Annotated in this window: 41 protein-coding genes (1 of these 41 only partly in view); 27 read left to right on the top strand and 14 right to left on the bottom strand. The window is 61.6% G+C overall.

What is annotated here, in order from left to right; genetic code table 11:
* Positions 1-90: 90 nt before the first annotated feature.
* Complete coding sequence (locus BLS51_RS07080) at positions 91-4128, bottom strand: DUF4365 domain-containing protein (protein WP_090175961.1); 4038 nt, start codon at positions 4126-4128, stop codon at positions 91-93.
* A gap of 183 nt (positions 4129-4311) precedes the next feature.
* On the opposite strand from BLS51_RS07080, the gene BLS51_RS07075 reads away from it, so the two are divergent.
* The 4 genes from BLS51_RS07075 to BLS51_RS07060 all read left to right on the top strand — a co-directional run bounded on the left by BLS51_RS07075 (position 4312) and on the right by BLS51_RS07060 (position 8424).
* The gene (locus tag BLS51_RS07075; RefSeq protein ID WP_090175964.1) at positions 4312-5217 is read left to right on the top strand and encodes a hypothetical protein; all 906 of its coding nucleotides are present in this window, start codon (positions 4312-4314) and stop codon (positions 5215-5217) included.
* 27 nt (positions 5218-5244) lie between these two features.
* Positions 5245-6459: an HNH endonuclease gene (locus tag BLS51_RS07070; RefSeq protein WP_090175967.1), complete on the top strand. Its 1215-nt coding sequence runs from the start codon at positions 5245-5247 to the stop codon at positions 6457-6459.
* Between the two features lie 405 nt (positions 6460-6864).
* Positions 6865-7344: a hypothetical protein gene (locus tag BLS51_RS07065; RefSeq protein ID WP_090175971.1), complete on the top strand. Its 480-nt coding sequence runs from the start codon at positions 6865-6867 to the stop codon at positions 7342-7344.
* Between the two features lie 228 nt (positions 7345-7572).
* Positions 7573-8424: an N-acyl homoserine lactonase family protein gene (locus BLS51_RS07060; protein ID WP_090175974.1), complete on the top strand. Its 852-nt coding sequence runs from the start codon at positions 7573-7575 to the stop codon at positions 8422-8424.
* Between the two features lie 4 nt (positions 8425-8428).
* Here BLS51_RS07060 and BLS51_RS07055 read toward each other — a convergent pair whose 3' ends face one another.
* Positions 8429-9328: a LysR family transcriptional regulator gene (locus BLS51_RS07055; protein WP_090175978.1), complete on the bottom strand. Its 900-nt coding sequence runs from the start codon at positions 9326-9328 to the stop codon at positions 8429-8431.
* Between the two features lie 164 nt (positions 9329-9492).
* On the opposite strand from BLS51_RS07055, the gene BLS51_RS07050 reads away from it, so the two are divergent.
* A complete protein-coding gene (locus tag BLS51_RS07050; protein ID WP_090175983.1) occupies positions 9493-10290 on the top strand; it encodes an SDR family NAD(P)-dependent oxidoreductase in 798 nt (265 codons plus the stop codon).
* Positions 10291-10324: 34 nt separating this feature from the next.
* Positions 10325-11083 (top strand): SDR family oxidoreductase, encoded by a 759-nt coding sequence (locus BLS51_RS07045; RefSeq protein WP_090175987.1) that lies wholly within the window; start codon positions 10325-10327, stop codon positions 11081-11083.
* A 136-nt stretch (positions 11084-11219) separates the two neighbouring features.
* Here the strand turns inward: BLS51_RS07045 and BLS51_RS07040 are convergent, their stop codons facing one another.
* From BLS51_RS07040 to BLS51_RS07030, 3 genes are all read right to left on the bottom strand, one after another.
* The gene (locus BLS51_RS07040; protein WP_090175991.1) at positions 11220-12161 is read right to left on the bottom strand and encodes a GlxA family transcriptional regulator; all 942 of its coding nucleotides are present in this window, start codon (positions 12159-12161) and stop codon (positions 11220-11222) included.
* Positions 12162-12266: 105 nt separating this feature from the next.
* Positions 12267-13397, bottom strand: a complete 1131-nt coding sequence (locus BLS51_RS07035) for a branched-chain amino acid ABC transporter substrate-binding protein (RefSeq protein ID WP_090175994.1) — start codon at positions 13395-13397, stop codon at positions 12267-12269.
* Positions 13398-13470: 73 nt separating this feature from the next.
* Positions 13471-14328: an ion transporter gene (locus BLS51_RS07030; protein WP_090175998.1), complete on the bottom strand. Its 858-nt coding sequence runs from the start codon at positions 14326-14328 to the stop codon at positions 13471-13473.
* A gap of 111 nt (positions 14329-14439) precedes the next feature.
* Here BLS51_RS07030 and BLS51_RS07025 point away from each other — a divergent pair, with 111 nt between their 5' ends.
* From BLS51_RS07025 to BLS51_RS07015, 3 genes are all read left to right on the top strand, one after another.
* A complete protein-coding gene (locus tag BLS51_RS07025; RefSeq protein ID WP_090176002.1) occupies positions 14440-15453 on the top strand; it encodes a glycoside hydrolase family 53 protein in 1014 nt (337 codons plus the stop codon).
* 85 nt (positions 15454-15538) lie between these two features.
* On the top strand, positions 15539-17791 hold the full coding sequence (locus tag BLS51_RS07020) for a TonB-dependent receptor (RefSeq protein WP_090176007.1): 2253 nt from the start codon (positions 15539-15541) through the stop codon (positions 17789-17791).
* Positions 17792-17952: 161 nt separating this feature from the next.
* A complete protein-coding gene (locus tag BLS51_RS07015; protein WP_090176011.1) occupies positions 17953-19689 on the top strand; it encodes a methyl-accepting chemotaxis protein in 1737 nt (578 codons plus the stop codon).
* 48 nt (positions 19690-19737) lie between these two features.
* On the opposite strand, the gene BLS51_RS07010 is transcribed toward BLS51_RS07015, so the two are convergent.
* The 4 genes from BLS51_RS07010 to BLS51_RS06995 all read right to left on the bottom strand — a co-directional run bounded on the left by BLS51_RS07010 (position 19738) and on the right by BLS51_RS06995 (position 26097).
* The gene (locus BLS51_RS07010; RefSeq protein ID WP_090180472.1) at positions 19738-20223 is read right to left on the bottom strand and encodes a Dps family protein; all 486 of its coding nucleotides are present in this window, start codon (positions 20221-20223) and stop codon (positions 19738-19740) included.
* A gap of 108 nt (positions 20224-20331) precedes the next feature.
* Entirely contained in the window at positions 20332-21738 is a 1407-nt protein-coding gene (locus BLS51_RS07005) for an efflux transporter outer membrane subunit (protein ID WP_090176015.1), read from the bottom strand.
* On the bottom strand, positions 21735-22883 hold the full coding sequence (locus tag BLS51_RS07000; RefSeq protein ID WP_090176020.1) for an efflux RND transporter periplasmic adaptor subunit: 1149 nt from the start codon (positions 22881-22883) through the stop codon (positions 21735-21737). Before BLS51_RS07000 ends, BLS51_RS07005 begins: the two co-directional genes overlap by 4 nt.
* A complete protein-coding gene (locus BLS51_RS06995; protein ID WP_255369052.1) occupies positions 22876-26097 on the bottom strand; it encodes an efflux RND transporter permease subunit in 3222 nt (1073 codons plus the stop codon). Before BLS51_RS06995 ends, BLS51_RS07000 begins: the two co-directional genes overlap by 8 nt.
* A gap of 310 nt (positions 26098-26407) precedes the next feature.
* Between BLS51_RS06995 and BLS51_RS06990 the strand changes: the two genes are divergently transcribed.
* A complete protein-coding gene (locus BLS51_RS06990) occupies positions 26408-27142 on the top strand; it encodes an alpha/beta fold hydrolase (protein ID WP_090176028.1) in 735 nt (244 codons plus the stop codon).
* Here the strand turns inward: BLS51_RS06990 and BLS51_RS06985 are convergent.
* Genes BLS51_RS06985 through BLS51_RS06975 form a run of 3 tightly spaced genes read right to left on the bottom strand, consistent with a single transcriptional unit; the run spans position 27120 to position 29186 of the window.
* Positions 27120-28445: a YncE family protein gene (locus BLS51_RS06985; RefSeq protein ID WP_090176031.1), complete on the bottom strand. Its 1326-nt coding sequence runs from the start codon at positions 28443-28445 to the stop codon at positions 27120-27122. The genes BLS51_RS06990 and BLS51_RS06985 overlap by 23 nt on opposite strands.
* 17 nt (positions 28446-28462) lie before the next feature.
* Positions 28463-28813, bottom strand: coding sequence for a DUF305 domain-containing protein (locus BLS51_RS06980; protein ID WP_090180475.1), 351 nt, complete (start codon positions 28811-28813; stop codon positions 28463-28465).
* Between the two features lie 46 nt (positions 28814-28859).
* Positions 28860-29186, bottom strand: a complete 327-nt coding sequence (locus tag BLS51_RS06975) for a CzcE family metal-binding protein (protein ID WP_090176034.1) — start codon at positions 29184-29186, stop codon at positions 28860-28862.
* A 128-nt stretch (positions 29187-29314) separates the two neighbouring features.
* Between BLS51_RS06975 and BLS51_RS06970 the strand changes: the two genes are divergently transcribed.
* The 6 genes from BLS51_RS06970 to BLS51_RS06945 all read left to right on the top strand — a co-directional run bounded on the left by BLS51_RS06970 (position 29315) and on the right by BLS51_RS06945 (position 34478).
* Positions 29315-29986: a heavy metal response regulator transcription factor gene (locus BLS51_RS06970; RefSeq protein WP_090176038.1), complete on the top strand. Its 672-nt coding sequence runs from the start codon at positions 29315-29317 to the stop codon at positions 29984-29986.
* Positions 29983-31380: a heavy metal sensor histidine kinase gene (locus BLS51_RS06965; RefSeq protein WP_090176041.1), complete on the top strand. Its 1398-nt coding sequence runs from the start codon at positions 29983-29985 to the stop codon at positions 31378-31380. The genes BLS51_RS06970 and BLS51_RS06965 overlap by 4 nt, the downstream gene beginning before the upstream one ends.
* A gap of 80 nt (positions 31381-31460) precedes the next feature.
* Positions 31461-31904, top strand: coding sequence for a VOC family protein (locus BLS51_RS06960; RefSeq protein WP_090176044.1), 444 nt, complete (start codon positions 31461-31463; stop codon positions 31902-31904).
* A 10-nt stretch (positions 31905-31914) separates the two neighbouring features.
* Positions 31915-32328: a YciI family protein gene (locus BLS51_RS06955; protein WP_090176047.1), complete on the top strand. Its 414-nt coding sequence runs from the start codon at positions 31915-31917 to the stop codon at positions 32326-32328.
* A 37-nt stretch (positions 32329-32365) separates the two neighbouring features.
* A complete protein-coding gene (locus BLS51_RS06950) occupies positions 32366-33178 on the top strand; it encodes a YciI family protein (protein WP_090176050.1) in 813 nt (270 codons plus the stop codon).
* A 31-nt stretch (positions 33179-33209) separates the two neighbouring features.
* A complete protein-coding gene (locus BLS51_RS06945; RefSeq protein ID WP_090176052.1) occupies positions 33210-34478 on the top strand; it encodes an RNA polymerase sigma factor in 1269 nt (422 codons plus the stop codon).
* Here BLS51_RS06945 and BLS51_RS06940 read toward each other — a convergent pair.
* Positions 34475-34981, bottom strand: coding sequence for a GAF domain-containing protein (locus BLS51_RS06940; RefSeq protein ID WP_090176055.1), 507 nt, complete (start codon positions 34979-34981; stop codon positions 34475-34477). The two genes, BLS51_RS06945 and BLS51_RS06940, sit on opposite strands and share 4 nt — an antisense overlap.
* 168 nt (positions 34982-35149) lie before the next feature.
* Between BLS51_RS06940 and BLS51_RS29225 the strand changes: the two genes are divergently transcribed.
* From BLS51_RS29225 to pdeM, 5 genes are all read left to right on the top strand, one after another.
* Positions 35150-35335 carry a hypothetical protein gene (locus BLS51_RS29225; RefSeq protein WP_139168658.1) on the top strand — a complete coding sequence of 62 codons (186 nt, stop codon included), beginning with the start codon at positions 35150-35152 and terminating at the stop codon, positions 35333-35335.
* Positions 35336-35408: 73 nt separating this feature from the next.
* Positions 35409-36416 carry a ligase-associated DNA damage response exonuclease gene (locus BLS51_RS06935; protein ID WP_090176060.1) on the top strand — a complete coding sequence of 336 codons (1008 nt, stop codon included), beginning with the start codon at positions 35409-35411 and terminating at the stop codon, positions 36414-36416.
* Positions 36409-38040 carry an ATP-dependent DNA ligase gene (locus BLS51_RS06930; RefSeq protein WP_090176064.1) on the top strand — a complete coding sequence of 544 codons (1632 nt, stop codon included), beginning with the start codon at positions 36409-36411 and terminating at the stop codon, positions 38038-38040. The genes BLS51_RS06935 and BLS51_RS06930 overlap by 8 nt, the downstream gene beginning before the upstream one ends.
* Positions 38037-40469: a ligase-associated DNA damage response DEXH box helicase gene (locus tag BLS51_RS06925; RefSeq protein WP_090176067.1), complete on the top strand. Its 2433-nt coding sequence runs from the start codon at positions 38037-38039 to the stop codon at positions 40467-40469. Before BLS51_RS06930 ends, BLS51_RS06925 begins: the two co-directional genes overlap by 4 nt.
* On the top strand, positions 40466-41116 hold the full coding sequence (gene pdeM / locus BLS51_RS06920) for a ligase-associated DNA damage response endonuclease PdeM (RefSeq protein ID WP_090176071.1): 651 nt from the start codon (positions 40466-40468) through the stop codon (positions 41114-41116). The genes BLS51_RS06925 and pdeM overlap by 4 nt, the downstream gene beginning before the upstream one ends.
* On the opposite strand, the gene BLS51_RS06915 is transcribed toward pdeM, so the two are convergent.
* A complete protein-coding gene (locus BLS51_RS06915; protein ID WP_090176074.1) occupies positions 41113-41610 on the bottom strand; it encodes a pyridoxamine 5'-phosphate oxidase family protein in 498 nt (165 codons plus the stop codon). The genes pdeM and BLS51_RS06915 overlap by 4 nt on opposite strands.
* Before the next feature lie 149 nt (positions 41611-41759).
* Between BLS51_RS06915 and BLS51_RS06910 the strand changes: the two genes are divergently transcribed.
* From BLS51_RS06910 to BLS51_RS06885, 6 genes are all read left to right on the top strand, one after another.
* On the top strand, positions 41760-42407 hold the full coding sequence (locus BLS51_RS06910) for a PepSY-associated TM helix domain-containing protein (RefSeq protein WP_090176077.1): 648 nt from the start codon (positions 41760-41762) through the stop codon (positions 42405-42407).
* Between the two features lie 18 nt (positions 42408-42425).
* Positions 42426-42935: a DUF2271 domain-containing protein gene (locus BLS51_RS06905; protein WP_090176080.1), complete on the top strand. Its 510-nt coding sequence runs from the start codon at positions 42426-42428 to the stop codon at positions 42933-42935.
* A gap of 14 nt (positions 42936-42949) precedes the next feature.
* Entirely contained in the window at positions 42950-43792 is an 843-nt protein-coding gene (locus BLS51_RS06900; RefSeq protein ID WP_090176083.1) for a DUF4198 domain-containing protein, read from the top strand.
* Positions 43793-43799: 7 nt separating this feature from the next.
* On the top strand, positions 43800-44825 hold the full coding sequence (locus BLS51_RS06895; RefSeq protein ID WP_090176086.1) for an FAD:protein FMN transferase: 1026 nt from the start codon (positions 43800-43802) through the stop codon (positions 44823-44825).
* Entirely contained in the window at positions 44822-46183 is a 1362-nt protein-coding gene (locus tag BLS51_RS06890) for a sulfite reductase subunit alpha (protein WP_090176089.1), read from the top strand. Before BLS51_RS06895 ends, BLS51_RS06890 begins: the two co-directional genes overlap by 4 nt.
* A 342-nt stretch (positions 46184-46525) precedes the next feature.
* Positions 46526-47241 carry the 5' portion of a TonB-dependent receptor gene (locus tag BLS51_RS06885; protein WP_090176092.1) on the top strand. It continues 2059 nt past the right edge of the window, so the window shows 716 of its 2775 coding nt (coding positions 1-716); the start codon lies at positions 46526-46528; the stop codon falls past the right edge of the window.

Here is a 47241-nt window from a genome sequence, read left to right as displayed (position 1 = left end):
AACTGGATACGGCCGCATCAGTTCAACCAGGGACTGGCACCGGCCGTCGTCGAAGAAAAACTTAACATAGTGTCCGGGATGGGTTGACCACTACAAGGCTGGTTTATTATTTGTCAGTGTGAAGTGCTCGAAAGTAGGCGTGGAGACTCCCAGGTCTTTCAGCAAAGATTTTCTCCACAAAGGATAGATTTTCAGGAAGACGGAACGGGCCGTCTCACCGTCTTTGAGCCCCAATGCAAAGAACGACATCAAGCTCGGCTCACTCAGTTTTCTCCTCAGTAGGTCGTGGCTAGCCGTAGCTGCCGTCATCATATGAAGGGTGTCTGCCAAACTCTCATTGTCAAGATCTCGACCTGTTACATGACGCACCAACAGGAAGAGGATCTGCCATAACTCTCCACTATTGCGGGGCTTGGTGTTCTTTTCAAACGAAAAAAGAGCAGCATTGCGTATTAGTTGTGCTAGTGATGCAATAGCATTGCGAGGTGCATCTTCTTTTTTCATTGCCTTCGCGTGCCAGATGGCCATGAGGGATGCCACTGCCATTGCATTCATTTTGTGCTCGCCGAGCATCAGGCTCATGAGGTGACTCGCATGGGTTAGCAAATCACCATAAGTTGAAGGTTTGCGATCCCATATGCCATTGAAGATGGCGATGCAATGAGGAGTTTTCTCGATCAAATCCGCACCGTCAGCGAGATCCTGCATACCTCCCAGCTCATCTGGCAGGCTGGCAATTTGCCATCGTTGATCAATCCCGATCTCAACTCCCCATATACAAAGCATCCCAATTTTTTCAGCAACCTCCTTGGAGCTAAGTATCCCCTGAGATTCGATCGCAGATAGAGCATCAAGCGTGCATATGCTTCTAAAGTCTGGGTCACCATCTTGGCAGAACAGGCGAATGTATGCATCGTCCGAATACAGTAGGTATGATGACTGATGAGAGAGGGCCTTAATTTCGTCTGTGAGCCTCACCGATTCAGGCATTGATTCTGGAAGCGACGATTTTTGCTCGGATGGTTGTCGTAATTGAGAAAAATGAGCCTGCAAAATTTGTTGAATGCCTTGTCTTTTTTCGCGATGAAGCGAGCCGTCAATGGGGTCTCCGATCTTTCCAAGTTCTTGCATCGTTCGCTGAGAGACCGCGATAAATGGAAAAATCTTGAATAACAAACCAAGAATGCCTAGGTCATAGGTCAGCATTAGAGATAACAAATCCATTAGCGGCGTATGGCTTTGCATCTGGTTCGTTGGCACTGCTGTCCACGGAAATAGGATCATCGCTAGAACCGCTCTCTTATCTGAGCCTTTAGCATTCTTGGATATTTCCCAAAGATGAGGAAGATTTCTTGCTTCTGGATAGGTGAGGTCTGGTCTCCAAGAAAAAGGAGCGTGTTTATCTTCTTCTTGTTGCGTTCGTTTCTGCCGCCTCGCCTCGAACTGCTCAGGAGACTCTCCAATTAAATCGGTGAGTATCGCGATTAGTTCTTCTGCACTCGCATCAGCAGGTATGGAGGCTGACCGCATAATTCTAGATTTAGGGAACTTCAAACTATAGGCTTGCAGTCTTCGCTGATATTCTTCGATTTGTGCTGGGTCTGGCTTTCCTTGTAACGGAGATATGGCAATGGACATCAGAAACAGGCCTTCCTGTTCCTCGCTATCCGTATCTGTCAGCTCACCCATTCGCCATGCGATATCACGAGCACGAGCGTCTGAAGGATTTTTTGCTCGAACCAAATTGTGCAATAGTCGCAGGTGCTTCAATCCGTTTTTTGGGTCGGATGCGGTCAAGATTTCAGCTGCTGCAATGGCTTCCTCTATAAAGCCGCATCGAGTTGTGATATCGATGAGGGTTCCCAACGTGAAGGGATCTTTTGAACCCCTCTCGATGAGCGAAGATAGGAGATCTCTGGCTTCAGCAGTGTGGCCCAGGCGATCTAAAGCCGAAGCTTTGATTGCTACCAGCATTTCCTGCGTGGGGAACCTAATCTGAGCTTCCACGATCCAATCTAACAGTCGATCCCATTGTTCAAGCGTTGCATAGGCTTGGGCGAGTTGGAGAACAGCGTCATATGGGAAAATTCTATCCGCCTGTAGAGTCTCGGCCACAATTACAATTTTTTCTGCGTCTTGATAGAATCGAGGATTCAGTGCAAAGAACAGTTGCGTCGCCATTGACTTAGGTTTACCTAGCTCACAGAAGCTATCATACAAACCCGAGATCGCGTCTGCTTGTCTAACCTTATTTTTTGAAATCGCTATAGCATAGTTCACTACTGCTTTCTGTGCAGCAGAGTTTGGATTCTCGTCAAAAATACTCATCCACTTTCTAACGAGGTCAGTTCGCACTAGTCTGTTGGAGGAAAGGATCGCAGCTGTGAGAGCCTCCTCAAACATTGGGTCAGTTTGATCTAAACTAGCCAGGGCTGATTCAAAATAAGCGATACACTCAGCATCATGCTTAGCCATGTGGAGTAAAGACGTTCGGCGTATTTTTTTCGTTGAATTTTCTGCCTGGCGTGCGTTAGCGGTTAGTGCAAGATCAAAATTGCCCACCTGCGTAGCGAGCGACTCGACAGCGGTTTGCAGTGTTGAGAGGCTTGGACGTTTTTCAGCAGCTTCACGAAGAACTGCTAACGCCTGCTCCTCTGTGTGAAGCATTGAGGCTGCTGCACTAATGATATCCGCTATAAATTCGATATTGCTGGTCCAGCCAGCCAGGCGTAGTCCATCGAGTGCCGCAAGCATGCCAGTCCAGGCTTCTTGCAGAAGCATCAAATTGGCATCCGAATATCCAGATAAAGGCATTCGGATGTGCTCTGATCCGTGATCCGGTTCGACATCCACGGCGAGATGGAATTGAGCTTTCGATTTCAGAATTAAGAACAGATTACGTGTCGCATCTCTAATATTCTCTAGGGGAAGTCCGGCATCACAGACCTCGATGGCTTCCTGCCATCTTGATCGCATAGTTCGAATGATAGCCTTTGCTGCAAGCTGCTCCGGACCATCAAAAGAATTTAGAACCTCCTCTGCCTCCTCGTCTCGCTTTTCCGCAGACAAGAGTCTAGCTTTTACTCCAAGGATTAACGGTGCAGAAGATTGGAGAGCCTCATAAATTTCCGTGAAGTCATTTGGTCCATCCTCTGCGAAGGTAATCGCCATTTTTGCCTCTGCCCACGCTGCGATAAACCGAGGATGGTTCGGACAAGCATTCATAGCTGCTGCATAGTCTGCACATGCTTGCTCTTGAGCTAGGTTCGCCATGTGTAGACGGCCGCAAAGATGCCAATAGTCACCCACTTCTAATGGTGTAGCGCTGGCCAGTAAGTCGTCAGCCGACCTTAACATTTCCTCCGCACGTGCGAATGAACCCACGGATAAGTAGCGTTCGGCTTCATCGAGATACCACACCATAGTGCCGAGTGGTTTAGCTGGCCATGACGTTACCGGATCTTCGGCCATTGATTCAATTAGGGCCGGGCTTCGTTCAGAAAATCCTCGCGGAATTTTTTCGAGTAAGGCGATACTCGCAGAGGTGTCTAATCCAGGATTCTGTCGTTCGAGGGTGATATGCAGCGTCATCCCGATGCTAGCTAGGGCTCTGAACTGTGCGAGCTCCTTTGTGAAGTTGGTGTTCTCGTCTAGCAAGTCTTTTTTTGCAATGCGAAGAGTTACCGAGACCTGCTCATCAGGAAGATCACGTGCATTGATCCGTTTTAGTTCGTCGTGAATCCATACGTAATAGAGAGGGCAGTCGATAGCTCGCGGATGGGCACTTAGATCACAAAGCACAAGCAGAATGGGCTCTGTAAATCTCGCGTAGTAGCGAATTGTTGACGCTTTCAGTTGAATCGAAAATTCGCTTCCATTGGCCACTAGGTCTGGAACTGTAGTGCCTTTGAGTTGAACGCGAAATGTGTCAGTGGCCTGGCTGTTTTCGAAGGTTAGGACTTCGTAATCGATTCCGAAGTCGCCTGTGTTTGTGCCGGGTTGTGGCGACCAGTTTTCTGGGCAGCGGGCACCAAAACACTTCTCAGCTCTGCCCCCGATAGCCTGTGCTTCGCTGACAGTAGGTAGTGGTCCATTCTGAGACATTTCGACCTTTCGTTGATGTTTCATGCTTTCCTGTCATGTTGTTAATTTTTGAGCAGGACAAAGTTGCGTCTAAGTTTGAAGAATTTCCAATTGGTATGGTAATTTATAGTTAATTGCCAATGCAATAATTTTTGGCGAGCGAGCAAAAACAAAGCAGTGTTGACAATCATTGTTTAACTTCTTGTTAGAAAGTTTGCGGACAAACCCATGGGAAAAACCGAATTCGAGTGGCACGACGACCTGCAGACGTTGGCTCTTGCGAAAGCCATTTTGCAAAACGATGCGGCAGCGGCAGAAGAAGCTCTAAAAAATGGTGGCAATCCCAAGGCCTACTGGATCGATGGGAGCACCACTCTTCATGACCGTGCAGTGAAGAGTTCGTCTTCGTCGGAATCGCTTAAGAGCTTGTTCACCTCGAAGAACTTTGGGAAAATCCTGCGGCTAGCTGAAGAGCCGGACTTATGGACTCAATCCTTTGTTCTATTCGCTGCGAGGCGTGGTTATGACTTTGAATGTCGCCCTGATGGTTCCCACTCTAGGCTGATCAAGATTGGAACCACCAAAGGAATTCTTTCGCGGATCTGGCGTAAGTGGGACTTGATCAAAGACGCCCGCTGTAGTGATGTCGAATCGGAGAGCAGGAGCCGGTGGACACTGTATTTTGGTGAGCGTTGGAGCGATAGCGTAGACAGATTTGAGATCCACTTTTCTATCGATGCATCGACCTGGGAAGTGCTAAGACAATTTAACACTGCTCGCGATGAAGGGCATATCGCACAGCCATTAGACGAGAATGACACTTTGATCTGGCCTCAAAAGAACTGGGAAGCTGAGAGCAAGACTTACAGTCTACTCGGAGAGAAGGCCCAATACACGGTTGCAGACATGGTGAGCTGCATGAAGAAGGGTGGCAGTCCTTTCACTCGCTTCGATGGCTTCTATGCTGACGAAATTGATCCTCATCCTTCTGTGTCGGCATTTATGGAAACAGTGCGTGAGGAGCTCGGTGATGAGCCTGGCTGGCACCTTCGGATGCCAGCACTACTCACTAAAGAGGGGCTCAAGGATTTATACGCTAAGGCCGAGCTTCGGCTCAGAGCCACATCTTCTTAATTTGGCTGTCTATTTTTTAAAAAATCTATGAAGTGTATCTACTGCGACGAAGAGAAGGCTGCGGGGCTCTTCTCATTGGAGCATATTTTTCCCGAAAGCCTCGGCGGCAAACTCTGTGACGATTTTTTCAAGACCAGAGCAGTTTGCCGAGACTGCAATTCCAAAGCAGGCCTTGTCATTGATGGTCCCTTCTTGAAGGGGGCATTGACGAAGAACGTGCAAGCCATGTCGCAGATGGATTTTGTCGATCCACATTCAAGTTCGTCGTGGGCACCTTTTTTCTACAAGGGACAAGTTCGAAATTTGGAATTGAAAGAGGGTGAGGTTTGCGAGAAGTGGGAGGGGGCTCACGGTGAGCATGTCTACCATGTCCATCTGGAGGATGCCCCGATATATGATACCTATACTGGTGGGAATCCTATCCAGCGGAAAAGACATCCTGGCCGAGCTTATCTATTCTTGACCGATGCTCAAAGTGGCAAGGTCTGTTTCACTATTCGATCTTTTGAATTGCAGTTCAAGGGAGCTCAGCGTTACGCCGGAAACTTTGATGTTGAGATAGAAGATCAGACTACGGTAGGTCGGATTCCAGAAGAGCATCGAGCTGAATTTCGCAAGATCCATACTTTAGCTTTTTCGCGATCCCCCTTGAGCATGAGTATGGCCGTGGATACAGGGGCGGAAGAAAAATTCATGGCTAAGATCGCGAGAGCTTTCGGCTTTCAACTGTTCGGCGAATCTTACCGTGACTCGGACTACAGCAAACGATTGAAACTTGCCATGCTTGAGCGGGACGGTGATCGACGTCGTGAATTAGTCCATTACTTGACGAGAGCTCCTAACATGCAGCAGGTCGCCAAGTTCATCCACGTGCGTGGCACTTACACTATTTACTTTCATGCTATCGAAACGGGATTCATCCTTGGCCTCGTGATGCCAAATGGTGACGGCTACTTCATTATCCTGTCTGACGAGCAAGCCCTATGGGCTGATAGCCGATTCGATCCATACCGTGACGGCGTGGCCCACGTGGTGGCTCATGGAGCGAATATGTTCATTGGCCCGCTAAGTTTTGCTGAGCTTCATGCACACAATTCCGGTGTGGGAGAGCATTCAGGTTTGGCTGAACTAGAGCGTCGGCGGTTTGGCGTTGTGAAGCCTGTGAGCTTTCAATTTACGTCAATTTTGGGGACTAACGGGGGACTGGTGCAGGGTGGGACTAAAGATCTGAGCAAATCCTAGAGGGGGAATTTCTAAAATTTAATTTCCCAGAGGTATTGCTGCATCATCGGGGTCAGTTTCTCGGTGGGGCTGTTCTTGACTGCGGCGGCGTTGATTTCGTTCGGGACTGTGGTCATTGGTTCGTCTGGCGATGCGATAAGTCTGGTGTTGCGGGAGCGCAAACCACCCCCGCGCGTAACCCGTCATTCTACCGCTTTCGGCTGCTGGCTGACGAATTCAGGCAAATGAGGAGAAGATCGCCATGAACAGATGTGGACGTGAGTGGGGAATGGCGCGTCCACGATGCGCGGCCTGGTTCGCGTCTCCAGATCGCCAAAAGGGGGCTGCATGGGGCTAGAATGGATCAATGCATGCGGGGGCAGGTCAGCGAAGATGTGGCGGAAATCGGATCGCAAGGAGAGAAAAATGAACTATGCGATTGATATTGATCGGGCGGTTGATGGCGAGGATCAGGCAACGGCCTTGAGTCTGGCCAAGCAGTGGGTAGCCGCTGCGCCGGAGGACGCCGCTGCGTGGTGCAAACTCGCTCACGTTCATGGCATCGGAGAGGATTTCCAGAAGGCGGATATAGCAGCGTCCGAGGCGCTTAGAATTTCTCCTGACTCTCAGCCTTATTTATTCGAAAAAGGCTATATCGCTTACCGTATGGGGAACCAGGCGGAGGCCGCGCGCGCTTTTGCCGCCTGTGCCGAGCAGGCAGGGTTGGCTGACGACAGTTTTTATCTGGATGCTGCCCGGATAGCCCAAGCCAGATGCCTGGTGCTGGACGGTCGCTCTCAGTTGGCGGCTGCTGTCATCGCCGCTGCTGCCCCGGACGCCGCGACGTGGCTGGACGGGCGATTTTCCAAAGAGGACGTGCTAAAGCTTATAGCGATTAGCAAGTAGCGATTTAGCAAGGCGTTGCATCCGGCGCAGATCAGATAGGCGTCAGGATAGGCGCGACCACCAAATCGATGCGTCAACATTGTATCTCCTGGGGCGACAAAGAGTCTCCTTTCGGCTGGTTTATCGCACACGGTTGCGGCGGCATACTGCCGTATCGGTTGCCGGCGTGTGTGAACTGAATCACGCTGGCGGCCTCACCTACGTAACGCATCTTCCAGGAGAATACTCATGAAACGCTTTTTATCCGGGCTCGCCTTCGCCGCCTTCTCTTTTGCCGCCGCCGCTACCGCGTACGCGGCCACGCCGGACGTCAGGATGTACCGGCTGGATTGCGGTTACATGACGCTGGGCGACAAGTCAGTGATGTCGGACGAAGGGTTGTACCAGGGCCAGTCCTACGACATCGTCATGTCCTGCTATCTGATTAAACATGGCGACGATTGGCTGCTGTGGGACGCTGGCCTGCCGGAAAAATATCTTGCCGGCCCTATCACCGAAGGCAGTTTTGCAACCGGACTTGACCGTACCATCGTCGAGCAGCTCGCCGACCTGGGCCTACGTGCCGACGACATCAAGTATGTCGCCGTATCGCATTCGCATTTCGACCACTCCGGTCAGGTCAACAGTTTCCCCAACGCGACCCTGATCATCCAGCGTGGCGAGCTGGAAGCCATGGCGGATACCAAGAAAGCTGCCGCGCACTATATTGATGCCGGCCTGTTCAGCTCCCACATCTCAGGTGACAAACTGCAGCGGGTACGAATCATCGACGGCGATGTCGATCTGTTCGGCGACGGTACACTGCAAGCGATCCAGACGCCTGGCCACACGCCCGGCAGCATGGCGCTGCTGCTCAAACTGAATCACGCCGGTTATTACGTATTGTCCGGCGACCAGTGGCACTTTACCGAAAACCATCAGCGCCAGCAGGTGCCAACCTGGAACTATAACCACCAGCAAACCGTGGCGTCCGGAAACAAGCTCGATCAGCTTATCGCTGGTAAGCACGCCACGCTGGTGATCCAGCATGAGCCGGTCGACAACCAGAAGCTGTCGAAGATGCCTGGCTTCCTTGACTGAGTAATTACTGCTGAAGCGTGGCGACAATGTGATCGAGCACCACGCGCGTTTTGGCGGTCATTTTTCGGCCCACCGGTATCAGTGCATGGACCGGTGGCGCCGGCACGTCGGCCTGCGGCAACACATGCACCAGGCGTCCGTCCAGCACAAAGGGCCGGGCGAAGCGGTCGATCATTTGCGAAATACCCAGGCCGAGGACTGCCGCTTCGACAAACGCATGCCCGTCCAGTATTAGCGCCGGCGTTGGCGCAAACTCGCGGCGCTGGCCATGATCGTTCAAGGACCAGCCGCGCAATTGTCCTGTGAAGCTGCGAAACAGCACGGCGTCGTGATCCATCAGGTCCGAGATCGACGCGATGGCATCGCGTTGCTGCAAATAGGCAGGCGACGCGTACAGACCGAGTTGCAGGTCGCAGATTTTGCGCACGGTCATTTCACTGTCGGCGGGGAGATGGCCGATCCGGACCACGATGTCCCAGCCGTCGCCCACCGGATCGGACATCCGGTCGTTGAGCGACAGTTCCACCACCACCTTGGGATAGCGTTCGCGCAGCGCGCCGAGGGTCGGCAATATCAGCCGTCCGAAGCCGGCAGGCAGGTCGACCCGCACCCGTCCTACGGGTTCGGCCCGGTTGGCAGCCAGCGCCTGCTCGGCCTCGCGCAGACGGTCGATGGCGACGCGCGCTGCCGCCAGATAGGTCTGGCCATCCTCGGTGATGTGGACGGCGCGCGTGGTGCGCTGAAACAGCTGCGTCGCCAGATGTTTTTCCAGCCTTTGCACCGCTTTGCCGACGCTCGACTTGTTGGTGCCCAGCCGCTCGGCGGCGCTGGTGAAGCTGCCTGTCTGCGCGACCGCGACGAACGCCATGATGTCTTGCAGCGTGGCGCCAGTCATTTCCTGCATTGTCTCTCCTGTCGCGCCAAAGGAAATCAGTTTAGCAGGTCCTGGAGAGCGTCGTGGAGTGCACGCATGTCCTAAATCATGTCCATCTACGTCGTTTGCCGGATTGCGGCCTCAGCCTACTATGTCTTCACGCAATCTCGCTAACCCTCACAAGGAGTCGCATCATGACGCAAACCTATCAAGGCACCGCACTTATCACTGGCGCTTCCTCCGGCATCGGCGCCATCTACGCAGAACAGCTGGCGCATAAAGGCTACGACCTCATCCTGGTGGCGCGCGACCGCTCGCGCCTGAATGCGCTGGCCACCCGCATTACCACCGCCACCCAGCGTATGGTCGAGGTACTGGATGCCGACCTGGCGATTCCCGCACAGCGCGCCGTGGTCGAAGCCAAACTGCGCGACGATGCCAGCATCACGCTGCTGGTCAACAACGCCGGTGTCGGTACGCATACGCCGCTGCTGCAAAGCGACGTCGAGCGCATGGAACAGATGATCGACCTGAACGTGACGGCACTGACCCGCCTCAGCTACGCGGCCATACCGGGCTTTGTGGCGCGCGGCAAGGGCGGCATTATCAATATCTCGTCGATCGTCGCGATTGCGCCGGAAGTGCTGAATGGTGTGTATGGCGGCAGCAAGGCGTTCGTGCTGGCCTTCAGCCAATCGCTGCACCACGAACTGGCCGACAAAGGCATCCGCGTCCAGGCCGTGCTGCCAGGCGCCACCGCGACCGATTTCTGGGCCACCGGCGGTCTGCCACTTGAGCACCTGCCGGCCAACATCGTCATGCGTGCCGAGGACCTGGTGCGTTCCGCGCTGGTCGGCTTTGATCGCGGCGAGCTGGTCTCCATTCCATCGCTGCAGGACGTGGCGCACTGGGATGCTTACGAGGCCGCACGCAAAGCCTTGGCGCCGCACTTGTCGACCAACACGCCAGCGCCACGCTACGCCACCGCTTAATCACGCAATCAATATCACTTACCTGGGAAAAATTATGAAACTGACCGACAACACTATCTTCATCACCGGCGGCGCTTCCGGCATCGGCCGTGGCTTGGCAGAGGCCTTCCATCAACGCGGCAACAAGGTCATCATCGGCGGCCGCCGCAAGGCGCTGCTGGATCAGGTGGTGGCAGCCAATCCCGGCATGGAAGCGATCGAGCTGGATGTCGCCGATTCCGCCAGCATTGATGCAGCGGCGCAGACGCTGATCGCCCGCTATCCGTCGCTGAACGTGTTGATCAACAACGCCGGCATCATGCCATTCGACGACGCCGGTGGCGTACTGGACGACGCCTTGACGCGCACCTTGATCGATACCAACCTGCTCGGCCCCATCCGCCTGACTTCGGCGTTGATCGAGCACCTGAAAGCTCAGCCCGCAGCGACCATCATTCATAACACCTCGGTGCTGGCCTTCGTTCCGCTGGCAGTGACGGCCGTGTATTCCGCCACCAAGGCAGCACTGCATTCCTACGCGATGTCGCAGCGCTTCATGCTGCGCGATACCAATGTCAAGGTGCAGGAAATCGCCCCGCCGTGGGTAGATACTGACCTGATCAAGAAGAGCGGCGACCCGCGCGCCATGCCGCTCGATGCCTTCATCGCCGAAACCATGCAAGGACTGGCCAGCGATCGCGAGGAGGTGGTGGTGGAAGCCATCCAGGGCTTCCGTGCCAATCCCGGCCCTGGCGAGTACGGCGTATTCAACGGCTTCAACGCTGAAATGATGGTGAATCCAATCCCGGTCTGACCGGTTGGCGCGACTGCTTCAGTGCGGTCGCGCCTGCGCAATAGGCGCCGGCATCTCCACACCGGCGGGGCCTCGGCCTGCTGGCTGGCGTGTCAGAATTGTTGGCCTTATTCCCGACAAGGAAAAACTGAGTCCGTCACACCCGCGCCTCGCGCCGCAGCGATAGTGGCGGTACGCCAAAGCCGCGCACAAAGGCTTCGCGCAGGTGTCGGCGGTCGCGGAAGCCGGTTTCCCGCGCGATGATTTCCAGCGGGTGCCGGCTTTGTTCGATCATCAGCCGCGCGGTTTCCAGGCGCAGTCCTTCGAGCGCCTTGGCTGGCGACTGTCCGGTCTCGGCGGTGAAGACGCGGGTGAACTGGCGCGGACTCAGGTTGGCGCTCTCGGCCAGTTCTTCCACGCTGACCGCCCGGTGCAGATTCTTGCGCGCATAACTAAGCACATTTTGTATGCGATCCGATTTGGGTGACAGTTGCAGCAGTTCGGAATGCTGGGTCTGCCCGCCGGAGCGGCGCTGATGCATGACCATTTTATGCGCCACGGTGCGGCCCACCTCGTGGCCCAGGTCTTTTTCCACCAGCGCCAGCGCCAGGTCGAGGCCGGCTGTCATGCCGGCGGAAGTCCAGACCGGGCCGTCCACCATGTAGATACGATCCTCTTCGACATGGGCGTCCGGATGCATCTCCTGCAGCGTGCGGCCGTAGGCCCAATGGGTGGTGGCGCGGCGCCCGTTGAGTAGTCCGGCCTCGGCCAGAATGAAAGCGCCGGTGCAGATGCCGGCAACGCGGCGCCAGGTGTCGCCATGCTGTTGCAGAAAGTCGACCAGCTCGGCCGGCGTTGGATTGCCAAGCGGATCGGTGACGCCCAGCACCACCAGCGTATCGAGCCGGCCGGCTTCGCCGATCGCCTTGCAGGACACCGTCACCCCCATCGACGAGCGCACGCCGCCTGCCTCCAGCGCGTATTGTTCCACCGCATAAAAGGGCTGATCCAGGCCGGCGTTGGCGAATTCGAATACCGATTGCGTGCCGAGCGCAAGCATTTGAAATCCGTCTGTCAGCAGGTAGCCTATCCGATGCATGCTGTACTCCAAATTGAAACGAAGCAGCCATCATAGCGCGCATTGCCGCCGTCTGCGGGAAGACGAGTTATGCCAATGGAGAGAGAACGCGTGGTGGCGATCGGGCTAGCGCACCACCTGCAAGCTGGTCTTCTTGCCGTGCCGGTAGGTGAACAGCGTCAGCGCGGCGTTGCGCAGGTCGCCGTTGGCGTCGAAGCTGATGGTGCCGGTGATGCCCTGATACCGGACGTTGGCCAGCGCCGGCAGATAGCGCGCCGGGTCCGCCGACCTGGCCTGCTGCATGGCGCTGGCCAGCACCATCACGGCGTCGTAGGCGTAGGGCGCGTAGGTTTGCAGGCTCAGTTTGTAGCGCTGCTGGTAGCGCGCGGCAAACGCATCGTAGGCCGGCTGCTGTTGCTTGTCGATGCCACCGGCCACCACGCAGATCACCTTGTCATCGCCGAGGGCGTCGCCGGCCAGGATCGGCATTTTTTCCGAGCAGATGCCGTCGCCGGACACCAGCCTGGCAGTAATGCCCAGCGCCTTCATCTGCTTCAGCATGGGGCCGGCCACCGCGTCCATGCCGCCGTAAAACACCACGTCCGGCTTGTGCGCGCGGATCTGCGTCAGGATCGCGTTGAAGTCGACCGCCTTGTCGCTGGTGAACTGGCGGCTGACAATCTGCGCGCCGCCGGTGCTTTTCACCCCTTTGACGAATTCGTCCGCCAGTCCCTGGCCGAACGCGGTGCGGTCGTCGATGACGGCGATCTTGCTTGCCTTGAGCGTGGCGACCGTGTAGCGCGCCAGCACGCGGCCGACCAGATTGTCGTTGGCGACGACCCGGAAGGCGGTCTCGAAGCCCTGGTGGGTGTACAGCGGCGTGGTCGCGGCCGGCGATATCTGCGGCACGCCGGCGCTGTGGTAAATCTTGGACGCCGGCACCGTGGTGCCCGAGTTGAGATGGCCGACCACGCCGGCCACGCCCGCGTCGACCAGTTTCTGCGCCACTGCCGTGCCTTGCTTGGGATCGCTGCCGTCGTCTTCCGCCAGCAGCACCCACTGCACTTTTTTGCCGTCGATGGTGACGCCTTTGGCGTTGAGATCGTCGATCGCCATTTGCGCGCCATTTTCAATGTCCTTGCCCTGGTGGGCGCTTTGCCCAGAATATGGTGCTGCGGCGCCGATCTTGACGACGGTCTGGGCCTGGGCGGAAGCTAGCGTCAACAGCAGCAGTACGAAAGGAGGAGTGCGTCGCATGGGAGCCTTGGTGGGCTTCTGAGCCCGGTTAATCGTTTGGTTGAAACTCATCACAATAATGATTGCATGCTGCTTAAAGTTCGGCGCCGCAGTCCTTGCAGTAGCGCGATGCGGCGTCGTGGCCGGTGCTGAGGCAGGCAGGACAGGCGCTTGGCGTCAATGTGGCGCGGCCGCGCTGGTAGGTGATTTCGGAGCTGATGATGCCGGTCGGGACGGCCAGGATGCCCCAGCCCAGCAGCATCATGAAGGAGGCGATGGCGCGGCCGATGTCGGTCTTCGGCACCAGGTCGCCGAAGCCTACCGTGGTCATGGTGGAGATGGCCCAGTAGACGGCGGTGGGGATGCTGGTATAGCCATTCTCCGGCCCTTCCACCACGTACATCACGGTCCCCAGCAGGAAAACGATCAGGAACACCACCGACAGGAAGATGAAGATCTTGCGCCGGCTGGCGAGCAGTGCGTCACCCAGCATGCTGTATTCCTCAATGTACAAGGTCAGCTTGAGGATGCGGAAGATGCGCAGCAGGCGCAGAATCCGCACGCCCATGATGACATGCGCGCCCGGAATGAACAGCGAAAGATAGCTCGGCAGGATCGACATCACGTCGATGATGCCGAAGAAGCTGCGCGCATACATCACCGGGCGCTGCACGCACAGGCAGCGGCCGATGTATTCCAGCGTGAACAGGATGGTGAATAACCACTCGGCGGCATGCAGCCAGGCGCCGTATTCGGCGGCAATCGACTGCACGCTGGTCAGCACGATGACCAGCACGCTGAGCAGGATGGCGCCGATCAGCGTCAGATCGAAGGCGCGGCCCTTGCGCGTATCGGATTCAAAGATGATGGCGTAGAGTTTCGCGCGCCAGCCGCCGGCCGGTTTGCCGAGGCGTTGCTGAAGCGGATCGATGGGGCGTTGGACTGGATTCATGGGCATCTATCTTACTGGCAAATCCACACCGGTGGCGGCCATATCGAATGGGCATGGATCGTGGCACTTTCCGCATGCCTCGCGGCCCGGCCTTTGGGCTAGCATGGCGGCATGAAAAAACTACTGCTCACCTTATTGATGGCGGCCGGCCTGTCCGCCCATGCCGCTGAACCATTCGTCAAAGGCGCCGATATCGGCTGGCTGCCGCAGATGGAGGCCACCGGCTACAAATTCCATAACAGGCAGGGCAAGGAACAGGACCTGCTGCAGATCCTCAAGGATCACGGCATCAACACGGTACGTCTGCGCACCTGGGTGCATCCGTCCGACGACAAGGCCAGCGGCCACAATAGCAGGGACGAAACCGTCGCGATGGCGCTGCGCGCGCAGAAGATGGGCATGCGCGTGATGCTGAACTTCCACTACAGCGACAGCTGGGCCGATCCGCAGCAGCAGCGCAAGCCTGCCGCGTGGGTGGGCCACGATTTTGCGCAACTGAAGAAGGATGTCTACGACTACACCTATGAGGTCATGCGCGCCATGAAGCAGGCCGGCGTCACGCTGGAATGGGTGCAGGTGGGGAATGAGACGCGCACCGGCATGATCTATCCGGAAGGCCATACCGACAACTGGCCGCAACTGGCGCAGCTGATCAACCAGGGCTATGACGCCGTCAAGGCCGTCAGCCCGTCCTCCAAAGTAGTGCTGCACCTGGACCGTGGACAGGACAATCAATGGTTCCGCACCTGGTTCGATAACGCCAAAGTGCACGGCGCTAAATATGACGTCATCGGCCTGTCCTATTATCCGTACTGGCTGGACGGAAAGCCGGACTATACGCAATCGATCGACGCGCTGGCCGCCAACATGAACGACATGGCGACGCGCTACGGCAAGGAGGTGATGGTGGTTGAAGTGGGCGGTGAGGACAGCAAGCCACAAAATACCTACGACATGCTGATGGCCGTGCAGCAGAAGGTGCGGCAGGTCCCGGGTGGAAAAGGCCTGGGCGTCATCTACTGGGAACCGCAGGGCGCCCGCAGCTGGAGCCATTACGAGTTGAGCGCGTGGGGCGACGATGGCCGTCCGACCAAGGCCATGGATGCTTTTTTGGATTCCTTATAAAGTAACTCATTTATCTTCGTACTCAGTGATTTTTGAGTGTGTATACTTTTTGTATTCAACTAAAAATAATCACTGAAGGATCGGGATGAACAAAAATCTGATGGCGCTGGCGATTGCCGGCGTATTCGCGGCGGCCAATGCGCAAGACAATGGCTCCGACAAGATCGAAAAGGTCGAAGTGACCGCGACCCGGACCGGCGCGGTGGATGTGCAGCAGGTACCGGCCGCGATCACGGTCATCAAGCCGGAGGCGCTGACCAGATATGGCCAAGGCAGTTTGAGCGACATCGCCAACCTGGTGCCGGCGCTGTCGCTGCAGGAGCAGGGCGCGGGCGTCAACAACATCACGATCCGCGGCCTGGTGGTGCGCGGCATTGTGCCGTCCGAGGTGCAGGATGCATCGCTGGTGGCGGTGTACATCGATGAGATGCCGGTCACGCTGAAGTCCAGCAATCCCGACCTGAAAGTGCTGGACCTGGAACGCGTGGAAGTGCTGCAAGGCCCGCAAGGCACGCTGTTTGGCGCCGGCGCCATGGCCGGCACGGTGCGCCAGATTACCAGGAAGCCGGAGTTCAATGACTTCTACGGTTCGGTGGAAGCGGTCGGTTCGCGCACGTCGAAGTTCGGCGGCGACAATCACAATGTGCGCAGCACGGTCAACGTGCCGGTCAAGGACGATGTGCTGGCGCTGCGCCTGACCGGCTATACCGGCAACGATTCCGGCTACATCCTGAATCAGCACAACGGCAAGACCGACAACGATGTCTCGACCAACCAGGCCCGCGTGGCGGCACGCCTGCGCGCCACGCCGGATCTGCTGATCGACGCCAGCGTGACCGCATCCAATATCAAGGGCGGCATCAACGATGCGTATTCCGGCCTGGCGCCGTACACCACCACCTCGCTGATCCAGCAGACCAGCAAGGACAGCCTGCAACTGTATAACCTGACGCTGAACTATGATGCAGGTGCGGCACAACTGGTGTCGTCCAGCTCTTACCTGCACCGCGATACGCGCTACATCAACTCCGGCCAGTACAAGGCAACCGCCTTCATCTTCGGCGGCCAGTTGCCGCTGATCGCCTCGTCCTACGTGATCGACAACGCCATCACCAATTTCGCGCAGGAGTTCCGCCTGCAATCGAAGGCGGGCGGCCCGCTGAAGTGGACCGCCGGCGCCTTCTACACGCAAGGCAAGCGTGACCTGCGCCAGGACCAGCCGACGCCCGGCTTCGACGCCCGCTTTGCCCTCGCCAAGAACTTCCCCGGCTATAACTCGCAGCTGAACGACAACGCCTTCACGCCGGACGACTACTTCTCCGGCACGCAGAACATCGATTCGAAAGAGGCTGCGGTGTTCGCCGAAGCCACCTACACCGTATGGGACAAGCTGGACCTGACCGCCGGCGTGCGCCTGTTCCGCGGCACACAGGACTTTGATCTGAAATTCAGCGGCCTGTTTGGCAACCTGATCAACTCGACGCCATCGGCGCCGCAGAGCAGCAAGCCGGAAATCAGCACCAGCAGCGAAACGTCGAAGGGCGCCAATCCACGCTTTGCGGCGGCGTACCGTATCGATGAGGACCACACCGTATATGCCTCGGTGGGGAAAGGCTTCCGCTACGGCGGCAACAATCAGCCGGTGCCGTTTGATTTCTGCGGCCAGAACGCGCCGTCGACGTTCTCGCCGGACAGCCTGTGGAACTTCGAGGCCGGCTCGAAAAACACGCTGTTCGATCGCCGTGTGACCTTCAACGCCAGCGCCTACGTCATCAAGTGGAAGGACGTGCAGGTATTCAACCGTCTGCCATGCACCTACTACTTCACTGAAAACGCTGGCAAGATCCGCAGCGAAGGCGTGGAGCTGGAAAGCTTCTTCAAGCTGTCGCGCCAGGCTTCGTTCGGCGTCAGCGCGTCGTTCAATCACTCCACCGCCACCGATCCTGTGATTACCGGCGTGGCCGCGCAGTCGATACCGGAAGGCGCACGCGTGCCGTATGCGCCGAAGTTTGCCGCCACCGCTGTCGCCAACTACAGCATTCCGCTGGGCGCGGCGCAGGAGATCGCGCTGTCGGCCAACTATGCGTATCGCGGCGAGTCGTACACCAACTTCGCGGCGTCGCAGGGCAGCTACTCGCGCATTCCTTCATCGAATACCTTGAACGCGACCATTGTGTATCGCACCGGTGCGTATGAATTTGGCCTGTTCGGCACCAACCTGACCAATGGCGCCAAAATCAGCGACATCACCACCAATACCATCGCGATCCAGCCGGGCGATAATCTGTACATGATCCGTCCGCGCACCGTGGGCCTGCGCGTCAAGGCACGCTTCTAAGTCGCATAGTTTGATATCTCTTGTTATATGGAAAGTATTCCGCTAAGCTGATCGCATTCATCTCTCCGCCCCCATGCCACCTCCGCCTGGCGGGCAACTATTTCTACGGCCCCACCCCCGCCGTGTTCGAATTCTCTTAGCTCACCCCATAGGAAACTTTCATGTTTGCTAACCTGAAGATTCGTACCCGGCTGATAGGCACCATGGCCTTGCTTGGCGTACTCATTATTTTTATCGGCGTCAAAGGTATTGTCGCGTTGCATACATCCAACAATGTGCTGAAGGATGTGTACAGCAATTCCATGGTCTCGATGAAGGCCATTTACGAGGCGCAGATTCAGATCGACCGTGCGCGCCTGTCGCTGGATCGCGTCGCCCTGGCGCCGGATGCGGCCAATGTGCCGGAAACCCTGAAGCGCAGCCAGGACTTTATCGAAGGTAGCAACAAGTTCTGGAGCAGCTACTACTCGCTGCCGTTTGGCGCTGGCGAAAAAGAACTGGCCGACAAGGTGGCCGCGCAGCGCGATGCGCTGATCAAGGATGGTCTGCTGGCGGCCGTCAAGGCCATCAACGACAAGAACAAGGCGGAGATCGACCGCCTGATGCTGAGCGAAGTCACGCGCCTGTTCCGGCTATACACCGACAGTTCCGAAAAGCTGTCGGGCTATCAGCTGAAGGCCACTGCCGAACAGTATGACGCCAGCCAGTCCGCCTACGACCGCAACATGGTGATCGCTGTCGGTGCGATTGTTGTCGGCATCGTGCTGGCTGCGGTCTCGGGCTATTTGCTGCTGGGCGCGGTCATGGGCCCGCTGACGCAGTCGATTGCCCATTTCCAGGCCATGGCACATGGCAATCTGTCCAACCACATCGAGCACGGCCGCAAGGACGAAATGGGCGAGATGATGGAAGGCTTGCAGCAGATGCAGGAGCGCCTGGCCGGCACCGTGCGCAGCGTGCGCGAGGGCAGCGACGCCATCGCCACCGCATCGAGCGAAATCGCCGCCGGCAACCTGGACCTGTCGCGCCGCACCGAGCAGCAGGCCGCCAGCCTGGAAGAAACCGCGTCGTCGCTGGAAGAACTGACCTCGACCGTGCGGCAGAATTCCGACAATGCACGCCAGGCCAATACGCTGGCGACTTCGGCTTCCGATATCGCCGTCAAGGGTGGCGAGCTGGTGACGCGCGTGATCGACACCATGGGTTCGATCACCCAATCGTCGGACAAGATCGCCGACATTATTGGCGTGATTGACGGCATCGCTTTCCAGACCAACATCCTGGCGCTGAACGCGGCGGTCGAAGCGGCGCGTGCCGGTGAGCAGGGCCGTGGTTTCGCCGTGGTGGCTACCGAGGTGCGCAACCTGGCGCAACGCTCGGCCGCCGCCGCCAAGGACATCAAGGCGTTGATTACCGATTCGGTGGAGAAGGTCGGCAGCGGCAGCGCGCTGGTCAATGAGGCTGGCACCACCATGGAAGAGATTGTCACCAGCGTAAAGCGCGTGACCGACATCATCAGCGAGATCAGCTCTGCTGGCCGTGAGCAGGAAATCGGCATCGAACAGATCAACACTGCTGTGGCCGAGATGGATACCGTCACGCAGCAGAATGCCGCGCTGGTGGAAGAGGCCGCCGCCGCGTCGCAAGCGATGCAGGAGCAGGCCGTCAAGCTGGCCGAGATGGTGGCCGTGTTCCAGGTGGAAGGCAGCAATATCGCCGCCCGCAAGACGGCATCGGCACCGGTGCGCAGCGCCACGCGCACCCATACTCCCGCCGCACCAGCCCGCAAACCGGCGCTGAAGCTGACGCCCAAGCCGGCTGCCGCCTCCGCAGCCAAGCCAGCCGCCGCACCGCGCAAAGCACCGAAAGACGAAAGCCAGGAGTGGGAAGAGTTCTGACCGTTTAAAAGCAAAAAAGCCGGCGCACCGCCGGCTTCCCCGAATTTTTTATTCTTCCAGCAGGCTGCGCAGCATCCACGCGGTTTTTTCGTGGACGTCGAGGCGCTGGGTCAGCAGGTCGGCGGTTGGCTGGTCGTCAGCTTCGTCGACCACCGGCAGCAGCTTGCGCGCGGTGCGGGCGGTGGCTTCCTGTGCTGCCACCAGGTGGCGCACCATGTCCAGCGCCAGCGGCACGCCTTCGACTTCTTTGATGGTCGCCAGTTTGGCGAACTGGGCGTAGGTGCCCGGCGCCGGGTAGCCGAGCGCGCGGATGCGTTCGGCGATCTGGTCCAGCGCGGCCCATTGTTCGCTGTACTGCGTCATGAACATCTGGTGCAGCGAATTGAACATCGGACCTTTGACGTTCCAGTGGAAATTGTGCGTCATCAGGTACAGCGTGTAGCTGTCGGCCAGCAGGCCGGACAGGCCGGCGGCGATCTTGGCACGGCTTTTTTCGGTCAGACCGATATCGATCTTGATAGGTTTTGCAGCCATCATTTCACTCCTAGGTTGGTCATTCGACTGCACCATTGTAGCGCCATGCGGCTGAACGTGCCTGTACCGCTTGCCAGACCTGCTTGCCATACCTGTTACCCGTCCCACTTAGCCAGGCTGCCAGCCGCCGCCGATGGCCTTGACCAGCTGCACGCCGGCCTGGCGGTAACGCGTGGTCAGGTCCAGCTCGCTGCGGCGCGATTGCAGGTAGGCGGTCTGCGCCGTCACCACTTCCAGGTAGCTGGCCGCGCCCTGGTCATAGCGCTTGGTTGCCAGGTCCAGCGCGCGCTGCGCGGCCGAGGCGGCCAGGTGGTCGGACTTGGCTGCTTCCTCGTAGTTGTTGAGCAGCGTCAGCTGATCCTCCACTTGCTGGAACGCGGTCAGCACCACCGAGCGGTAGCGCTGGCCGGCTTCATCCAGCGACGCTTCGGCGCCGGCGATCTGCGCCTTGCGGCGGCCGCCGTCCAACAGGTTGACCGCCAGCGTCGGGCCAACCGCCCAGAACAGGTTGGAGGCGCGGGCGAAGCGGTCGAAGTCGCTGGTCTGGTAGCCGCCGGTGACGCCCAGCGTCAGCGATGGGAACAGCGCTGTGCGCGCCACGCCCAGCTGGTCGCTGGCGGCAGCCACGCGCAGCGCGGCGGCGGCGATGTCCGGACGGCGCTGCAGCAGTTGCGACGGCAGGCCAAGCGGCAGCACCGGCGTGACGAAGCTGGCGCCATCGCCTGGCGCGATGCTGAAGCTGGCGGCGTTGGCGCCGACCAGCGCGGCAATCGCGTGTTCCTGCACATTGCGCTGCGCCTGGCGCTGGCGCAGCAGCGAGCGGGTGGATTCCAGCTGGGTTTCGGCGCGCGCCAGGTCGAGGCCGGAGGCGCTGCCGCCGTCGTGGCGGCGGGTCATCAGTTCGGCCTGGCGCTTGTACGCGGCTTCAGTGTCGCGCAGCAGCTTGAGGTCGGCGTCGGCGCCGCGCAGGGCCAGCAGCGTGTCGGCCAGCTGGATTTGCAGCGACAGGCGGGCGGCGGCCAGATCGGCGCCGGCTGCCTGTTCCTGCGCTTCGCCGGCGCTGACCTGCTTGGCGATGCGGCCCCACAGGTCGACTTCATAGCCGAGGTCGAACTGCAATGTGCCGCTGTTGTATTCGGACGGCGAGGTGGCGCCGCGCAGCGGGCGCAGGTCCGACTGGCGGTCGCGCTGGCCGTTGAGCGAGACGCCCAGGGTTGGCGATTGCGCCGAACGGGCGACGCCGGTTGCGGCCTGCGCCTGCCGGTAGCGCGCCAGCGCGCTGGCCAGATCGGGACTGTTGGCGATCAACTGCTGTTGCAGCGTATTCAGCTGCGCGTCCTGGTACATGCTCCACCAGTCGGCTGGCAGCTGCGGCGTTTGCGCGTTGCCGTCGGACCAGCCGGCGGGGAGGTCGCGGAAGCTGTCGGCCAGCGGCACGACGGGCGGCTGTTGCACCGGCGCCTGGGCGCAGGCGGCCAGCGCCAGGGCCAGGGTTGTGGCATAGAGTATCTTCACAGCTTGGCCTTTGCATTGTTGGCGCTGGCCACGCGCACCTTGTCGCCGGTGGCGACGCCGTCCGGCGGATTGGCGATGACCTGGTCGTTGCGATCGATACCGGCCGCCACTTCCAGTACATTGCCGAGGTCGCGGCCGACGGTGATCTGTTTCACCACCACGCGGCCATCCTTGCCCAGGGTGGCGACCTGCGTGCCGGACTTGTTGAAGATCAGCGCGCTTGGTGGAATGCTCAGCGCACCGCTGGCCGTTGGCGTGTCGAAGTGAATCGAGGCATAGCCGCCAGGCAGCAGCTCGCGGCTGTCGTTCTGCACGGTCAGCTGCACCAGCATGGCGCCGGAGCTGGCGTTGATCGCCTGCGACAGCGACTGCACGGTGGCGGTGTAGGTCTTGCCCGGACGCTCAGGCACGCTTAGCTCGGCTTTGTCGCCGGTCTTGATGGCAGCCACCTGGCGCTGCGGCACGTTGACGTAGACGCGCAGGCGGCTGAGGTCGGACACCACGAACAGTTCCGAGCCCGGCGCGCCGCCAACGCTGATCAGCGCGCCGACGTCGGTGTTACGGGCGGTGACCACGCCGTCAAACGGCGCCACCAGGCGGGTGTAGCGTTGCAGCGCCTGTACCCGGTCGACATTTGCCTGCATGGCGTTGACTGCCGACTGCTTGGCCGCCAGGTCGCCGGCCTTCTCGTCGGCTTCCTGGTGCGAGACGGCGTCCGCCGCCAGCAGGCCTTGCCAGCGCTTGGCGGTGCTGGTGGCCAGCGTCAGGTTGCTGCGCGCGGTGGCCAGCTCGGCCTTGGCTTGCAGCAGCTGCTGGTCGAGGTCAGGGGTTTCGATGTCGGCCAGCGTCTGGCCGGTTTTCACCGGCGCGCCAATGTCGACCTTCCATTCCTTCAGGTAGCCGCTGACGCGGGCGTAGATCGGCGCGCGCTGCCACGGCTCGATGCGCGCCGGCAGTTCCAGCGGGGCGCCGGCAGCTTGGCCGGCGGTGGTGATGCTGACCAGCGGCACCACCGGCGTGCTGGCTTCCTTGACTTGTTCGGCTTGCGAGCGGCGGCTCAGGACGCCAGCCGCCACCAGCGCGGCGGCGAGGACGATCAGACCCAGGGCCAGCGGCTTGTGACCGGTGCGAGATGGTTTAGACATGGACAGGTGCTCCGGAAATAGGTTGGTCGTTGGATGTGGATTTGGGCGCGTGCTTGCGGTGCACCAGGCTGAACACCACCGGCACAAACAGCAGCGTGGCGGTGGTGGCGAAGATCAGGCCGCCGATCACGGCGCGGCCCAGCGGGGCGTTCTGCTCGCCGCCGTCGCCGAGGCCCAGCGCCATCGGCAGCATGCCGATAATCATCGACAGCGCGGTCATCAGCACCGGACGGAAGCGCACCGAGCCGGCTTCCAGCGCGGCAGCGGTGGCGTCGCCCAGCTCGTCCAGCCGTTCGCGGGCGAAGGAGATCACCAGCACCGAGTTGGCGGTGGCCACGCCCATGCACATGATGGCGCCGGTCAGCGCCGGCACCGACAGCGTGGTGTTGGTGGCAAACAGCATCCAGACGATGCCGGCCAACGCCGCCGGCAGCGCCGAGACGATCACCGCCGGGTCCAGCCACGACTGGAAGTTGACCACGATCAGCAGGTAGATCAGCACCACCGCGCCCAGCAGGCCGTACAGCAGGCCAGCGAAGGCGCGGTCCATGGTCTTGACCTGGCCCAGCATCTGCACGGTCGAGCCTTTCGGCAGCTCGGCCCTGGTCTCCTCGATCGCCCGGTTGATGTCCTTGGCGACGGCTGCCAGGTCACGGTCCTGGGTGGTGGCGTAGATCTGCACCATCGGCTGGATGTCGTACTGGCTGACGATGGCCGACTGCGTGCCGCGCTCGAAGCGGGCGACGCCGCCCAGCGTGGCGGTGCTGGTGGTCGAGCCGTTGCCGACCGGCAGATTGGCCAGCGCCGACAGCGAGTCCATCTGCGGTTGCGGCGTCTGCATGACGATCGGGTAGCTGACGCCGTTAGCCGGATTCAGCCAGAAGGTCGGCGCCACCTGCGACGAACCGGCCAGGTTGACCACCATGCTGTTGGTGATGTCGCGCGTGGTCAGGCCCAGCTGCTGCGCCTGGGTACGGTCGATGTCGACATTGAATACCGGCGCTTTATTCGACTGCTGGATGCGGGCGTCGGCCACGCCAGGAATGGCGCGGATGCGTTTCAGCAGCTTGTCGGCGTAGGCATAGTTGTCGGCGATCTTGGCGCCACGGATCTGCACGTCAATCGGCGCTGGCGAACCGAAGTTCAGGATCTGGCCGACGATGTCGGCTGGCGGGAAGGAGAAGGTGGTGTCCGGGAATTCTTCCGGCAAGACCTTGCGCAGCTTGCGCACGTACTCGGCGGTTGGCGCATGCTCTTCGCCCAGCGCGATCTGGAAGTCGCCGTCGTGGGGGCCGGTCGTGCCGGTATTGTTGTACACGGTATTGATCGAGCTGGCCGGCATGCCGATGTTGTCGGTCATGGTGACGATCTCGTTGGCGGGAATCACGCGGCGGATGGCTTGCTCGATGCGGGCGAAGCGGGCGGCGGTTTCCTCGATCCGGGTGCCCACCGGCACGCGCACGTGGATCAGTACCTGGCCGGAGTCGACCGATGGGAAGAAGTTACTGCCCAGGAAAGGCACCAGCGAGAACGAAGCCAGCACCACCACCATGAAGCCGATGATGAAGCGTTTGCGGCTGACCACCGCCGCTTCCAGCAGATTGCTGTAGCCGGCGCGCAGGCGCTCGAAGCGGGCCTCGAAGCCGCGCTGGAAACGCACCAGCGGATTCGACGACGGCGCCGGCTGGCCATGGCCATTGTGGCCATGGGCGTGGCCTTCGCCGGTGTCATGCGGTTTCAGCAGATAGTTGGCCATGGTCGGCACCAGCGTGCGCGACAGGATGAACGAGCAGATCATGGCGAAGATCACCGCCTCGGCCATCGGCACGAACAGGAAGCGCGACACGCCGTCAAGGAAGAACATCGGCACGAACACGATGCAGATGCACAGCAGCGAGACGAAAGCCGGCGTGGTGATCTGTGCGGCGCCATCCAGAATCGCCATTTCCACCGGCTTGCCTTGTTCCAGGTGCCAGTTGATGTTTTCGATGGTGACGGTGGCGTCATCGACCAGGATGCCGACCGCCAGCGCCAGGCCGCCAAGTGTCATCAGGTTCAGCGATTCGCCGAAGGCCGCCAGGGCAATGATCGAGCCCAGAATCGACAGCGGAATCGATACCGCGATGATGATGGTCGAGCGCCAGCTGCCGAGGAACAGCAGGATCATCAGGCTGGTCAGCGCGGCGGCGATCACGCCTTCCGAGGCCACGCCCTTGATCGCGGCGCGCACGAACACCGACTGGTCATTGATCGGCGTGACGGTCAGCGCTTCGGGCCAGCCGGCTTTCAGCGTGTTGATCTTTTCACGCACGCCATCGACGATGGACAGCGTCGAGGCCGAGCCATTCTTCAGCACCGACATCAGCACCGAGCGGCTGCCGTCGACGTGCACCACGTTGGTCTGCGGCGCATTGCCGTCGTGGATGTTGGCGATGTCGCCCAGGTAGATGGTGGCGCCGTTGACCACTTTCACCGGCAGGCGCGCCAGGTCGGCGATGGCCGACGGCGCGCTGTTCAGCTGGATGGTGTATTCCAGGCTGTCGATTTTCTGCGTGCCGACTGGCGTCAGCACATTCTGCGCCGCCAGCGCGTTGGCGATGTCCTGCGCCGACAGGCCGCGTGCCTGCAGCAGCGCCGGGTCAACGTCGATCTGCACCTGGCGCTGCTTGCCGCCGTAAGGCAGCGGGATCGCCGCGCCCGGCACGCTGACCAGCGGCGTGCGCACGGTGTTGGTGCCAAGGTCGGACAGCTGCTGTTCCGATAGTCCCTTGCCGGACAGCGCCACCTGCAGGATAGGCACGGTGGCGGCGTTGTAGTTGATGATCAGCGGCGGCGTGATACCGGCTGGCATCTGGCGCAGCAGCGCTTGCGAAATCGCCGTCACCTGGGCATTGGCGACGGCGATGTTGACGCCCGGCTGGAAGAAGATCTTGACGATGCTGACGCCGGTGAAGGTATTCGCCTCGATGTGTTCGATGTCGTTGACGGTGGTGGTCAGCGCGCGCTGGAACAGCGTCGAGACGCGGCCGGCCATCTGGTCGGGCGGCTGGCCGGTGTACTGCCAGGCTACCGCGATCACCGGGATCTTGATATCCGGGAAGATGTCGGTCGGCGTGCGCAATGCCGCCAGCGGACCGACGATCAATAGCAGCAAGGCCATGACCACGAATGTGTAGGGGCGCCGTAGCGCCACGCGGACGATTTCAATTAACACAAACTTACCCCCAGGGACAGACTGACCGGGCAATATAGCGCGGTGCAGCATTTTGAGTAATGCGGCGGAATCGAATGCCCTTATGAGCCAGGCTAATCAATACCGTTGGCAAAGCGATGGTGTATTGCAGCAAAACGCTACATTAGTGAATAATTTTATCGTTTTAATGCTTATATTTGACCTAAGAATTGTTTCTGTTATGTATCGACGTGTATCGGCTGAGCTTGTCATCTGTTTGTAATGTGGCCGTCATCTTGCGGTCAGGGCTGGATTTCTATACTGGGCAGACACTAACCCTTAAGGAATCGCCATGAAAAAGCTGTTACTTGCCGGTACTTTTGCCGCGCTGTTTTCGGGGGCTGCATCGGCCGCTGTTAATAATATTGTATTGGTCCACGGTGCTTATGCCGATGGCTCCAGCTGGAACGAGGTCATCGCGCTGCTGCAAAAGGCTGGCAAGCATGTGACTTCGGTGCAAAATCCGCTGACCTCGCTGGCCGACGATGCCGACGCCACCCGCCGTATCCTGGCATTGCAGGATGGCCCGACGGTGCTGGTCGGCCATTCGTGGGCCGGCACGGTGATCAGTGAAACCGGCACCGACGCCAAGGTGGCGGCGCTGGTGTATGTGGCGGCGCGCGCGCCGGATGCCGGCGAGGATTATGCCGCGCTGGCGGCCCAATTCCCGGCGGCACCGGCCAGCAAGGGCCTGGTCAAGTCGCCGGACGGCTTTGCGCAGCTGAACGAGGAAGCCTTCGTGCGCGATTTTGCCGGCGACCTGGACCCGGCGCGGGCGCGGGTGCTGTATGCGGGGCAGGGACGCATTTCGCAAAGCCTGTTCAGCAGCCGCACCACACAGGCAGCCTGGAAGCTCAAGCCGAGCTATTACGCGGTGTCGGCCAATGACCGCACCACCTCGCCGGAGCTGGAGCGTTTCCTGGCCAAGCGGATGGGCGCGAAAACCATCGAACTGCAGTCCAGCCACGTGTCGATGATTTCGCATCCGCAGGAGATTGCCAATCTTATTCTGGAAGCGGCGAAGTAAGCACGACGCCGCCGCCATTCTCCTTCACCGTGATCGCGCCCGCCGCCTGCTGCGGGCCGATCATGGTGCCATTCGCCATCCCCATCGCATTGGTGCGGAAGCTGCCCACCGGCGCGGCCTGTCCGCCCGCATACACGTCGTAGACCGTGTCCGGCTTCAGCTGGTACAGGAAAGCCTCGATGGATTCCACCACGCCCAGGCTGCGCAGCACAATAAAGCCCTTGCCCTTGCCCTTGCCGCCGGCCGGCCGCAGCTGCATATTGCGCGCGTCCTGATTCACGCGCGGCACCAGATTGGCGCGGTCGTCCGCCGTTGGCGCCACGTTGGACAGGTAGACCAACGCCTGCGGCGCCTGACCGCCACCCATGGTGGCGATGATTTTATTGGTGGCAGTGTCGATCACCTGCACCCCGTCGCCGTTTTCCAGGCCGATGTAGACGCGGCTGTTGTCGTCGGAAGTCCAGGCACCATGCGGCAGTGCGCCGGTGGCGATGCTCGCCAGCAGCCTGGCTTCCTTGCCGGTGCTGTAAACCTTGACCACGTTCTCGCCGCCGACGGTGACGTAGGCGCGCACTTCGCCGCCCACCTTGGCGAACGCCAGGTGATTGGTGATGAAGCCGGTGTCGATGACGCCGGTCACCGCCAGCGTGCGGGTGCTGATGCGGGTGACTTTGCCCACATCCTTGTGCGTCATCCAGATTTCGCTGAAGTCCGGCGTGAATTGCAGGAAAGGCGAGAAAGGGCTGACCACATCGATGCGCTTGATGATGGTGTGCGAGGCGACGTCGATGATGTCCACGGTGGGGGTAAAGCTGGAGACGGCAAACGCCAGCTTGCCATCGGGATGGAACTGCACCATGCCGGGACCGACTGCGGTCTGGATGCGGCGCGTTTCCTTGAAAGTGGCCGGATCGATCACCGAGATATAGTCCTCGCCGCGCACCACCACCCAGACTTCCTTGCCGTCGGCCGTGAAAAAGCCTTCATGCGGCGAGCGGCCGACATAGGTCTTGCCCTTGACCCGGTTGGTGGCGGTGTCGATGAAGGTGACCGAGTTGGAGCCGTTGGAGATGGCGATCAGCGTCTTGTGATCGGGCGAAAAACCCAGGCCGTGGACATTGATTTCGCCACGATACAGTGGCGACAGCACGTCCGGCCGGGCGTTGCCCAGCTTGATCTGGCCCAGCAGCGTATTGCTGGAAGGGCTGAAAACGGAAATGGTATTGGTGTTCTGGTCGGCGGTATAGACGCGGTCCAGCGGCGACGGTGCGGCAAAAGCCTGGGCGCACAGCAGCGCGCCCATGGCGAAAGGGAGTTGTTTCACGGGTTCTTTTCCTTGTAACGTTGCAGCCAGGCTTGCATCACCTGGATCTCGACCTGCTGCTCGGCGATGATGCCAAGCGCCAGATTGCGGATTTCCGGCTCCTGGGAGGACAGCAGCACGGCCTTGGCCATATCGACGGCGCCCTGGTGATGGGGCATCATCATGGTGACGAAGTCGTGTTCCGGATTGCCGTTCATCGGCGCCTGGCGCATGCCGGCGTCCATGACGGCCATGGCGTCGCCCATCAGCGCGCCGAAGTGCTTGGCGCTGCTGGCGACAAACGTGGGGACGGGCGCCGGGGCGGCGCCGCCATGATGGTGCTGCTGCGCGCTGGCCTGCGCCGCCATCAGCGGCAGGCAGGCCAGGCAGGCGACGATCGCGGCGCGCACCGGATCAGCCGCGATACAGCGGGTTGCTGGCGACGTACACGGTCACCATGCCGGCGTTCACGGCTTGCGGCGCGATCTTGGCCAGGTCAAATACTTCTTCGCTGTGCAGCGTCTCGAAATGCCAGGTGAAGGACTGGCCGTTGACATCGAAGGTGACGGTGTCGCCGTTGTTGACGTTGACCCATTTGGTACCGGCCTCGATGACAATGTGGCGGTCGGCGTTGTTGGCCTGGGTGGGCATGCCGAATTGCGTCAGCGGATTGACGGCGGCATGGGCTGCGCCGGCAGTCAGTGCGGCAGCGATAATGGTAATGTGCAGGGCTTTGAACATGATGTTTCCTTTTGGTGGTTGAGTGAAGATGTGGCCAGTCTACGCAGCGCGCACTGACAGCAAGATGACGTTCACATGACAGATTTGTAATCCCTGCGGCCATCCAAAAGGCCGACAATGAGCACATCATGAAAATACTGATTGTTGAAGACGAACCCAAGGCGGGCGACTATCTGGTCAAGGGCCTGAACGAATCCGGTTATGTGGTGGACCTGGCGCGCAATGGCATCGACGGCCTGGCGCTGGCGCTCGAACACGACTACGAGCTGATCGTGCTGGACGTGATGCTGCCGCAGATGGACGGCTGGACCGTGCTGGCGCGGCTGCGCGAGCGCAAGGAAACGCCGGTGCTGTTCCTGACCGCGCGCGACGATGTGGCCGACCGCGTCAAGGGCCTGGAACTGGGCGCCGACGATTACCTGGTCAAGCCCTTTGCCTTTGCCGAATTGCTGGCGCGCGTCAAGACGCTGTTGCGGCGCGGGCCGGTGCGCGAATCGGACATCCTGCGCCTGGCCGACCTGGAAATCGATGTGCTGCGCCGGCGTGTGACGCGTGGCGGCCAGCGCATCGACCTGACCGCCAAGGAGTTTGCGCTGCTGCACCTGCTGGCCAAGCGCCAGGGCGAGGTGCTGTCGCGCACGCAGATCGCCTCGATGGTCTGGGACATGAACTTCGACTCCGATACCAATGTGGTGGACGTGGCGATCCGCCGCCTGCGCGCCAAGGTTGACGATCCGTATGCCTTGAAACTGGTGCAGACGGTGCGCGGCATGGGCTATCTGCTGGAAGTGCGCGAATGAAGCGCCGGCCGTTGTCGCTGACGTTGCGGGTGGCGCTGCTGCTGTCGGCGGTCAGCGTGGCGAGTTTCGTCGCGGTGGGCGCCTACCTGTATCACACCTTGCAGCGGCAGATGGCCAGCCGGGATGACATCGAACTGATCGCCAAGGTCGACCAGCTGCGGCGCATCATCGCCGGCCTGCCGTCGGCCGCCGCCATCGCCAGCGACGGCAGGGCGCTGACCGATACGCTGTACGGCCATAACGACTTCATGCTGCGGGTGAACGCGGCCGACGGCAAGCCACTGCTGCAAACCTCGGTCACCTCGCGGCCCTTGCCGCAGGTTGACAGCGTGCCGGTGCAGCGCGCGCTGACGCTGGACGACATCCACGACTGGCAACCTGCCGCCGGCATCGGCCGCATGGTAAGGGCTACTGCGCTGGCCGGCGCTGGCGCTGCCGGCGGCGAGCCGGTGCAGGTGACGCTGGCGCGCGAGCGCTCCGACCGTCTCAAGCTGCTGCGCGGCTATGCCGGTGACCTGCTGCTGGCGCTGGGCGGCGGCGCGCTGCTGGCGACCTTGCTTGGCTATGCCATCGTCCGCCACAGCATGCGTCAGCTGCGTTCGGTGGTCGCCAAGGCCAACGACATCAGCACCAGCCGCATGAATACGCGGCTGTCGGTGCAGGACGCGCCGGTCGAGCTGCGCGAACTGGGCGTGGCCTTCAACGGCATGCTGAACCGGCTGGAGGACGGCGTGCAGCGCCTGTCCGGCTTTGCCGCCGACCTGGCGCACGATATGCGCACACCGGTCAATACGCTGATGGTGGAAACCCAGGTGGCGCTGTCGCGTGCCCGCACGGTGGAGGAATACCAGGCGCTGCTGGCCTCGAATTCCGAGGAATACGAACGCCTGTCGCGGATGATCGAAAACACGCTGTTTCTGGCGCGCGCCGACAACGCCCAGCTGGCGTTGCGACGCGAAACGCTGGACCTGCGGGCGGAACTGCAACGCATCCACGACTATTTTGAAATACTGGCGGACGATGTCGGCGTGCGCCTGAACGTGGAGGCCGAAGCGCTGCGTGCGGATATCGATCCGGTACTGCTGCAGCGCGCGGTCAGCAACCTGGTCGCCAACGCCATTCCGCACACGCCGGCTGGCGGCCAGGTGACGCTGTCGGCGCGCGCTGTTGCCGATGGCGTGGAAATCCAGGTCAGCAACAGCGGCCCCGGCATCGCCGCCGCCCATCTGCCGCACATCTTTGACCGCTACTACCGCGCCGATCCGGCCCGTTCGGCTGGCGCGGGGCTGGGCTTGTCCATCGTCCGCGCCATCATGGAGTTGCATGGTGGAAAAATTACAGTGGACAGCCAATCTGGCCTGACGACGTTTTCGCTACGCTTTGAAAAAAAATAGCGAAATCGTGTCGATTTCGGCGGTACTGCTTCGTCGTGGGTATAGAGTGACTTACTCAACCCACCACGGAGGAGACCATCATGATCAACAGCATCATTCCACATCTGGTATGCGAAGGCGCCGCCGACGCCATTGAATTCTATAAAAAAGCCTTTGACGCAGTCGAACTGATGCGCCTGCCCGGCGAAAACGGCCGCATCATGCACGCTACGCTGAAAATCGGCGACTCGACGCTGATGCTGGCCGACGATTTTCCCGAATATGGCGGCCTGGGGCCGAAAGCGCTGAAAGGCAGCCCGGTCACACTGCACCTGTCGTCACCGGACGTCGACGCGGCATTCAAGCAGGCGGTGGATGCCGGCGCCAGCGTGCGCATGCCGCCAGCCGACATGTTCTGGGGCGACCGCTACGGCCAGGTGACCGACCCGTTCGGCCATCACTGGTCGATCGCCACCCGCATCAAGGACATGACGCCGGCGGAAATGGCTGATGCGATGAAGCAGATGCCGAACGATTGCCAGTAAGGAACGGTCCATGCGATTCATGATGATCGTCAAAGCCACTACGGATTCCGAAGCCGGCAAGATGCCCAGCACGGAGCTGATGCAGGCGATGGGCAAGTTCAACCAAGAACTGGTCAACGCCGGCGTGCTGCTGGCCGGCGAGGGCCTGCATCCAAGTTCCAAAGGTGCGCGCATCCGCTACGAGGGCGCCGCGCGCACCGTCACCGAGGGGCCGTTTGCCGAAACCAGGGAACTGGTCGCCGGTTTCTGGCTGATCCAGGTGCAATCGAAGGAGGAGGCGATTGAGTGGATGAAGCGCTGCCCGAACCCGTTTGACGGTCCGTCCGAGATCGAAATCCGCCAAGTGTATGAAATGAGCGACTTCGGCGACGCCCTGCCGCCGGAATTGGCGGCCCAGGAAGAGTCTTTGCGGGCACGCATGTGATACCTTACTCACTCAGTCTAGTCTGGAGCACGATGTAATGGAATTCATGGTACTGCGCCGCGCCAATCAAAGCACGGAACGAGGAACGCAGCCGCCGGCGCTGGAGCCGGGGACCTTTCTGCGCCCCAGCGCGGAAGCGGTGCGGCTGCAGCGCCGGGATGGCGTCTGGACCGAAGTGCAAGGCCCTTTCCCGCCCAAGGAACTGGTGGCTGGCTTCGTGCTGCTGGAGGCCGAGTCGCGCGAGGACATCATTGCCCAGGTGCGCTATTGGCCCTTGTTCGACAGTGGCGCAGTCTATGAAATCCGCGACGCCGGCTGCCCCGGCAACTGTGTCGGCTTCGACGAGCGCGGCACGGCCGCCGGCACCATCCCGCAACGCAAGGAGACGTTGACGCGCTACGTGGTCTTCCTGCGCTCGGACGCCGACAGCGAATCCGATGCGGCGCCGCCGCCGGAAGTCATCGATGTCATGAACGAGCACAATGAGGCCGGCGTGCAGCAGGGGGTGCTGCTGGCCGGCGAAGGGTTGAAGGGTACGAGCAATGCCACGCGGGTGCATTACGCCAACTCGCGGACCTCGGTGGTGGATGGCCCGTTCACTGAAGTGAAAGAGCTGATCGCCGGCTACTGGATGTTGCAGGCGGCCTCGCGCGACGAGGCGATCGCCTGGGCCAAGGCCTATCCGTATCCACAGCCGGGCGATATCACGCTGGAAATCCGCGAAGCGTGCGAGCGCAAGTCGCACGTCGAATTCACGCCCGACATGGTCAAGGCCGAAGAGCGCATGCGCGCTGAATTGCTGGAAGCGGAACTGCGCAACGCCTTCAGCAAAGCGGCCCGTGGCGGCTGATGTCCACAAGACGGTAACAGCGGTATGGCGGATGGAGTCCGCCAGGATCATCGCCGTGCTGGCGCGCATGTTGCGCGATGTCGGCCAGGCCGAGGAGCTGGCGCAGGACGCGTTGGTGCTGGCGCTGGAGCGCTGGCCGCAAACCGGTGTGCCCGACCAGCCGGCGGCGTGGCTGACCACCGTGGCGAAAAACCGCGCACTGGACGTGCTGCGCCATCGGCAGCTACATCACGCAAAAGAAGCGGCGATCAGCTATGAGATCGACAGCCAGTTGCAGGACGCCGCGCCCGACCTGGAGACCGCCGTCGCCGACGCGCTGGAAAACGATATTGGCGACGACCTGCTGCGGCTGGTGTTTGTTGCCTGCCATCCGGTGCTGCCCACCGATGGCCGCGTGGCGCTGACCTTGCGCCTGCTGGGCGGCCTGAGCACCGATGAAATTGCCCGCGCCTTCCTGGTGCCGGAAAAAACCGTGGCGCAGCGCATCGTCCGCGCCAAGCGCACGCTGTCGGAAGCCAGGGTGCCGTTCGAGGCGCCGCGCGCGCACGAGCTGGGCGAGCGGCTGGCCTCGGTGCTGCAAGTCATCTACCTGATCTATAACGAAGGCTATTCGGCCAGTGCCGGTGCCGACTGGATGCGCCCGGCGCTGTGCGAGGAGGCGCTGCGGCTGGGACGCATTCTGGCCGGCTTGCAGCCGCACGAGCCGGAAGTGCATGGACTGGTGGCGCTGATGGAAATCCAGTCCTCGCGCGCCCGCGCCCGGCTCGGGCCGAAAGGCGAGCCCATTTTGCTGCTGGAGCAGGACCGTTCACGCTGGGACCAGTTGCTGATACGCCGTGGCCTGGCGGCGCTGGCGCGCGCCGAGCAACTGGCGCTGTCGCCAGCCGATGCACCAGGCGCCGGCGGCCTGCAAGGCCTGGGGCCGTATGCCTTGCAGGCCGCCATCGCCGCCTGCCATGCGCGCGCCCGGCGTGCCGAAGAGACTGACTGGCAGCGCATTGCCGCGCTGTATGAAGCACTGGCGCAGCGCTTGCCGTCGCCGATCGTCGAACTGAATCGCGCGGTGGCATTGTCGATGGCCTATGGGCCGCAAGCGGGATTGGAGGTGGTGGATGGCTTGCTGGAAGCGCCAGCCTTGAAACATTATCATCTGCTGCCCAGCGTGCGTGGCGACTTGCTTGCCAGGCTGGAGCGCCACGACGAGGCGCGTGGTGAATTCGAACGCGCTGCCGCGCTGACGCACAACGAGCGCGAACGCCAGCTGCTGCTGGCGCGCGCGCAATCGTCGCCATTGTCTTAGGCCAGCGTTGCTTCCAGCAGCTTGACCAGCGATTCGATGCCGTCGGCGTCGGTCTGGTCGAAGCGGTTCGGCAGCGGGCTGTCGAGGTCGAACACGCCGACAATCGCGCCGTCCGGGCCGCGCACCGGCACCACCAGCTCCGAGCGCGAATTGACGTCGCAGGCAATGTGGCCGGGGAAGGCGTGCACGTCCGGCACGACAATCGACTTGCCTTCCACCACGGTGGTGCCGCAGACGCCACGGCCTTTCTTGATGCGGATACAGGCCGGCTTGCCCTGGAACGGGCCGAGCACCAGTTCATCGCCCTTGAGGAAATAGAAACCGGCCCAGTTCAGGCCCGGCATGCTGTTGAATACCAGCGAGCTGAAGTTGGCGGTATTGGCGATCAGATCGGTTTCGCCGTGGACCAGGCCTTGCAGTTGCGGGCGCAGGTCGTTGTACATGGCGTTTTTGGCGTCGGCGCTGTCGGTGCCGTAGGCGTTGTCGCTGAGGGTAAAGGTCATGATGTGTTGTTCAGTAAATAAGCGCGGGCGCGCCAAGACCTCTATGGTAGCCGATCCGACGATTTTACGAAGACTTCCTACCCTTTTTGTAGGCGGTATCCGATAGCGCTTCCGCTTTGCGCGCGCTACTCTGGTGGACAGTGCCTTATTACCGAAGCGGGGGAGAATATGTCCACGAGAAAAAAGAGCACGGCGCCACGGCAGCCGCCGAAAAGCAAGCCTGGGATGCCGCCCGTGCAACCAGCAGCGCCGGCCATCGATGTCGATGCCATGCTGATGGTTGGCGAGGAGCGCGTCCACATCGATTGCGAGCAGGACGACAACGTCACCTTCATGGCGGAACAGATCGATTGACTCGGTGCGCTGGCTGACAGACCAGCTAGCCCTGCGGGCGCGAAAATCGGCTATCTCTACTCGAAAGCCGCCTATGTCCGCCGATATGGTGATCGTCCGCAAAGAAGGCCTGTATTGTGTGCCAGGCCAGTTCTACATCGACCCGTGGCGGCCGGTGGAGCGGGCCGTTATCACGCATGCGCATGGCGACCACGCGCGTGGCGGGCACCAGCATTACCTGACGGCCGCACCGGGCGTGAATGTGATGAAGTCGCGGCTGGGGCCGGTCAATATCACCGGCCTGGCGTATGGCGAACCGTTGCTGCACAACGGCGTCAAGGTGTCGCTGCATCCGGCTGGTCACGTGCTGGGTTCGGCGCAGGTGCGCATGGAGTATCGTGGCGAGGTGTGGGTGGCGTCGGGCGACTACAAGGTCGAGGCCGATAGCACCTGCGCGCCGTTCGAGCCGGTGCGTTGCGACACCTTTATCACGGAATCCACCTTCGGCCTGCCGATCTACCGCTGGCAGCCGCAGCAGGAAATCTACAACGATGTGAACGCCTGGTGGTCCGCCAATGCGGCGCAGGGCCGTGCCAGCGTGCTGCTGGGCTATAGCTTCGGCAAGGCGCAGCGTTTGCTGAGCGGGCTGGACCCGTCGATCGGCCCGATCATCTGCCATGGCGCGGTGCAGACCTTGAACGAAGTCTACCGGGAGGGTGGCGTGTGGCTGCCGTCCACGGTGATGGTCGGCGACGTCGCCAAGAGCGACATCGGCAAATCCATCGTGCTGGCGCCGCCATCGGCCGGTGGCTCGCCGTGGATCAAGCGCTTTGGCGATTTCAGCGACGCCTTCGCCAGCGGCTGGATGCAGTTGCGCGGCGCGCGCCGGCGGCGCGGCGTCGACCGTGGCTTTGTGTTGTCCGACCATGCCGACTGGCCCGGCCTGCTGGAGGCAATTACCGCCACCGGCGCGCAGCGCGTCATTGTCACGCACGGCTCGATCGCGGTGCTGGTGCGCTGGTTGCAGCAGCAAGGCTTGCAAGCCAGCGGCTTCGATACCGAATATGGCGACGACGAGGCCGAGGAGGTCAGCAATGCGTGACTTTGCCCGCCTGTACGCCGAGCTGGACGAAACCACGTCCACCAGCCGCAAGCTTGCCGCGCTGCAGAATTATTTCACCACCGCCGCGCCGCAGGATGCCGCCTGGGCGGTGTATTTCCTCGCCGGCGGCAAGCCGCGCCAGGCGGTGCCAACCAAGCTGCTGCGCCAGTATGCGATGGAATACGCCGGCCTGGACGAGTGGCTGTTCGACGAATGCTACCACGCCGTCGGCGACCTGGCCGAGACCATTGCCCACATCCTGCCGCCGCCCAAGCATCCGAGTGAAATCGGCCTGGCCGACTGGATCGAGCTGGGCATCGCACCGCTGCGTGGCGCCGATCCGGAAGCGGTGCGCACCGCCTTGTTCACCTACTGGGACCAGCTGGATACGCGCGAGCGCTTCCTGCTGACCAAGCTGATCGGTGGCGGCTTCCGCGTCGGCGTCTCGCGCTTGCTGGTGACGCGCGCCCTGAGCGCCGTTGCCCAGCTCGACAGCAAGCTGATCGCGCAACGCCTGATGGGCTGGACCGACGGCAGCGTCAACCCGACCGGCGCCGGCTTCCGCCAGCTGATTTCCGAGCATACGGTGGAAGAGCAGGTGCAGCGCGGCGGCCAGCCGTATCCGTTTTTCCTGGCGCACCAGCTGGAGCGTGATCCGGCCATGCTGGGCAATCTGGAGGACTGGCAGGTCGAGTGGAAATACGACGGCATGCGCGCCCAGCTGGTGCGCCGCGACGGCAAGAACTGGCTATGGTCGCGCGGCGAAGACCTGATTACCGAGCGCTTCCCCGAGCTGGCGGCGTTGCGCCTGCCGGACGGCGTGGTACTCGATGGCGAGATTCTGGTCTGGCATGGCGGCCACGCGCCAGCGCCGTTTTCCGACCTGCAAAAGCGCATGGGACGCAAGCAGGTGTCGGCGCGCCTGCTGGGCGAATTGCCGGCAGTGATGGTGGCTTACGACCTGCTGGAACTGGAAGGCCGTGACCTGCGCGAGTTGCCGCAGTCCGAACGGCGCATGTTGCTGGAACAGTTGATCGGCAGCCTGCAAGGCACGCCACAACTACGGCTGGCGCCGCTGATCGTGGCGCAGAGCTGGGAGCACCTGGCTGTGATCCGCACCGAGTCGCGCGAACGTGGCGTTGAAGGCATGATGCTGAAGGCGGTGGACGCGCGCTACGGCGTGGGCCGCACCAAGAGCGTTGGCACCTGGTGGAAATGGAAGATCGATCCGTATAGTGTCGACGCGGTACTGATCTACGCCCAGGCTGGCCACGGCCGCCGCGCCTCGCTGTACACCGACTATACCTTTGCGGTATGGGATGAAGGCGGGGACGAGGAGCGCAAGCTGGTGCCGTTTGCCAAGGCGTATTCCGGCCTGACCGATGCCGAAATCGCCCAGGTCGACCAGGCGATCCGCAAGACCACGATCGAGAAATTCGGCCCGGTGCGCAGCGTCACGCCGAGCATGGTGTTCGAGATCGGTTTTGAAGGCATCGCCAGCTCGCCGCGCCACAAGTCCGGCATCGCGGTGCGCTTCCCGCGCATCCTGCGCCGGCGCGAAGATAAATCGGTGGAGGAGGCGGACACGCTGGAGTCGCTGAAAAGCCTGTTGGCAGCGCCATGAACGCGCAAGCCTGGTTTGCTGAACGCGGCTGGACCGCGTTCCCGTTCCAGCGCGAGGTGTGGGCGGCGGCCGCAGCCGGCCGCTCCGGCCTGCTGCATGCCACCACCGGCGCCGGCAAGACCTATGCCGTCTGGTTTGCCGCCTTGCAGCGGGCCGCCGCGTTAAGGCCGGCGACGGGCAGGGCGCCGTCCGGCCTGCGCGTGCTGTGGATCACGCCGATGCGCGCGCTGGCCGCCGACACGCTGCGCGCCTTGCAGGACGCGGCGCCGGACTGGCAGATCGAAGCGCGCACCGGTGACACCAGCTCGGCCCAGCGCGCCCGCCAGAACAAACGACTGCCGGATGCGCTGGTCACCACGCCGGAAAGCCTGACCTTGCTGCTTAGCCACCCGGATGCCGCCGCCCGCATGGCGCAGCTGGTCATGGTCATCATCGATGAATGGCATGAACTGATGGGCAACAAGCGCGGCGTGCAGACACAGCTGGCGCTGGCGCGGCTGCGGCAATGGAATCCGGCGCTGCTGGTGTGGGGGCTGTCGGCCACGCTCGGCAATCTGGCGCAGGCGCGCGATGTGCTGGCGCCGGACGGCGTGATCGTCGAGGGCCACGTCGCCAAGCAGATCCTGGTCGATACGTTGATCCCCGAGCATCCGTCGCGCTTTCCGTGGGGCGGACACCTTGGCGTGCAGATGCTGCAGCCGGTGCTGGCGGAAATCGACCAGCATGGCAGCACGCTGGTGTTCACCAATACGCGTTCTCAGGCGGAGCTGTGGTATCAGCACATGCTCGACGCCAGGCCGGACTGGGCCGGTCTGATCGCCCTGCATCACGGCTCGCTGGACAAGGAGGTGCGCGACTGGGTGGAGCAGGGCCTCAAGCAGGGCCGGCTGAAAGCGGTGGTCTGCACGTCCAGCCTGGACCTGGGCGTCGATTTTCTGCCGGTCGAGCGCGTGCTCCAGATCGGTAGCGCCAAGGGCATTGCCCGCCTGCTGCAACGGGCCGGTCGCAGCGGCCATGCGCCGGGCCGGGTCTCGCGCCTGACGCTGGTGCCGACGCAAAGCATGGAGTTGCTGGAAGCGGCCGGCGCTATCCAGGCGGTTGCCGCGCGCGATATCGAGGCGCGCCCGGTGCCGGAAAAGCCGCTGGACGTGCTGGTGCAGCATCTGGTCACCATCGCGCTGGGCGGCGGCTTCCGCCCCGAGGCCTTGCTGGCGGAGGTGCGCAGCGCCTGGTCGTACCGCAACCTGATGGACGACGAATGGCAATGGGCGCTGGACTTTGTCGCGCGTGGCGGGCAGACCTTGGTGGCGTATCCCGAATACCGGCGCGTGTTGCCGGACGAGGAGGGGGTCTACCGCGTGCCGGACGTCGCGCTGGGCCGCCGTCATCGCATGGGCATCGGCACCATTGTTTCGGATTCGTCGTTGCAGGTGAAATATGTCAGCGGTGGCCGCCTGGGCAGCGTGGAGGAATCGTTTATTTCGCGGCTGCGCAAGGGCGACCATTTTCTGTTCGCCGGGCGCATCCTGGAATTCGTGCGCCTGCACGAAATGACCGCCTACGTACGACGCGCCACCGGCGCCAGGGGCGCGGTGCCGCGCTGGCAGGGCGGGCGCATGCCGATGTCGTCGGAACTGGCACATGCGGCGCTGGCGCAGTTGCGGCTGGCCACGCAGGGCTGCTTTGACGGGCCGGAAATGCAGGCGCTGCAACCGCTGCTGGCAATCCAGCAGCGCTGGTCGTCGCTGCCCGCCGCCGACACCACCGTCATCGAAACCATGCACAGCCGCGAAGGGCGGCACCTGTTCATGTTCCCGTTCGCCGGCCGCTCGGTGCACGTGGGGCTGGCGTCGCTGATCGCCTTCCGCGTCGGCCGCATGGCGCCGGTGACGTTTTCGATTGCCGTCAACGACTATGGCTTCGAGCTGTTGTCGGCGCAGGAACTGGACTGGGCTGCGCTGCTGGATGTGCCCAGCGGCAAGGAGGTCAGCCTGTTCAGCATCGAGCATTTGCTGGAGGATGTGCTGGCCAGCCTGAACGCGACCGAAATGTCGCAGCGGCGCTTTCGTGAAATCGCCCGTATCGCCGGGCTGGTGTTCCAGGGCTATCCGGGACAGGGCAAGAGTGCGCGGCAGTTGCAGGCATCGTCATCGCTGTTCTTTGCCGTGTTCAGCCAGCACGATGCCGGCAACCTGCTGCTGACGCAGGCGCAGCGCGAGGTACTGGAGCAGGAGCTGGAACTCGGCCGTCTGCGCGCCACGCTGCTGGAATTGCAGGCCCGTAGCGTGCGTTTCCATGCAATCAAGCGCGCTACACCGTTCGGCTTTGCGCTGATGGTGGAGCGCTTCCGTGAAAAACTCAGCACCGAAAAATTGTCGGACCGCGTGGCCCGGCTGGTACGTGAACTGGAAAAGGCGGCAGGTCCATGAATCATCTGATCGACATCGTTGGCGAACAATTGCTGATGCTGCCGCAAAAGGCGCTGTACTGGCCGCGCGAGTCCATGCTGATTGTGGCCGACATCCATTTCGGCAAGGCTGCCTCGTTCCGCGCACTGGGCGTGCCGGTGCCTGCCGGCACCACCAGCGCGAATCTGCTGGCGCTGGAGCGCCTGGTGGCGCAGCTGCCAGTGCGGCACATCATGTTCCTCGGTGATTTCCTGCATGCGCGGGCGGCGCACGCACCGGCCACGCTGGCCGCCATGCAGGCCTGGCGCGAGCGTCATCCTGAGTTGCAGCTGACGCTGGTGCGCGGCAATCACGATGCGCATGCCGGCGATCCGCCGGCGCAGCTCGGCATTAGCGTGGTGGATGAACCGCATGTATTGGGGCCGTTTGCCTTCTGCCACCATCCCGACATCCTGGTGCCGTCGTATGTGCTGGCTGGCCATGTGCATCCGGTGTACCGGCTGCGTTCGGGCTGGGACTCGCTGCTGCTGCCGTGCTTTCTGATGGGACCGCAGCATCTGGTGCTGCCGTCGTTCGGCGCGTTCACCGGCGGTCATCCGGTGGCGCCGCAGCCGGGCGAACGCTTGTTCGTCAGCAGCGGCGAGGCGGTGCTGGAAATTCCGCTTTAAAGGCAGATGGTGGTGTGCTTGCCCATGCCCACCGGCGCGCGGCCGGTGACGGCGGTGCGCGCCAGTTGCACCAGCTGCTTCATCTTGCTGGTGCTGGCGTCCCAGTATTCGGCGGTCTGGATGCGCACCCGTATCAGCGTCAGGTGCGGATCGTCGAGGCCGCCGGGATACCATGCCCGCACCAGCGGATTCCACAGTTCGCGCGCCTTGGCGCGGTCTCTCACCAGGAAGGCCTGGCCGGTCACCGACAGGTAGAGGTGCTCGTCCGGGCTGGAGAAGCTGACATTGACTTCAGGATGCAAGGTCAGTTCTTGCGTGTAGTCCGCCTCGTCCGAGGAGAAAAACCACATATTGCCTTCGCCGTCGATCTGCTGCACGGTCAGCGGGCGGCTGCTCAGCACATTGGCGTGGTCCATGGTGGTGAACATGCCGAAGCGGATGTGCTTGATCTTGGCGGCGATGGTGTTGATCTGGTCCTGCGAATAAAGCGGCATGATGCGCCTCCATGACAAAAAGGGTGGTTGCGCCCACGTTAGCGCGCCAGCCCGCCCCGTACTGTTCTTTACATAACAGATACACAAGATGAGTTGACCATTCAAATGATAATCATTATCATTTGTATTTTTCGCCTGAAGGATGTACCGTGAGCGTACCCAGCGCCAATACCGCCCGCAATGCCAGCCGCGCTGTCTGGCTGAAGCATTTGCACCAGTGGCACTGGGTCAGTTCGGCCATGTGTCTGCTGTGCATGGTGCTGTTTTCGGTCACCGGCATCACGCTGAACCACGCTTCGCAGATCGAGGCCAAGCCGGTGGTCACCAACCAGCAGGCGCAGCTGCCGGAAGCGTTGACGGCGCAACTGCGCAGCTATGCCGAGCAGCATGACGGCGCCAAGGAGCCGCTGCCGCAACCGGTCGAGCAGTGGCTGAAGGATGCTTTCAAGGTGCAGGCCGGCGGCCGCGCCGCCGAATGGGCTGCCGACGAGGTCTACCTGCCGATGCCGAAAGCCGGCGGCGACGCCTGGGTGCGCATCGGCCTGGAAGACGGCGCCGCCGAATTTGAAAACACCGACCGTGGCTGGGTGTCCTGGCTGAACGATGTCCACAAGGGCCGCAACACCGGTCCGGCGTGGAACTGGTTCATCGACATTTTTGCCGTGCTGTGCCTGGTGTTCTGCCTTACCGGCTTGCTGATTTTGAAGTTCCATGCGACGAATCGCCCGTTCACCTGGCCGATGGTGGGCCTGGGTGTGTTGATACCCGTAGTTATAGCAGCGCTGTTTATTCATTAATCTCACGACAGGACCTCCATGAAATTACGCTACTCCATCGCGCTTAGTCTGCCACTTGCCAGTGCTTCGGCCATGGCCGCCGACCTGGCCCTCAAACTCGACGTGCCGCAACTGAACGTGGCCGAATACCACCGTCCTTACATCGCCGCCTGGGTCGAGAACGCGGACCAGAAAGTGGTGGCCAACCTGGCCGTGCTGTACGACGTCAAAAAGAAGGACAATGTCGGCACCAAGTGGCTGAAGGACATGCGTACCTGGTGGCGCAAGACCGGCCGCGAGCTGACCATGCCGATGGACGGCGTTTCCGGCGCCACCCGCGCTCCGGGCGAAACCACGCTGAATATTCCGAAAGGCGCACTGGACAAGCTGCCAGCCGGCCAGTACACGGTGCTGGTGGAAGCCTCGCGCGAAGCCGGTGGCCGCGAAGTGGTCAAGGTACCGCTGCAATGGCCGCCTCAGTCGGCACAGAACGTGACCGGCAAGGGCAAGGAAGAGCTGGGTGCGGTCGTTGTGCAAGTCAAACCATAACAACAGGCGGGGATATGAATAAATTCAATAAGTCGTTGATCGCGCTGGCACTGGCCGGCTTGTCCTTCGTTTCGCTGAATGCACAGGCGCACAAGCCGTGGATACTGCCATCGTCGACGCTGGTGGAAGCGGGCCGCGACGGCGCCGCCTGGGTGACGGTGGACGCTGCGGTGTCCGAAGGCCTGTTCGATATCGACCACGTGCCGCTGAAAATCGATGGCATCGATGTGACCGGCCCTGGCGGCATCAAGGTTACGCCGGAGAATGTCAACAACGGCAAGCTGCGCAATACCTTCGACCTGAAACTGACCAAGCCGGGCACCTACAGGATCGCGCTGGTGACGCAAAGCGTGTTCGGCAGCTACAAGGACAAGGAAGGCGCCACCAAGCGTTTCCGCGGCAGCGAGGAAACGCTGGCCAAGGATGTGCCGGCCGACGCCACCGAGGTCAAGCTGTCGCGTAACGAAAACCGCCTGGAAACCTTTGTCACCAACGGCGATCCGAGCAACGATGTGCTGAAGCCAAGCGGCAAAGGCCTGGAACTGGTGCCGGTCAGCCATCCGAACGAGCTGCGCTCCGGCGAGAAAGTCACCTGGCGCCTGCTGTTGGACGGCAAGCCCGCCGCCAACCTGGGCGTCAGCCTGATTCCGGGCGGCGTGCGCTATCGCGGCACGCTGGGCGAGATCCGTCAGAACACCGACGCCAAGGGCGAGCTGACGCTGACGCTGCCGGCCGCTGGCGCCTACATGGTCAGCAGCAGCTGGCCGGCCGCCGCCGCGCCGGTGCCAGGCCAGCCGCCGCAGATGGCGCCGCGTCGCGCCAGCTACGCCGCTGTGCTGGAAATCCTGCCGGACTAAGGCTGGCATGCGCCGGGTTCTTCTGCCTCACATTATTTCCGACGACCCGGCGCCAGCAGGCGGCGTGATCCGCGATTACGCTGGCCGCAGCATGGGCACCAGCTGGTCGGTGCGGCTGGTGGCTGCGCCGGATGCCGCCTGCGCGCATTTGCAGAACGGGCTGCAACAGCAGCTTGATACCATCGTGGCCGAGATGAGCCACTGGGAAACCGAATCCGACCTGGGCCGCTTCAACCGCGCGCCCCATGACAGCTGGCACAGCTTGCCGCCGGCGTTCTTTGACGTACTGTCTTTTGCCATGGACGTGGCGCGCGCCTCCGGCGGCGCCTACGACCCGACCGCCGGCTCGCTGGTCAACCTGTGGGGATTCGGCCCGTGGGGACGCTTCGACCAGCCGGACTTCGTGCCACCGTCGGCCGATGAAATCGCCATCGCCCGCGCCCAGCTGGCGGCGCGGCCGGTGCAGTTGCAGCGCGAGGGCCGCAAGGCCCTGCAACCGGGCGGCGTGCAGCTGGATTTGTCGGCGGTGGCCAAGGGTTACAGCGTCGACCGGCTGTCCTACTATCTGAAAACGCAGGGCTTTGCGCACCACCTGGTCGAGGTGGGCGGCGAGCTGCGCGGCGCCGGCGTCAAGCCGGACGGGCAACCGTGGTGGGTGATGCTGGAGCAGGTCAGCGACGCGGCGCCGGACGCCGTCGTGCCGGGCGAGCTGGCGCTGGCGCTGCACGGCCTGGCGGTCGCCACCTCGGGCGACTACCGCCGCTATTTCAAGCTGGACGGCCAGCGCTACTCGCATACCATCGATCCGCGCAGCGGCATGCCGATCGCCAATGAGCTGGCCTCGGTCACCGTGGTGCACCCGCAATGCATGGCGGCCGACGCCTGGTCCACCGCGCTGACCGTGCTGGGCAGCCGCGATGGCCTGCAACTGGCCGAGCGGCAGGGCCTGGCAGCGCGCTTTGTCGTGCGCCAGCCCGATGGTAGTTTTACTGAAATCCTGAGCCCCCCCTTACGCAGCATGTTAGACGAATGATCTGGACCAACGACCCCACCCGATTGATGCTGGTGGCGGGCATGAGCGTGGCTTACGCGCTGGTATGCCTGGTGCCTTACCTGCGCTGGCGCCGCAAGCGCCTGGCCGCCGCGCGCGCCAAGGCGGAAGCAGCGGCGTCACCCGGCTGGATCGTCAGCTACGCCAGCCAGACCGGCGTGGCTGAAGAGCTGGCGCAGCAAACCAGCGCCACACTGAAGCTGGCCGGCATCCCGGCGCGGCTGGCTGAATTGTCCGAGCTGGGGGCGGAAGATTTGCAGGGCGCCGAGCGCATCCTGTTCCTGGTCAGCACCTACGGCGAGGGCGATGCACCGGACGCCGCTGCCGCCTTTGCCGGGCGCCTGATGACCACCTCGCTGCCGCTGCCGCAGCTGCACTACGCTGTACTGGCGCTGGGCGACCGCTCGTATGGGCAGTTCTGCGGCTTCGGCCGCGCGCTGGACCAGTGGCTGCAGGCGCAGGGCGCGCAAAGCCTGTTCCCGCGCATCGAGGTCGACCGCAGTTCGGAGGCCGCCATCGGCGAGTGGCGCCAGCAGTTGAGCCATCTGGCCGGCACCAGCGACGCGCCGGACTGGAGCGCGCCAGCGTTTGACGCATGGCGCCTGAGCGAGCGCGTGCACCTGAACGAAGGCAGCGCCGGCGCCCCGGTCTACCATCTGGAGCTGGTGCCGGTGAGCGGCGTGCTGCCGGACTGGCAGTCCGGCGACCTGGTGCAGATCGCGGCGCCAGCCGATCCGGCCCATCCGCGTGAATACTCGATCGCCTCGATCCCGGCCGACGGCCGCGTGCACCTGCTGGTGCGCCTGCACAGTCATGCCGATGGTAGCCACGGCGTGGCGTCCGGCTGGCTGACGCAGCAACTGGCGCCGGGCGGCACGCTGCAACTTCGCTGCCGCCAGCACCGCCGTTTCCGCCTGGAGGGCAACGCCGCCCGCCCGCTGATCCTGATCGGCAACGGCAGCGGCATTGCCGGCCTGCGCGGCCACCTGAAGGCGCGCGCGCTGGCCGGGCAGGGCCGCAACTGGCTGCTGTTTGGCGAGCGCAACGGCGCCTACGACTTCCACTACCGTGCCGAGCTGGAGGCGCTGCGCCAGGCTGGTCAACTGACGCTGGATCTGGCCTGGTCGCGCGACGGCGGCGCCGAACGCTATGTGCAGGATTTGCTGCCCGCGCGTGCCGACCAAGTGCGCGCGTGGGTGGCCGATGGCGCGGCGATTTATGTCTGCGGCAGCCTGCAAGGCATGGCCGCAGGGGTCGATCATGCGCTGGCAGATATACTAGGGCGTGATCAACTAGACAACTTGATAGTTGAAAAGCGTTATCAACGGGATGTTTACTAAAATAAACGTGGCAAATCCGCCACGAATGCTGTCGGTGGAAAACGGATTTAGCCATATTAAATTCTTTTGAATTTTGGAAATGCTGAATATTCGCTATATTTCCTTGAATAATGTTTTTTCTTCACTGCTTTAAGTAAAAAACCTACACATTCTGTTACAGCCCCGTTACATAATCATTGGTTGATGAGCAAAGAATGTCTCGTCGCCTAGCCAGATCCTGTGATGTCCTGCGTAGTGGCCTACCGGCTATTTCTTCGTAAGGCTTTTCCCGGCCCGTCAAGGCGCGAACATGCCCCTCCTTGCTCATTGTTGTTTAAATAACCACATTACAGGGAGTAATGAATGAAATTGCAAGAGAAAGTAGGCGCCCGATCCGTGCGTCTGGCACTCGCAGTCCTGGCCGGTTCCACACTGTTCGCAGGCCAGGCATCGGCACAAGAAGAGCAGGCCATCCAGCGTGTTGAGATTACCGGTTCCGCCATCAAGCGTATCAACGTCGAAGGCGCGCTGCCAGTGCAACGCCTGACCTCCGAGCAGATCGCGAAAACCGGCGCGACCTCGGTTGCCGACCTGATCCAGGCACTGCCTTCGATGCAAGGCTTCACCATTGCCGCTGTTGCAGCCGGCACCAACTCGGGCGGCCGCGTATCGGCCTCGATCCACGATATCGGCGAAAGCTACACCCTGGTGCTGCTGAACGGCCGTCGTATCGCCCCGCAGGGTTCCGGCTCGGCGATCAACCTGAACGCCATTCCGATGAGCGCGGTTGAGCGTGTCGAGATCCTGACCGACGGCGCTTCGGCCCTGTACGGCTCCGACGCCATCGCCGGCGTGATCAACTTCATCCTGAAGAAAAACCTGCAAGGCGGTTCCGCCGAAGCAACCTGGTCGCAGCCTGGCAAAGGCCGCGCTGGTGATGCCACCAACTTCAGCGCTACCTACGGCTTCGGCGATCTGGACGAAAACCGCTACAACGTCATGCTGTCGCTGCGTCACGACGAACAGAGCCAGCTGAAAGCAACCGACCGCGACTTCGCCAACACCTCGTTCCGTCCATT

Origin of the sequence: Duganella sp. OV510 (assembly GCF_900100205.1) — a bacterium.
Taxonomy (GTDB): Bacteria; Pseudomonadota; Gammaproteobacteria; order Burkholderiales; family Burkholderiaceae_D; genus Rugamonas.
The sequence above is the reverse complement of the archived record's forward strand: the minus strand, read 5'-3'. Positions and strand labels throughout refer to the sequence as shown.

Excerpts from the sequence above, each read along its gene's own strand:
- BLS51_RS07025 (WP_090176002.1), top strand. The coding sequence starts at position 14,440 with ATGAAAAAACTACTGCTCACCTTATTGATGGCGGCCGGCCTGTCCGCC.
- BLS51_RS06960 (WP_090176044.1), top strand. The coding sequence starts at position 31,461 with ATGATCAACAGCATCATTCCACATCTGGTATGCGAAGGCGCCGCCGAC.
- BLS51_RS07000 (WP_090176020.1), bottom strand. The coding sequence starts at position 22,883 with ATGTCTAAACCATCTCGCACCGGTCACAAGCCGCTGGCCCTGGGTCTG.
- BLS51_RS07065 (WP_090175971.1), top strand. The coding sequence starts at position 6,865 with ATGAACTATGCGATTGATATTGATCGGGCGGTTGATGGCGAGGATCAG.
- BLS51_RS07030 (WP_090175998.1), bottom strand. The coding sequence starts at position 14,328 with ATGAATCCAGTCCAACGCCCCATCGATCCGCTTCAGCAACGCCTCGGC.
- BLS51_RS06945 (WP_090176052.1), top strand. The coding sequence starts at position 33,210 with ATGGAGTCCGCCAGGATCATCGCCGTGCTGGCGCGCATGTTGCGCGAT.
- BLS51_RS06975 (WP_090176034.1), bottom strand. The coding sequence starts at position 29,186 with ATGTTCAAAGCCCTGCACATTACCATTATCGCTGCCGCACTGACTGCC.
- BLS51_RS07035 (WP_090175994.1), bottom strand. The coding sequence starts at position 13,397 with ATGCGACGCACTCCTCCTTTCGTACTGCTGCTGTTGACGCTAGCTTCC.
- BLS51_RS07010 (WP_090180472.1), bottom strand. The coding sequence starts at position 20,223 with ATGGCTGCAAAACCTATCAAGATCGATATCGGTCTGACCGAAAAAAGC.
- BLS51_RS07015 (WP_090176011.1), top strand. The coding sequence starts at position 17,953 with ATGTTTGCTAACCTGAAGATTCGTACCCGGCTGATAGGCACCATGGCC.
- BLS51_RS07020 (WP_090176007.1), top strand. The coding sequence starts at position 15,539 with ATGAACAAAAATCTGATGGCGCTGGCGATTGCCGGCGTATTCGCGGCG.
- BLS51_RS06940 (WP_090176055.1), bottom strand. The coding sequence starts at position 34,981 with ATGACCTTTACCCTCAGCGACAACGCCTACGGCACCGACAGCGCCGAC.
- BLS51_RS06985 (WP_090176031.1), bottom strand. The coding sequence starts at position 28,445 with ATGGGCGCGCTGCTGTGCGCCCAGGCTTTTGCCGCACCGTCGCCGCTG.
- BLS51_RS07080 (WP_090175961.1), bottom strand. The coding sequence starts at position 4,128 with ATGAAACATCAACGAAAGGTCGAAATGTCTCAGAATGGACCACTACCT.
- BLS51_RS06900 (WP_090176083.1), top strand. The coding sequence starts at position 42,950 with ATGAATAAATTCAATAAGTCGTTGATCGCGCTGGCACTGGCCGGCTTG.
- BLS51_RS07075 (WP_090175964.1), top strand. The coding sequence starts at position 4,312 with ATGGGAAAAACCGAATTCGAGTGGCACGACGACCTGCAGACGTTGGCT.
- BLS51_RS07040 (WP_090175991.1), bottom strand. The coding sequence starts at position 12,161 with ATGCATCGGATAGGCTACCTGCTGACAGACGGATTTCAAATGCTTGCG.
- BLS51_RS06980 (WP_090180475.1), bottom strand. The coding sequence starts at position 28,813 with ATGGCGGCGCAGGCCAGCGCGCAGCAGCACCATCATGGCGGCGCCGCC.
- BLS51_RS06890 (WP_090176089.1), top strand. The coding sequence starts at position 44,822 with ATGATCTGGACCAACGACCCCACCCGATTGATGCTGGTGGCGGGCATG.
- BLS51_RS06930 (WP_090176064.1), top strand. The coding sequence starts at position 36,409 with ATGCGTGACTTTGCCCGCCTGTACGCCGAGCTGGACGAAACCACGTCC.
- BLS51_RS06925 (WP_090176067.1), top strand. The coding sequence starts at position 38,037 with ATGAACGCGCAAGCCTGGTTTGCTGAACGCGGCTGGACCGCGTTCCCG.
- BLS51_RS07055 (WP_090175978.1), bottom strand. The coding sequence starts at position 9,328 with ATGCAGGAAATGACTGGCGCCACGCTGCAAGACATCATGGCGTTCGTC.
- BLS51_RS06955 (WP_090176047.1), top strand. The coding sequence starts at position 31,915 with ATGCGATTCATGATGATCGTCAAAGCCACTACGGATTCCGAAGCCGGC.
- BLS51_RS07060 (WP_090175974.1), top strand. The coding sequence starts at position 7,573 with ATGAAACGCTTTTTATCCGGGCTCGCCTTCGCCGCCTTCTCTTTTGCC.
- BLS51_RS06935 (WP_090176060.1), top strand. The coding sequence starts at position 35,409 with ATGTCCGCCGATATGGTGATCGTCCGCAAAGAAGGCCTGTATTGTGTG.
- BLS51_RS07045 (WP_090175987.1), top strand. The coding sequence starts at position 10,325 with ATGAAACTGACCGACAACACTATCTTCATCACCGGCGGCGCTTCCGGC.
- BLS51_RS07070 (WP_090175967.1), top strand. The coding sequence starts at position 5,245 with ATGAAGTGTATCTACTGCGACGAAGAGAAGGCTGCGGGGCTCTTCTCA.
- BLS51_RS06965 (WP_090176041.1), top strand. The coding sequence starts at position 29,983 with ATGAAGCGCCGGCCGTTGTCGCTGACGTTGCGGGTGGCGCTGCTGCTG.
- BLS51_RS06905 (WP_090176080.1), top strand. The coding sequence starts at position 42,426 with ATGAAATTACGCTACTCCATCGCGCTTAGTCTGCCACTTGCCAGTGCT.
- BLS51_RS06990 (WP_090176028.1), top strand. The coding sequence starts at position 26,408 with ATGAAAAAGCTGTTACTTGCCGGTACTTTTGCCGCGCTGTTTTCGGGG.
- BLS51_RS06915 (WP_090176074.1), bottom strand. The coding sequence starts at position 41,610 with ATGCCGCTTTATTCGCAGGACCAGATCAACACCATCGCCGCCAAGATC.
- pdeM (WP_090176071.1), top strand. The coding sequence starts at position 40,466 with ATGAATCATCTGATCGACATCGTTGGCGAACAATTGCTGATGCTGCCG.
- BLS51_RS06950 (WP_090176050.1), top strand. The coding sequence starts at position 32,366 with ATGGAATTCATGGTACTGCGCCGCGCCAATCAAAGCACGGAACGAGGA.
- BLS51_RS07050 (WP_090175983.1), top strand. The coding sequence starts at position 9,493 with ATGACGCAAACCTATCAAGGCACCGCACTTATCACTGGCGCTTCCTCC.
- BLS51_RS06970 (WP_090176038.1), top strand. The coding sequence starts at position 29,315 with ATGAAAATACTGATTGTTGAAGACGAACCCAAGGCGGGCGACTATCTG.
- BLS51_RS06895 (WP_090176086.1), top strand. The coding sequence starts at position 43,800 with ATGCGCCGGGTTCTTCTGCCTCACATTATTTCCGACGACCCGGCGCCA.
- BLS51_RS29225 (WP_139168658.1), top strand. The coding sequence starts at position 35,150 with ATGTCCACGAGAAAAAAGAGCACGGCGCCACGGCAGCCGCCGAAAAGC.